The 56,492-nt window shown below is 37.9% G+C and carries 68 protein-coding genes (1 of these 68 only partly in view); 13 read left to right on the top strand and 55 right to left on the bottom strand.

Translation table 11 applies throughout. From position 1 onward, the window contains the following. Window positions 1–40 precede the first annotated feature (40 nt). Window positions 41–679: a response regulator gene (locus LGQ90_RS07855; RefSeq protein WP_229339868.1), complete on the top strand. Its 639-nt coding sequence runs from the start codon at window positions 41–43 to the stop codon at window positions 677–679. On the opposite strand, the gene dnaG is transcribed toward LGQ90_RS07855, so the two are convergent. From dnaG to LGQ90_RS07875, 4 genes are all read right to left on the bottom strand, one after another. Next, window positions 672–2,633 carry a DNA primase gene (gene dnaG, locus LGQ90_RS07860; protein ID WP_229339870.1) on the bottom strand — a complete coding sequence of 654 codons (1,962 nt, stop codon included), beginning with the start codon at window positions 2,631–2,633 and terminating at the stop codon, window positions 672–674. The genes LGQ90_RS07855 and dnaG overlap by 8 nt on opposite strands. Before the next feature lie 100 nt (window positions 2,634–2,733). Next, window positions 2,734–3,762: a PorT family protein gene (locus LGQ90_RS07865; RefSeq protein ID WP_229339872.1), complete on the bottom strand. Its 1,029-nt coding sequence runs from the start codon at window positions 3,760–3,762 to the stop codon at window positions 2,734–2,736. Window positions 3,763–3,816: 54 nt separating this feature from the next. Then, window positions 3,817–4,599 (bottom strand): hypothetical protein, encoded by a 783-nt coding sequence (locus LGQ90_RS07870; RefSeq protein ID WP_229339874.1) that lies wholly within the window; start codon window positions 4,597–4,599, stop codon window positions 3,817–3,819. Next, window positions 4,586–5,149 (bottom strand): RNA polymerase sigma factor, encoded by a 564-nt coding sequence (locus LGQ90_RS07875; RefSeq protein ID WP_229340067.1) that lies wholly within the window; start codon window positions 5,147–5,149, stop codon window positions 4,586–4,588. Before LGQ90_RS07875 ends, LGQ90_RS07870 begins: the two co-directional genes overlap by 14 nt. Before the next feature lie 134 nt (window positions 5,150–5,283). Here LGQ90_RS07875 and rluF point away from each other — a divergent pair, with 134 nt between their 5' ends. From rluF to LGQ90_RS07895, 4 genes are all read left to right on the top strand, one after another. Continuing rightward, entirely contained in the window at window positions 5,284–6,084 is an 801-nt protein-coding gene (rluF, locus tag LGQ90_RS07880; RefSeq protein ID WP_229339876.1) for a 23S rRNA pseudouridine(2604) synthase RluF, read from the top strand. A 114-nt stretch (window positions 6,085–6,198) separates the two neighbouring features. Then, on the top strand, window positions 6,199–6,621 hold the full coding sequence (locus LGQ90_RS07885) for a VOC family protein (protein WP_229339879.1): 423 nt from the start codon (window positions 6,199–6,201) through the stop codon (window positions 6,619–6,621). 27 nt (window positions 6,622–6,648) lie between these two features. Continuing rightward, window positions 6,649–7,668 (top strand): AI-2E family transporter, encoded by a 1,020-nt coding sequence (locus LGQ90_RS07890; protein ID WP_229339881.1) that lies wholly within the window; start codon window positions 6,649–6,651, stop codon window positions 7,666–7,668. An 18-nt stretch (window positions 7,669–7,686) separates the two neighbouring features. Then, window positions 7,687–8,100, top strand: a complete 414-nt coding sequence (locus LGQ90_RS07895; RefSeq protein ID WP_229339883.1) for a YkvA family protein — start codon at window positions 7,687–7,689, stop codon at window positions 8,098–8,100. A 30-nt stretch (window positions 8,101–8,130) separates the two neighbouring features. Here LGQ90_RS07895 and LGQ90_RS07900 read toward each other — a convergent pair whose 3' ends face one another. The 3 genes from LGQ90_RS07900 to argS all read right to left on the bottom strand — a co-directional run bounded on the left by LGQ90_RS07900 (window position 8,131) and on the right by argS (window position 12,461). Further along, the gene (locus LGQ90_RS07900) at window positions 8,131–9,033 is read right to left on the bottom strand and encodes a bifunctional 5,10-methylenetetrahydrofolate dehydrogenase/5,10-methenyltetrahydrofolate cyclohydrolase (protein ID WP_229339885.1); all 903 of its coding nucleotides are present in this window, start codon (window positions 9,031–9,033) and stop codon (window positions 8,131–8,133) included. A gap of 99 nt (window positions 9,034–9,132) precedes the next feature. Beyond that, window positions 9,133–10,461 carry a signal recognition particle protein gene (ffh, locus tag LGQ90_RS07905; RefSeq protein ID WP_229339887.1) on the bottom strand — a complete coding sequence of 443 codons (1,329 nt, stop codon included), beginning with the start codon at window positions 10,459–10,461 and terminating at the stop codon, window positions 9,133–9,135. Between the two features lie 221 nt (window positions 10,462–10,682). Then, complete coding sequence (argS, locus tag LGQ90_RS07910; RefSeq protein WP_229339889.1) at window positions 10,683–12,461, bottom strand: arginine--tRNA ligase; 1,779 nt, start codon at window positions 12,459–12,461, stop codon at window positions 10,683–10,685. Between the two features lie 111 nt (window positions 12,462–12,572). Here argS and LGQ90_RS07915 point away from each other — a divergent pair, with 111 nt between their 5' ends. Both LGQ90_RS07915 and LGQ90_RS07920 read left to right on the top strand, forming a co-directional pair. Next, window positions 12,573–12,998 (top strand): hypothetical protein, encoded by a 426-nt coding sequence (locus tag LGQ90_RS07915; RefSeq protein WP_229340069.1) that lies wholly within the window; start codon window positions 12,573–12,575, stop codon window positions 12,996–12,998. Window positions 12,999–13,107: 109 nt separating this feature from the next. Continuing rightward, complete coding sequence (locus tag LGQ90_RS07920; RefSeq protein ID WP_229339891.1) at window positions 13,108–13,740, top strand: MarC family NAAT transporter; 633 nt, start codon at window positions 13,108–13,110, stop codon at window positions 13,738–13,740. Here the strand turns inward: LGQ90_RS07920 and LGQ90_RS07925 are convergent, their stop codons facing one another. Then, window positions 13,741–13,944 carry a hypothetical protein gene (locus LGQ90_RS07925; protein WP_229339893.1) on the bottom strand — a complete coding sequence of 68 codons (204 nt, stop codon included), beginning with the start codon at window positions 13,942–13,944 and terminating at the stop codon, window positions 13,741–13,743. 70 nt (window positions 13,945–14,014) lie between these two features. On the opposite strand from LGQ90_RS07925, the gene LGQ90_RS07930 reads away from it, so the two are divergent. Beyond that, on the top strand, window positions 14,015–15,451 hold the full coding sequence (locus LGQ90_RS07930) for an SDR family oxidoreductase (protein WP_229339895.1): 1,437 nt from the start codon (window positions 14,015–14,017) through the stop codon (window positions 15,449–15,451). 49 nt (window positions 15,452–15,500) lie between these two features. Next, window positions 15,501–16,979 carry a BCCT family transporter gene (locus LGQ90_RS07935; protein WP_229339897.1) on the top strand — a complete coding sequence of 493 codons (1,479 nt, stop codon included), beginning with the start codon at window positions 15,501–15,503 and terminating at the stop codon, window positions 16,977–16,979. Here the strand turns inward: LGQ90_RS07935 and ctlX are convergent. The 40 genes from ctlX to rpsL form a co-directional block, all read right to left on the bottom strand. Further along, window positions 16,976–17,902 carry a citrulline utilization hydrolase CtlX gene (ctlX, locus tag LGQ90_RS07940; RefSeq protein WP_229339899.1) on the bottom strand — a complete coding sequence of 309 codons (927 nt, stop codon included), beginning with the start codon at window positions 17,900–17,902 and terminating at the stop codon, window positions 16,976–16,978. The genes LGQ90_RS07935 and ctlX overlap by 4 nt on opposite strands. Before the next feature lie 10 nt (window positions 17,903–17,912). After that, window positions 17,913–18,824 carry a dimethylarginine dimethylaminohydrolase family protein gene (locus tag LGQ90_RS07945; protein WP_229339901.1) on the bottom strand — a complete coding sequence of 304 codons (912 nt, stop codon included), beginning with the start codon at window positions 18,822–18,824 and terminating at the stop codon, window positions 17,913–17,915. 81 nt (window positions 18,825–18,905) lie between these two features. Then, window positions 18,906–20,192 (bottom strand): citrate synthase, encoded by a 1,287-nt coding sequence (locus LGQ90_RS07950; protein WP_229339903.1) that lies wholly within the window; start codon window positions 20,190–20,192, stop codon window positions 18,906–18,908. Between the two features lie 264 nt (window positions 20,193–20,456). Next, window positions 20,457–22,004, bottom strand: a complete 1,548-nt coding sequence (locus LGQ90_RS07955; RefSeq protein WP_229339905.1) for a glycogen synthase — start codon at window positions 22,002–22,004, stop codon at window positions 20,457–20,459. A gap of 156 nt (window positions 22,005–22,160) precedes the next feature. Next, a complete protein-coding gene (eno, locus tag LGQ90_RS07960) occupies window positions 22,161–23,450 on the bottom strand; it encodes a phosphopyruvate hydratase (RefSeq protein WP_229339907.1) in 1,290 nt (429 codons plus the stop codon). Window positions 23,451–23,584: 134 nt separating this feature from the next. After that, on the bottom strand, window positions 23,585–24,064 hold the full coding sequence (locus LGQ90_RS07965) for a hypothetical protein (RefSeq protein WP_229339909.1): 480 nt from the start codon (window positions 24,062–24,064) through the stop codon (window positions 23,585–23,587). 170 nt (window positions 24,065–24,234) lie between these two features. Further along, window positions 24,235–24,765 carry a hypothetical protein gene (locus LGQ90_RS07970; protein ID WP_229339911.1) on the bottom strand — a complete coding sequence of 177 codons (531 nt, stop codon included), beginning with the start codon at window positions 24,763–24,765 and terminating at the stop codon, window positions 24,235–24,237. A 130-nt stretch (window positions 24,766–24,895) separates the two neighbouring features. Next, window positions 24,896–26,008, bottom strand: coding sequence for a glutamine-hydrolyzing carbamoyl-phosphate synthase small subunit (gene carA, locus LGQ90_RS07975; RefSeq protein ID WP_229339913.1), 1,113 nt, complete (start codon window positions 26,006–26,008; stop codon window positions 24,896–24,898). A gap of 115 nt (window positions 26,009–26,123) precedes the next feature. After that, window positions 26,124–26,669 carry a 50S ribosomal protein L17 gene (gene rplQ / locus LGQ90_RS07980; RefSeq protein ID WP_229339915.1) on the bottom strand — a complete coding sequence of 182 codons (546 nt, stop codon included), beginning with the start codon at window positions 26,667–26,669 and terminating at the stop codon, window positions 26,124–26,126. 99 nt (window positions 26,670–26,768) lie between these two features. Next, complete coding sequence (locus tag LGQ90_RS07985) at window positions 26,769–27,761, bottom strand: DNA-directed RNA polymerase subunit alpha (RefSeq protein WP_229339917.1); 993 nt, start codon at window positions 27,759–27,761, stop codon at window positions 26,769–26,771. Between the two features lie 22 nt (window positions 27,762–27,783). Next, window positions 27,784–28,389 carry a 30S ribosomal protein S4 gene (rpsD, locus tag LGQ90_RS07990; RefSeq protein ID WP_229339919.1) on the bottom strand — a complete coding sequence of 202 codons (606 nt, stop codon included), beginning with the start codon at window positions 28,387–28,389 and terminating at the stop codon, window positions 27,784–27,786. An 83-nt stretch (window positions 28,390–28,472) separates the two neighbouring features. Next, on the bottom strand, window positions 28,473–28,874 hold the full coding sequence (gene rpsK, locus LGQ90_RS07995) for a 30S ribosomal protein S11 (protein ID WP_089666517.1): 402 nt from the start codon (window positions 28,872–28,874) through the stop codon (window positions 28,473–28,475). 8 nt (window positions 28,875–28,882) lie between these two features. Then, entirely contained in the window at window positions 28,883–29,257 is a 375-nt protein-coding gene (gene rpsM / locus LGQ90_RS08000; protein ID WP_229339921.1) for a 30S ribosomal protein S13, read from the bottom strand. 2 nt (window positions 29,258–29,259) lie between these two features. Then, window positions 29,260–29,376 carry a type B 50S ribosomal protein L36 gene (gene ykgO / locus LGQ90_RS08005; RefSeq protein ID WP_010519235.1) on the bottom strand — a complete coding sequence of 39 codons (117 nt, stop codon included), beginning with the start codon at window positions 29,374–29,376 and terminating at the stop codon, window positions 29,260–29,262. Window positions 29,377–29,492: 116 nt separating this feature from the next. Beyond that, window positions 29,493–29,708, bottom strand: coding sequence for a translation initiation factor IF-1 (gene infA, locus LGQ90_RS08010; protein WP_123216423.1), 216 nt, complete (start codon window positions 29,706–29,708; stop codon window positions 29,493–29,495). Between the two features lie 2 nt (window positions 29,709–29,710). Further along, window positions 29,711–31,048, bottom strand: a complete 1,338-nt coding sequence (gene secY, locus LGQ90_RS08015; RefSeq protein WP_229339923.1) for a preprotein translocase subunit SecY — start codon at window positions 31,046–31,048, stop codon at window positions 29,711–29,713. A gap of 11 nt (window positions 31,049–31,059) precedes the next feature. Beyond that, entirely contained in the window at window positions 31,060–31,512 is a 453-nt protein-coding gene (gene rplO / locus LGQ90_RS08020) for a 50S ribosomal protein L15 (protein WP_011710677.1), read from the bottom strand. A gap of 9 nt (window positions 31,513–31,521) precedes the next feature. Beyond that, complete coding sequence (rpmD, locus tag LGQ90_RS08025; protein ID WP_026933557.1) at window positions 31,522–31,704, bottom strand: 50S ribosomal protein L30; 183 nt, start codon at window positions 31,702–31,704, stop codon at window positions 31,522–31,524. Window positions 31,705–31,717: 13 nt separating this feature from the next. Continuing rightward, on the bottom strand, window positions 31,718–32,242 hold the full coding sequence (rpsE, locus tag LGQ90_RS08030; RefSeq protein ID WP_089666512.1) for a 30S ribosomal protein S5: 525 nt from the start codon (window positions 32,240–32,242) through the stop codon (window positions 31,718–31,720). 5 nt (window positions 32,243–32,247) lie between these two features. Further along, on the bottom strand, window positions 32,248–32,604 hold the full coding sequence (gene rplR / locus LGQ90_RS08035; protein WP_229339925.1) for a 50S ribosomal protein L18: 357 nt from the start codon (window positions 32,602–32,604) through the stop codon (window positions 32,248–32,250). A gap of 12 nt (window positions 32,605–32,616) precedes the next feature. After that, window positions 32,617–33,159, bottom strand: a complete 543-nt coding sequence (gene rplF / locus LGQ90_RS08040) for a 50S ribosomal protein L6 (protein ID WP_229339927.1) — start codon at window positions 33,157–33,159, stop codon at window positions 32,617–32,619. A 19-nt stretch (window positions 33,160–33,178) separates the two neighbouring features. Then, window positions 33,179–33,577: a 30S ribosomal protein S8 gene (gene rpsH / locus LGQ90_RS08045; RefSeq protein ID WP_026933554.1), complete on the bottom strand. Its 399-nt coding sequence runs from the start codon at window positions 33,575–33,577 to the stop codon at window positions 33,179–33,181. A gap of 69 nt (window positions 33,578–33,646) precedes the next feature. After that, window positions 33,647–33,916, bottom strand: coding sequence for a 30S ribosomal protein S14 (gene rpsN, locus LGQ90_RS08050; protein WP_011710683.1), 270 nt, complete (start codon window positions 33,914–33,916; stop codon window positions 33,647–33,649). A 2-nt stretch (window positions 33,917–33,918) separates the two neighbouring features. Next, a complete protein-coding gene (gene rplE, locus LGQ90_RS08055) occupies window positions 33,919–34,470 on the bottom strand; it encodes a 50S ribosomal protein L5 (protein ID WP_229339929.1) in 552 nt (183 codons plus the stop codon). Between the two features lie 2 nt (window positions 34,471–34,472). Next, a complete protein-coding gene (gene rplX, locus LGQ90_RS08060; protein WP_229339931.1) occupies window positions 34,473–34,784 on the bottom strand; it encodes a 50S ribosomal protein L24 in 312 nt (103 codons plus the stop codon). A 12-nt stretch (window positions 34,785–34,796) separates the two neighbouring features. Beyond that, window positions 34,797–35,165 carry a 50S ribosomal protein L14 gene (gene rplN / locus LGQ90_RS08065; protein WP_026933550.1) on the bottom strand — a complete coding sequence of 123 codons (369 nt, stop codon included), beginning with the start codon at window positions 35,163–35,165 and terminating at the stop codon, window positions 34,797–34,799. A gap of 2 nt (window positions 35,166–35,167) precedes the next feature. Further along, entirely contained in the window at window positions 35,168–35,425 is a 258-nt protein-coding gene (gene rpsQ, locus LGQ90_RS08070; RefSeq protein WP_011710687.1) for a 30S ribosomal protein S17, read from the bottom strand. 18 nt (window positions 35,426–35,443) lie between these two features. Continuing rightward, window positions 35,444–35,635 carry a 50S ribosomal protein L29 gene (gene rpmC, locus LGQ90_RS08075; RefSeq protein WP_011710688.1) on the bottom strand — a complete coding sequence of 64 codons (192 nt, stop codon included), beginning with the start codon at window positions 35,633–35,635 and terminating at the stop codon, window positions 35,444–35,446. A gap of 10 nt (window positions 35,636–35,645) precedes the next feature. Beyond that, a complete protein-coding gene (rplP, locus tag LGQ90_RS08080; RefSeq protein WP_108172303.1) occupies window positions 35,646–36,065 on the bottom strand; it encodes a 50S ribosomal protein L16 in 420 nt (139 codons plus the stop codon). 20 nt (window positions 36,066–36,085) lie between these two features. Then, entirely contained in the window at window positions 36,086–36,805 is a 720-nt protein-coding gene (gene rpsC, locus LGQ90_RS08085; RefSeq protein WP_011710690.1) for a 30S ribosomal protein S3, read from the bottom strand. 8 nt (window positions 36,806–36,813) lie between these two features. Further along, window positions 36,814–37,221 carry a 50S ribosomal protein L22 gene (gene rplV, locus LGQ90_RS08090; protein ID WP_229339933.1) on the bottom strand — a complete coding sequence of 136 codons (408 nt, stop codon included), beginning with the start codon at window positions 37,219–37,221 and terminating at the stop codon, window positions 36,814–36,816. Between the two features lie 5 nt (window positions 37,222–37,226). Then, complete coding sequence (rpsS, locus tag LGQ90_RS08095; protein WP_011710692.1) at window positions 37,227–37,505, bottom strand: 30S ribosomal protein S19; 279 nt, start codon at window positions 37,503–37,505, stop codon at window positions 37,227–37,229. Window positions 37,506–37,508: 3 nt separating this feature from the next. Then, on the bottom strand, window positions 37,509–38,345 hold the full coding sequence (gene rplB / locus LGQ90_RS08100) for a 50S ribosomal protein L2 (RefSeq protein WP_229339935.1): 837 nt from the start codon (window positions 38,343–38,345) through the stop codon (window positions 37,509–37,511). A gap of 9 nt (window positions 38,346–38,354) precedes the next feature. Continuing rightward, window positions 38,355–38,645 (bottom strand): 50S ribosomal protein L23, encoded by a 291-nt coding sequence (rplW, locus tag LGQ90_RS08105; protein ID WP_011710694.1) that lies wholly within the window; start codon window positions 38,643–38,645, stop codon window positions 38,355–38,357. A gap of 9 nt (window positions 38,646–38,654) precedes the next feature. Beyond that, complete coding sequence (gene rplD, locus LGQ90_RS08110; protein WP_229339937.1) at window positions 38,655–39,281, bottom strand: 50S ribosomal protein L4; 627 nt, start codon at window positions 39,279–39,281, stop codon at window positions 38,655–38,657. Continuing rightward, window positions 39,281–39,892, bottom strand: coding sequence for a 50S ribosomal protein L3 (gene rplC / locus LGQ90_RS08115; protein ID WP_089666504.1), 612 nt, complete (start codon window positions 39,890–39,892; stop codon window positions 39,281–39,283). Before rplC ends, rplD begins: the two co-directional genes overlap by 1 nt. A 147-nt stretch (window positions 39,893–40,039) precedes the next feature. Beyond that, on the bottom strand, window positions 40,040–40,345 hold the full coding sequence (rpsJ, locus tag LGQ90_RS08120) for a 30S ribosomal protein S10 (protein ID WP_010519396.1): 306 nt from the start codon (window positions 40,343–40,345) through the stop codon (window positions 40,040–40,042). A 10-nt stretch (window positions 40,346–40,355) separates the two neighbouring features. Next, the gene (gene fusA, locus LGQ90_RS08125; RefSeq protein WP_229339939.1) at window positions 40,356–42,467 is read right to left on the bottom strand and encodes an elongation factor G; all 2,112 of its coding nucleotides are present in this window, start codon (window positions 42,465–42,467) and stop codon (window positions 40,356–40,358) included. A gap of 6 nt (window positions 42,468–42,473) precedes the next feature. Then, a complete protein-coding gene (gene rpsG / locus LGQ90_RS08130; protein ID WP_156274161.1) occupies window positions 42,474–42,950 on the bottom strand; it encodes a 30S ribosomal protein S7 in 477 nt (158 codons plus the stop codon). A 23-nt stretch (window positions 42,951–42,973) separates the two neighbouring features. Beyond that, window positions 42,974–43,348 carry a 30S ribosomal protein S12 gene (gene rpsL / locus LGQ90_RS08135; RefSeq protein WP_010230128.1) on the bottom strand — a complete coding sequence of 125 codons (375 nt, stop codon included), beginning with the start codon at window positions 43,346–43,348 and terminating at the stop codon, window positions 42,974–42,976. Between the two features lie 331 nt (window positions 43,349–43,679). Here rpsL and LGQ90_RS08140 point away from each other — a divergent pair, with 331 nt between their 5' ends. The 3 genes from LGQ90_RS08140 (at window position 43,680) to rlmB (ending at window position 49,315) form a co-directional block, all read left to right on the top strand. After that, a complete protein-coding gene (locus LGQ90_RS08140; RefSeq protein WP_229339941.1) occupies window positions 43,680–46,892 on the top strand; it encodes a SusC/RagA family TonB-linked outer membrane protein in 3,213 nt (1,070 codons plus the stop codon). Window positions 46,893–46,896: 4 nt separating this feature from the next. Next, a complete protein-coding gene (locus tag LGQ90_RS08145) occupies window positions 46,897–48,480 on the top strand; it encodes a SusD/RagB family nutrient-binding outer membrane lipoprotein (RefSeq protein ID WP_229339943.1) in 1,584 nt (527 codons plus the stop codon). 100 nt (window positions 48,481–48,580) lie between these two features. Further along, window positions 48,581–49,315, top strand: a complete 735-nt coding sequence (rlmB, locus tag LGQ90_RS08150; RefSeq protein WP_229339945.1) for a 23S rRNA (guanosine(2251)-2'-O)-methyltransferase RlmB — start codon at window positions 48,581–48,583, stop codon at window positions 49,313–49,315. Here rlmB and LGQ90_RS08155 read toward each other — a convergent pair. Beyond that, on the bottom strand, window positions 49,312–50,046 hold the full coding sequence (locus LGQ90_RS08155; protein WP_229339946.1) for a rhomboid family intramembrane serine protease: 735 nt from the start codon (window positions 50,044–50,046) through the stop codon (window positions 49,312–49,314). The two genes, rlmB and LGQ90_RS08155, sit on opposite strands and share 4 nt — an antisense overlap. Before the next feature lie 79 nt (window positions 50,047–50,125). On the opposite strand from LGQ90_RS08155, the gene LGQ90_RS08160 reads away from it, so the two are divergent. Next, window positions 50,126–51,400, top strand: a complete 1,275-nt coding sequence (locus LGQ90_RS08160; RefSeq protein WP_229339949.1) for a replication-associated recombination protein A — start codon at window positions 50,126–50,128, stop codon at window positions 51,398–51,400. Here LGQ90_RS08160 and LGQ90_RS08165 read toward each other — a convergent pair. The 6 genes in view from LGQ90_RS08165 to radC are tightly spaced (at most 22 nt apart) and all read right to left on the bottom strand, a layout consistent with a single transcriptional unit that may run on beyond the window. Then, window positions 51,397–52,239 carry a hypothetical protein gene (locus LGQ90_RS08165; protein ID WP_229339951.1) on the bottom strand — a complete coding sequence of 281 codons (843 nt, stop codon included), beginning with the start codon at window positions 52,237–52,239 and terminating at the stop codon, window positions 51,397–51,399. The genes LGQ90_RS08160 and LGQ90_RS08165 overlap by 4 nt on opposite strands. Continuing rightward, a complete protein-coding gene (locus LGQ90_RS08170) occupies window positions 52,236–53,645 on the bottom strand; it encodes a DUF5723 family protein (RefSeq protein WP_229339953.1) in 1,410 nt (469 codons plus the stop codon). The genes LGQ90_RS08165 and LGQ90_RS08170 overlap by 4 nt, the downstream gene beginning before the upstream one ends. 1 nt (window position 53,646) lies before the next feature. Continuing rightward, window positions 53,647–54,219, bottom strand: a complete 573-nt coding sequence (locus LGQ90_RS08175) for a hypothetical protein (RefSeq protein ID WP_229339955.1) — start codon at window positions 54,217–54,219, stop codon at window positions 53,647–53,649. A 22-nt stretch (window positions 54,220–54,241) separates the two neighbouring features. Next, a complete protein-coding gene (locus tag LGQ90_RS08180) occupies window positions 54,242–54,931 on the bottom strand; it encodes a YjjG family noncanonical pyrimidine nucleotidase (RefSeq protein WP_229339957.1) in 690 nt (229 codons plus the stop codon). After that, window positions 54,918–56,207 carry a polysaccharide deacetylase family protein gene (locus LGQ90_RS08185; RefSeq protein WP_229339959.1) on the bottom strand — a complete coding sequence of 430 codons (1,290 nt, stop codon included), beginning with the start codon at window positions 56,205–56,207 and terminating at the stop codon, window positions 54,918–54,920. The genes LGQ90_RS08180 and LGQ90_RS08185 overlap by 14 nt, the downstream gene beginning before the upstream one ends. 11 nt (window positions 56,208–56,218) lie before the next feature. After that, window positions 56,219–56,492: the 3' portion of a RadC family protein gene (gene radC, locus LGQ90_RS08190; protein ID WP_229339961.1), read on the bottom strand. It continues 425 nt past the right edge of the window; the window shows 274 of its 699 coding nt (coding positions 426–699); its start codon lies off the right edge, out of view; its stop codon occupies window positions 56,219–56,221.

The following is a 56,492-nucleotide window of genomic DNA, read 5'->3' on the forward strand; positions in this document are numbered from 1 at the left end:
CTCAACGAGTTACCCCCGGACTTGTTTTTAACATAAAATCATGTATCGAGTATTAATCGCAGATCACCATCCCATTATTCTGGAAGGTGTAAAATGTGTACTTCAAAACAACCCGGCGCTACAAGTAATAGGTAGAGTAGGAAGCGGCACCCAGCTTTTCAATCAATTGGAAAAGGATGCCCCTGATGTATTGATCGTAGAATTAGATCTTCCTCAAATTAACGGCATCAACGCTATTAGACGTATAAAACAGGAATTTCCCGAGGTAAAAACTTTAATTTTCAGTTCTCATCCGGAAGAGATGTATGCACTGAGCGCTATTAAGGCAGGAGCCGCCGGATATATTTCCAAGCATACAGATAATGAAACTTTGGAAAAGGCGATTTACCAGGTTGCTCGTGGTGGAATTTATCTAAATCGTTCGATTACAGAGAAGTTGAATTCCGGAATCTCCAGAGGTAAGAGTTTGATTACAAAGTTTAAAAAGCTCTCTACCAGAGAAACTGAAGTCTTAAATTTACTTTCTTCAGGCAAGAGAAATAAAGATATCGCAGAAGCTCTCGATATTAATGAGAAAACTGTAAGCACCTATAAGACCAGGTTATTGAAAAAATTAAAGGTAGATAATGTAGCAGATCTTATAACCCAGTCAAGATTACTGCAATTAAATACTACATAACACGTCCCAGCCTGTCAGATAAAATTGTGCTTAAACTGGTGTAACTCATTATTTCCTGAATTTTCTCGGTTCTGTCTGTTTCAGAGTCAGCATCTACATTTTTCATTTCTTCCAATAGCTCATTGATCTTTTCTCCTACTAAATATCTTCTTAAAGATAAGATTGTCTGGGTCACATACTGTGAAACACCCTGATCCTTAGTTTTCACTGGTATGTCATGCCTACCCCAGTCATGAAGTTCATACTGCTCTTCCTCCATTAGTATGTCTGTAAGTTTGATCGCCTGAGATTTTTCAATATCATTGATGATCATCTCTACCCCAAATTCATCTTCACTATTCAGCTTTTCTATAAGAAGCAAAAATAATTTTTTAAAATCTTCATTCGTAAATTCGATCTCATCTTCCTGAAGATCTAAAAATATCTTTTCAAATACTTTGGCTTTCTGAACTTCAGATTCATAGATCATTTCACCCTGTTCATTTTGTTTCAATAAGATATCATGAAACTCTCCTTCTTCTCTACCGTATAAAATTAACAGGCTAATGATCTTTCTTTCGAGTTCATATAAAGGATCTACCTTGCTCTTAGGAGTAGCTTCCTCCTTGACCACTTCCATCTTTTGTTTTTTGGAATGACCAGAAGATTTTGCATCCCTATTTTCAATTTGCGCAAGCGTGGCATACAGGACATCCTCGTTGATATCCATAATGCGTGAACATTCCTGCAAATAAACCTCACGCTGGATGTTATCTGGAATTTTTGCGATACTATTTACCATATCCCGGATAAGTCCAGCTTTTTTTACGGGATCATTTTTAGCTTCATCCATGAGAAGGGAAGCTTTATAGGTAATGAAATCGTAAGAATTCTCCTCAAGAAACTCTCTTAATTCGTCTTCAGAATTTGAGCGCGCAAAACTATCCGGATCTTCTCCTTCTGGAAAAGGGCAAACTTTTACGTTCATGCCTTGCTCCAGAATAAGATCTATTCCTCGCAAAGAAGCCCTGGTTCCAGCTGCATCGCCATCAAAAAGAACAGTTATATTTTTAGTAAGTCGGTTTATAAGTCTTATCTGTTCCGGAGTTAAGGCAGTTCCGGAAGAAGAAACTGTATTTTCAATTCCGTTTTGATGAAATTGAATAACATCGGTATATCCTTCAACCAGATAACAATTATCTTCTTTTGCAATCGCCTGCTTGGCGTAATTAATACCATAAAGCACCTTGCTTTTGTGGTAAATATCACTTTCTGGCGAGTTTAGATATTTTGCAGCTTTCTTATTGTTAGAAAGTATTCTTCCTCCAAATCCCAGAACACGTCCGGACATGGAATGAATAGGAAACATGACCCGACCCTTAAACCGATCGAAAGTCTTTTCATCTTTTACAATGGTAAGCCCGGTCTTTTCAAGGTACTCCAGCTTATAACCATCACCTAAAGCAGTTTTAGTAAAGGCTTCCCATTCATCAGGAGAATAACCCAGATCAAATTTCTTGATAGTTTCAGCAGTAAAGCCCCTCTCTTTGAAATAGCTTAAACCTATTGCCTGACCTTCATCGGTCTTATGCATCTGCTTCTGAAAGTACTTGCTGGCATATTCTGAAACCAGGTACATACTTTCCCGCTCATTAGCCTGCTCCTTTTGCTCATCACTCTGCTCGGTTTCTTCGATTTCAATTCCGTATTTCTTTGCGAGGTATTTGATCGCCTCCGGATAATTAAAATGTTCATGTTCCATTAAAAAAGCAACTACGTTGCCCCCTTTTCCGCTACTGAAATCTTTCCAGATCTGCTTTACCGGAGAAACCATAAAACTTGGTGATCGTTCATCGGTAAAAGGGCTCAAACCCTTCATATTACTTCCCGATCTCTTAAGCTGAACAAAATCACCGATCACCTCCTCTACACGGGCGGTTTCAAATACATTGTCTATGGTGGTTCTAGAGATCAATTAACTAAGAAATATTTAGGTGGAAATTACTAAAAAAGACAGGGCTTTAAAAAAGAAAACTCAAATTTAAAGCCCTGCAAAACTAAACTATATTGGCTAATTAATCAAGATCAAAACGTAGACCTAAAGAAACATTGTGCGATTCAGCATTCGGTTCCTGGAAAATAGGGTTCAGATCATACTTCGCGTAAAGAGATGTATTCCCCCAACCTATATATCCACTTAATCCGTAGATAAAATCATTGGTGTTGTAATCTGACTTCAGTTTCTGTTTTACATTGTCACCATCCTCTTCGAACTTCAGTTTTTGACGTTCACCTAAACTGAAACCTGCATATCCCCCAAGTCCAACTTTAAATTTTTTATAAGTAGAAAATGTAGGGCCGCTTTCATGGTCAATTCTTTTATATGGTCCAAATTCAAAATGAACAGGAATTACGAGATTGTCCATTCTAAACTTTGATTTCTTTAAATCGGTTGGAAACTCTTCCAAAAATGTAAGACCTTCATCTTCTATAAAATACCGGTTGTCTGTTGGTTTCAAACCATTAAACTGAAAAGAAACTCCGTATTTTAATCGTAACCAGTTGGTATCTTCAAAAACCCTGGTATTCCAAACCCAGCCTATCTCAAAGAACCTACTTCCTCCAATTTTAAAATCTGAATCATTTAAGGATTGACCGTCTTTTAAGGCATTATTAAAACCGGCTGCCAGCATAATGGTTGATGTAGTTCTCTCGTCCCTATAATTGCTCCTCTCCTTTTTATCCTTTTCTTCCCACTTGAAAACCACACTTTGACCTTCTTCTACTTTAGCTTCTTCATTTCTTTCAATCAAAGCAATTTTATTATCAATAATAGCTACTCTATTTTCTATGTTTAGAGCGTGTTTTTTCGCTGCTGCCTCTTTTAATTCATTAGCTTCTTCAAGCGTAATTTCGTTTTTATCTAGTTTCTCATTTATTGACTCGACCTCGACTTTCAATTCCTCTTTTTCCTGAACAATAATATTTTTTCTTTGTTTTTTTAAAAGTTCAATGGTGTTTCTATTTGTTATTTCTATAGTCTGGGCCTCGCATAGACCGATGCCTAATATGGAAATTGCGATGTAAAGAATAATTGTTTTCATAATGATGATTGTTTGTTTAATTGATTGATGAATGACCTAATTTATAAGTGATGATTATTGATTTTCCTGTTTATCCAGCTTATTGGAAACTGCAATAGATGCTTTTTGATAACCTGTTTTTACTAATTCAAATACTTTTTCCTTAAAAGATTCGTAAACCTCATCTTCCGCATCAGCTAAAAGAACGCCTGCTTCAATTTCAGGCTGAATATTCCCAGGTTGCTCCCCTATCTGTTTTAATGCTTCTGCCAGAAGTGCCTCTACTTCAGCTTCCGTAACACTGGCAGACCCTTTCTCATTTTCTGATATCATTGCCAGAAGCGCCTGCTTCCTGTCGTTAAATTCAGTACTCAACTTCTGATTTTCAGATGCCGGGGTGATGGAAACAGGTTCTAAAACACTCCTTTCATTTGTAGAATTTGATGCCAGTCTTTCAGCATTATCAGATTTTATTTTTTCTGATACGACAAAAGTAGATTCAGCACTTTTATTCACTGGCTTCTCAGTTTTCGGTTGAACTTCCTTATTTGTTTCTTCTGAAGCTAACTGAGCCGGTTCATCGAATTCGACATTATCTTTATTTTCGATAACCTTATTTTCTACGGGAGTTTCGACCACCGGGTTTGAATTTTGATCCTGCTGATTCAAGAACAACAAGCTGGAAATTAAAAGTACCACTACAGCAGCTACAGCTGAAATCCACCACTTTTTACTCTCTGACTTAGTTTCCGAAGAATCCAGCCTGGCATTTAATTTACCCCAGCTTCCTGCTGAAGGCTGAATTTCTCTTTCATCCAGCTTTTCCTTGATATGCTCTTCAAATTTAATTGGCGCCATAACTTGATGAATTATTGATTTTTAATTTTTCCTGAAGCATTTTTCGTGCTTTAAACAATTGGGATTTTGAAGTCCCTTCTGTTATATCAAGCATTTTTGCTATTTCAGCATGCTTGTAACCTTCAACCGCATACATCACAAACACCATTCTATAACCCTCTGGTAAAGCGTCTATTAAGCGTTGTATATCAGAAACATCCATTTCAGAATTTATATTATTAAAAACCTCATTAGTTTCGTAATTCAAGTCCTCTTGAAATTCAAGTTCTTTATGTTGTCTTAGAAATGAAATAGATTCTCTAACCATGATCTTTCTAATCCAACCTTCAAAACTTCCCTCATCTTTAAAATCTTTTAAATGTGTAAACACCTTAAGGAAGCCTTTTAACATGGTGTCCTCAGCATGATGTATGTCTTTAATATACTGCCTGCAAACACTGAGCATCTTTGGTGAATGCAATTCATACAATCTCTGCTGAGCATCGCGATCACCCACAGAGGCTCTTTTTATTAAAGAGGATTCATTTTTAAAAAGCTGTATAACTTTCACCATTTTCACAAGGCCTTCTATTTATATAGACGTGTGAAAGTTACAAAAGGTTGCCTGAGGTTTTAAAAATTTTATTTTTTTTGAATTTCGGCTCTAACATTCTTATCCCTTATCTTTGCGGCAGAATAGATTTTATGGCAGAGGAAGTTCGAATTAACAAATATTTGAGTCAGTTAGGGTATTGCTCCAGGAGAGCAGCGGATAAACTTATTGACCAGGGGAGAATTACCATCAACGATAAAGTGCCGGAAATGGGAACTAAAGTAACCCCCGGGGATATTGTAAAAGTTGACGGCAAACCTGTTTCAAAAGAAGAGCTAAAAGAACCCAATGTTTATATCGCTTTTAATAAACCGGTCGGGATCGTTTGTACTACAGACACCAGAGTGGAAAAAGATAATATTATCGACTACATTAATTACCCAAAAAGGATCTTTCCCATTGGGCGATTAGACAAACCTAGTGAAGGGCTCATTTTCCTCACTAACGATGGTGATATTGTAAATAAAATACTTCGGGCTAGAAATAACCACGAAAAAGAATATGTGGTCTCTGTCAATAAACCGGTCACTCCAGATTTTATAAAAAAGATGGGTTCAGGAGTTCCAATTTTAGATACTGTGACCCGGGAATGTGAAGTAGAGAAACTAGGACATCATACCTTCAGGATTGTTTTAACCCAGGGTTTGAACAGGCAAATTCGTAGAATGTGTGAATTTTTAGACTATGAGGTTACTTCACTAAAGAGGATAAGGATCATGAATGTTTCTCTTGATATCCCGGTTGGAGAATGGCGGGATCTTACTTCAGAAGAATTAAACACCATCAATAGTTTAACCGGTGAATCTACCAAAACTGAAGAAGGCTCCCTGATCGTATCTGTGAAGACAGAAAATCCTCGCAGAGGAAAAAGACCTAGAAAACCCAAATCTTAACAGAGAATTAGCTCGCTTACATAGCTCATTGTACATAGTTCTTGTTAATTTTAGATTCTTGAGAATAAGAGCAAATATCTTATATTTAGTAGAATCAGAATTAAAATATAGAGAATGAAAGTACAACCATTTCACCTTGCTATTCCTGTTTCCGATCTTCAAAAATGTAGAAAATTCTATAAAGAAACCCTTGGCTGCGGGGAAGGTCGAAGCAGTGACCATTGGGTTGATTTCAACTTTTTTGGCCATCAGCTGGTAATCCACTATCAGGATCCACAGGAAACTAAAGCTTCAACATCTAATCCTGTGGACGGGAAAGATGTTCCTGTTCCTCATTTTGGAGTCGTACTTCAATGGGATGTTTTTCATGAATTTGCTAAATTGCTAAAAAGCAAGAATATAGATTTCGTAATTGAGCCTTATATAAGGTTTGAAGGGAAACCGGGAGAGCAGGCAACCATGTTCTTCAAAGATCCTTGTGGAAATGCCCTGGAATTCAAGGCATTCAAAAATATAGATCAGCTTTTTGCCACATAATGGCCTAAACCAGTAATCAACCAGAATATGGATAGACTTAAGCCGTCTTTAGTGAGACAGATATTTGTTCTGCTGCTAATTATTTTTTTAACGGTTTTAATTTTTAGAGAAGTACTGCCATATCTTTCAGGAGTATTAGGTGCAGTGACACTGTATGTTATCCTTAAAGGCTGGATGAAAAAATTACTGAACAGGGGCTGGAAACCTCCCCTGGCAGCTTCATTATTAATGGCAGGTTCTTTTGTAGGAATTCTTATTCCGGTTAGTTTGATCGCCATAATGCTTACCTCTAAAATAGGAAAAGCTGTAGCTAATTCTGAAAGAGTACTTAAAGCGGTAAAGGATCAGCTTAATCATATTGAAGAAGAAATTGGTTTCAGCATTAGTTCAAGCATAGATACTTCTTCTATTACAAATTGGGTTTCTTCAAATCTTCAAAACTTAGCAGGCGGCACCTTTAATGCATTTATAGCCATTGGGATCATGTATTTCATGCTTTATTATATGCTTACCAATCGTGCATCTTTAAGAGATTCTCTGATCACTTATATACCCCTGGGAAAAGATAATCTTAGAATAATAGGAGAAGAAAGTAATCAATTGGTAAAATCCAATGCCCTGGGGATTCCCCTGGTAGCTTTTGTTCAGGGAATTATCGCCCTGATAGGCTTCCTGATATTTGGCGTCCCAGATCCATTTTTCTGGTTTGTGATTACAGCTATAGGTTCTATGATTCCTTTTATAGGAACGGCCATTGGGATACTGCCAGCCACCATCCTACTTTTAGCTCAGGGAAACGATTTCCAGGCCATAGCACTGCTTATTTACGGTTTTGTAGTAGTAGGTTCTACAGATAACATTATTCGTTTATATGTTCTTGAAAGACTGGCCAGCGTTCATCCGCTCATAACCCTTTTTGGGGTGATAGTAGGAGTTCAATTATTTGGATTTATTGGATTAATATTCGGACCATTATTAATTTCTTTATTTCTTCTAATTTTGAAAATATACAAGAAGGAGTACGGAAATTCACACCATAGATTATAAAATTAAATTAATTGAAACATGTTCGGAAAAAAGAAAAAAGAAATAGATGAGGATTTCGTAAAAACCGAAGTCGCAAAGATTGATAACGATGATGTGACAATCGCCATGAATAGCAAGGAAGAAGTTGATGATAAGATCAATAATTCCGGCTTACTTCAAAAGTATAGCGAACTGGCTAAAATAATGTACGGTATGCTTAAAGATTATAGAAAAGGTGTATACACCCAGGTTCCCTGGTTTACTATAGCAACCATTGCATTTTCTTTTCTGTATATCCTGAATCCTCTGGACATTATGCCAGATTTTATTCCGGGATTGGGCTATATTGATGATATGGCCATTATCACTTTCGGCCTAAGATTTATCCAATCTGATATTCATAATTACCTGGATTGGAAATTAGACCATGGAGATACCACGGAAGTATTTTAAAAAAGGAGGGAGAATTAATCCCTCCTTTTTCTATCTTTTTTGAGCATCCAAACTCCTCTTGTTATGCCTTTCCCGGGCAAGGAGTGTATTCTTTAATAACATAGAAACCGTCATGGGCCCAACACCACCCGGAACCGGAGTAATATAAGAAGCGCGCTTGCTTACATTTTCAAAATCTACATCACCCTTAATAACATAGCCTTTTTCGGTATTATCATCAGGAACTCTGGTAATTCCTACATCAATGATCACAGCATCATCTTTGATCATTTCTCCTTTTAGAAAATCTGGGATACCCACGGCAATAATTATAATATCTGCCTGTGAAGTCACCTGAGTGATATTTTTGGTAAATTCATGAGTTAAAGTAACCGTTGAGTTCCCAGGAAATCCACTTCTTCCCATTAGTATACTCATGGGTCTACCCACGATATAACTTCTGCCAATCACCACGGTATGCTTCCCTTTGGTGGGAATATCATAACGCTCTAAAAGTTCCAGGATTCCGAAAGGTGTGGCGGGAATAAAACTGGTCATATCCAGAGCCATTTTTCCAAAATTCGTAGGATGGAAACCATCCACATCCTTATCTGGATCTACCGCGTTCAATACTTTTTGAGTATCGATTTGCGGAGGCAAAGGCAATTGAACAATGAATCCGTCAATATCATCATTCTGATTCAGCTCTTCGATCTTATCCAGAAGCTCTAGTTCGCTAACGGTGTTTGGAAGTCTGTACAGTGAAGATTCAAAACCAACCCTTTCGCAGGCTTTAACTTTAGAGTTCACGTAGGTCATACTCGCTCCGTCCTTACCTACAATAATTGCAGCAAGATGAGGAACTTTTTCTCCACGTTTCTTGATTTTGGTAACCTCAGCAGCAATTTCATCCTTGATGTCATTACTGATCTTTTTACCGTCGAGAATTGTCATATTAAGTATTCAGTTGAGCCCCTCCCTACCTCCCCTATGGGGAGGAGTTAAAAACTATGTTTAAAATTATTCAAATCCCCCCTTTGGGGGAAAGGGGGCTTATTGCATCCCCTTCATCATTTGCATCATTTTTCGGCCACCGCCACCTTGCATCATCTTCATCATTTTACCCATCTGGTTGAATTGCTTCAACAGCTGATTCACTTCCTGTACCGTAGTTCCGGAACCTTTGGCGATTCTTTTCTTTCTGCTGGCATTAATTACTTTGGGCTCGCTTCTTTCTTCAGGAGTCATAGAATGAATGATCGCTTCTATTCCTTTAAAAGCGTCATCATCTATATCCACATCTTTAAGCATTTTACCTGCTCCCGGGATCATTCCCATAAGATCTTTCATAGATCCCATTTTCTTGATCTGCTGAAGCTGATTCAAAAAGTCATCAAAACCGAAAGCATTTTTCGCAATCTTCTTCTGAAGTTTTCTCGCTTCCTCTTCATCATACTGCTCCTGGGCTCTTTCAACAAGGGAAACAACATCTCCCATACCAAGGATCCTGTCGGCCATACGGGAAGGATAGAAGATATCGATGGCATCCATCTTTTCACCGGTACCGATGAATTTGATAGGTTTATTTACTACAGATTTAATAGAGATCGCGGCACCACCACGAGTATCACCATCTAACTTGGTAAGAATAACGCCATCGAAATTCAATCTTTCGTTGAAGGTTTTGGCTGTATTCACCGCATCCTGACCCGTCATGGAATCTACTACGAAAAGTGTTTCCTGTGGCTGGATCGCCTGGTGAATATTTGAAATTTCGGTCATCATCGCTTCATCTACCGCAAGTCGACCAGCGGTATCAATGATCACCACATTGTGACCGTTCTCTTTTGCATAAGCGATGGCATCTTTAGAGATCGCGACCGGATCCTGATTACCTTCATCTGAATAAACCTCAACACCAACCTGCTCTCCAACTACGTGAAGCTGGTTGATCGCTGCCGGACGATAGACATCACAGGCAACCAAAAGAGGTTTCTTGGTTTTCTTATTTTTTAGAAAATTCGCCAGTTTACCAGAAAAAGTGGTTTTACCACTACCCTGCAAACCTGACATTAAGATCACAGAAGGATCTCCGGAAAGATTAATCCCCTCAGCTTCTCCACCCATCAATTCAGTAAGCTCATCCTTGACAAGTTTTACCATTAATTGTCCAGGCTTCAAAGTGGTTAATACGTCCTGTCCAAGAGCTCTTTCTTTTACCGTATTGGTAAATTCCTTAGCAATTTTATAGTTTACATCGGCATCTACTAAGGCTCGTCTAACCTCTTTAAGACTTTCCGCAACATTTATCTCCGTGATTTGCCCATGTCCTTTCAGGACGTGAAAGGCACTATCTAACTTATCGCTTAAATTATCAAACATAATTTTTCCTGTGATTTTATTCTAGTGCTGCTTAGCAGCGAATTGCAAATTTAATGATTTGAAGCTGAAGTATAAAGTTCATCTTCTAAAATTCATCCTTCGACTTCGCTCAGGACGACAATCATATTTTTTAACGCCTGAAAACGCTTTTCAATTTAGATGCTGAAACAAGTTCAGCTGGACGAAATTCGTACTTCGTCATTCCAAATTCGTATTTCCTCTTACATTCTTTCCGGAACTTCAATTCCCAGTAGTTTAAATGCCGACTTTATCACATTCGCCACAAATCCTGATAATTGAACTCTGAATACCTTTTCAGCTTCATCTTCAATCCCCAGGATCTGTACATTCTGATAAAATGAATTGAATGATTTCACCAGTTCGTAGGTATAGTTCGCGATCAATGCCGGAGAATGATTTTCTGCTGCCAGGGCAATAGTCTCAGGGAATAACTGAACCAGTTTGATCAATTCCTTCTCTTTGTCATGGAAGCTGAAATTCTTCGAAAGATCTGCGGAAGTATCAAAATCAGCCTTTCTTAAGATCGATTGAATCCTGGCATAGGTATACTGAATAAATGGCCCCGTATTTCCCTGGAAATCTACTGATTCTTCAGGATTGAAGAGAATTCTCTTTTTAGGATCCACTTTTAAAATATAATATTTCAATGCTCCCAAACCGATTATTCTATAAAGTTCTTTCTTTTCGGCATCTGTGTAACCATCAAGTTTACCCAGTTCTTCAGAGATATTTTTAGCAGTTTCTGCCATCTCTTTAATAAGATCATCGGCATCCACTACAGTGCCTTCACGAGATTTCATCTTTCCTGATGGAAGGTCAACCATTCCATAGCTCAGGTGATAAAGCGACTCTGCCCAATCGTATCCAAGTTTTTTCAGAATAAGGAAAAGCACTTTAAAATGATATTCCTGTTCATTCCCCACGGTATAAACCATCTGGTTGATATCAAAATCGGCAAATCTCTGAATGGCCGTTCCAATATCCTGGGTCATATAAACGGCGGTTCCGTCACTTCTTAGAACGATCTTTTCATCGAGGCCTTCATCACTAAGATCTATCCAAACGCTGCCGTCCTCTTTTTTATAGAAAACTCCGTCCTCCAGGCCTTTCTGAATATTATCCTTTCCTAAAATATAGGTTTCGCTTTCGTAATAATTCTTATCGAAGTTTACTCCAAGAGCATCGTAAGTTTTTTCAAAACCATCATAAACCCATTGGTTCATGGTAGACCATAACTTTACAACTTCGGGATCGTTTGCCTCCCATTGTCTCAGCATCTCCTGTGCCTCAACAAAAATTGGTGACTGGGCCTTGGCTTCATCTTCGCTCTTCCCTTCTTCCTGAAGCTGGGCGATCTCCTTTTTATATTCCTGGTCGAATTTCACGTAGTAATTCCCAACCAGTTTATCTCCTTTTAATCCGGTAGATTCAGGCGTTTCTCCATTCCCGAATTTTTGCCAGGCTACCATGGATTTACAGATATGAATCCCACGATCATTGATCACCTGAACTTTATAGACCTGGTTTCCGGCAGCTTTTAAAATTTCAGAAACTGAATATCCCAGGAGATTGTTTCTAATATGCCCCAGGTGTAAAGGTTTGTTAGTATTTGGTGAAGAGTACTCAACCATGATTCCGCTGGCATCGCTTTGCGGCAACAGAATTCCGAAGTCCTCTCTATCCTTTACATCATTAAAAAAATTGATATAATATTGATCGCTGATGACGATATTGAGGAAGCCCTGAATAACATTATACGAAGCAACTTCTTCTACTTCAGCTTCAAGATATTTACCAATAGTTTCGGCTAACTGCGCCGGATTCGTTTTGATCTGCTTGAGCATTGGAAAAACCACCAAAGTGATATCACCTTCAAAATCCTTACGAGTAGGCTGAAATTCAATATTTTCAGGCGTTACTTCATAATGTTTCTGGACAGCTTCGTTAACTTTTGATGCAAGAATTTGTTCAATATTCATTTTCCTATGCTTTTTAGCGTATTTCCACTTATTAAGTGCGCAAAGATAAAAAGAATTGAAGTTACAGACCTTAGGCTTTGTGCTCAAATCCTTATATTTAGGAAAAAAGAAATGCTGGTAAATATTTCCTATAATCGTCCCGCTATATCAGACAAAATCAATCGGGAAGTTGGCAAACCCTTTACGCTGATGGAAAGGGTAAAATTAAAGGGATCTGGATCACCAAAATTGCAGATCACCTCAACAAGCATAGATATTCACAACCTTTTAATTCTGGACAATAATGCAAATATCTGCAATGTTGAAATGAGAGGGAATGGTATTATTGTAATGTTCCGCTCTTTACTGGAAACCTACGCTCTTATTATTCCTTATTATAAACTGAATCTTTATAAAGGAAAAGCTGAAGAATACAGCATCTACAAAGACCATCATTTTATCAAGGTATTGGCTAATAAGCCTGGAATCCATAAATTCTTTAAAAAGATCATAGATTACAAGAATGATAATGCCCCGACACAAATTGAAGATCTTTAGATATATTGCGTTCACAATCCGTGAATTCTGATAGGCTTTGTTTAACCTAAAATTGATCTCATTTTAATTTTTCAGAAGAAAAGCTGACGCAATTTTGCTGAAAAAATTAATGGAATTATTCATTTATGTTTTTGCAGCACTTTTCTCGGTTATCAATCCGCTGGGAACGGTCCCGATCTTTGTAGGTCTCACCAAAGAAGATTCAAAAAAAGAAAGATCAAAAACTTCAATTTTAACAGCGGTCAATATTTTCGTTATTCTTTTGATCAGCTTTTTTACCGGAAGATTTATTTTAAATTTCTTTGGAATAAGCCTTGACTCGTTGCGTATTGCCGGGGGATTAATTATTACCACTTCAGGATTTGCATTGCTTACGGGATCTTTTTCAAAACATAAAGGAATGGACAAACCCAAGGTGCAGGAAGACGCATTTCAAAGAGACGGAGTTTCCCTTACTCCATTAGCGATCCCAATGCTGGCAGGACCTGGTTCAATTTCCTTTCTTATTGGACTTTACCAGGAATATGAATTATGGCAGGATAAACTCATTGCAGTAACTGCTATTTTAAGCGTTTGTATTGCTACTTTTTTAGTATTGAGAAGCTCGCATTATATTGTAAATATCCTGGGAGCTTCAGGCATCAATGCAATTTCCAGGATCATAGGATTTATCGTAATTGCAATTGGAGTAGAATACATTAGCTCATCGGTGATGAACCTTCTGAAAAACCTGTTTAACTAACTATCTTTTTCTAAAGGCCAATCCGCCTACTAAAGACAGAATTCCGAAAGCGATCATCGCGTAAGACTGGGTATTATCGCCATGTGCTTCAACCTGTAGTGGTCCTGCATCTATAGCAAATTCAGGCGTAATAAGGTCATAAACCCCATATCCAATAAGTCCTATCCCAATTATTAACAGGACGAATTTCAACACGTTATTCATTTAATAAAGTTTTATTAATCTGAGGTGAAAGTAAGAATTAAATCTCTAATTTGATATTCAAAATCTTCGAATGCGCATATTACTTACGGGTGCCAATGGTTATATAGGAATGAGGCTTCTGCCTCAGTTACTTGAACAGGGACATGAAGTAATCTGTGCCGTTCGAAATAAGAATAGATTTACTTCTAATAAAGAGCTTAAGGAGAAAGTTGAGGTTGTAGAACTGGATTTCCTTGAAGATGATACTGCCCCGGAGAAAATAAAAAATATCGACGTCGCTTATTATCTCATACATTCCATGACCGCATCTACGAAAGACTTTGATAAGCAGGAAGCCCAGGCTGCGGAGAATTTCAAGAAGATGATGTCTGAAACCACCGTAAATCAGGTGATTTATCTTAGCGGGATCATTAACGAAGAAAAACTTTCCAAACATTTAGAATCCAGGAAAGCCGTTGAAGAAATCCTGTATAAGGGGGATTTTAATTTAACAGTCTTGCGGGCTGCGATTATTGTTGGCTCGGGTAGTTCTTCTTTTGAAATTATTCGTGATCTCTGCGAGAAATTGCCGGTAATGGTGACTCCAAAATGGGTGAAAACAAAATCTCAACCAATTGCCATAAGAAATATCATTCAATATCTCACCGGCGTTATTGGTCGTGAAGAATGTTATAATGAATCTTTTGATGTTGGCGGACCTGATGTCCTCACCTACCAGGATATGATGGAGCAATATGCTGAAATCAGGGGATTAAAGCTATGGATCGTGGGTGTTCCTTTTATGTCTCCAAAATTGAGTTCCTACTGGCTCTATTTTGTAACCTCAACTTCTTACAGATTAGCCCAAAATCTTGTCGACAGCATGTCAGTGGAAGTGATTACGCGTGATACCCGGCTAAAAGAAATATTGAATATCGAGCTTATCCCATATAAAGAAGCGATTGAACTGGCTTTTTATAAAATTGAACAAAACGAGGTCATCTCAAGCTGGAAAGATTCATTAAGTAGCGGAAGGTTTAGAAAAGAACTGAACAAATATATCCAGATCCCGAAATATGGTTGCCTTCTGGATGAAAAATCTGTAAAAGTAAATGATCCTGAAGCAGCCCTGGAAAGAATCTGGGCAATTGGCGGGTTGAATGGCTGGTATTATGGAAACTGGCTTTGGAAAGTAAGAGGATATCTTGATAAACTTGCCGGTGGAGTTGGTCTTAGAAGAGGCCGAACCCACCCGACGAAAATCAATGCGGGGGATTCTTTAGATTTCTGGCGGGTTTTACTGGCGGATAAAGAGGAAAAAAGATTACTCTTATTTGCTGAAATGAAGGTTCCCGGGGAAGCCTGGCTGGAATTCAAGATAGATGAAAATAATGTGTTACACCAGACTGCCACCTTCAGGCCTAAAGGTTTAGTTGGGCGGGCTTACTGGTATTCTATGTATCCGTTTCATTATTTCATATTTGAGGGTATGATCAACAAAATTGCGAAGGGCATTAAAAAAGATTAGTTTTATTGCATATGCACTACTCAACTTGAAGCCAGATTTCAACAATTTATTGAAGAATAAGGAATTTTCGATATCTGCGAGCATCCTTATTCTAAGCTCTGTTCTAATTTTCGCATTTACAGATCAGTTCTATAACAGTATTGAAGAAATATCACTGTGGGTCAGGGAATATTTCGGAACATTTTATCTCTGGCTGGGATTAGGCTGTGTAGTTTTTCTTTTAATGACCGCTTTTTCAAAATTTGGCAGGATCAGGCTGGGAAATTCACCACCGGAATTTGACAGATTATCCTGGATTGCCATGCTTTATTCCGCCGGAATGGGAGCAGGTATATTATTACGAGCCGTGCAGGAACCGGTTTTTATGCTGAAGAACCCTCCCATCCAGACCGGGCTAACCTCTGAAATTATTTCCCTGGAATACACCTTTTATCAATGGGGTTTTACCGCCTGGGCTTTTTATGGCCTTTTTGCACTGGTAATTGGTTACTCGATATTTGTTGAAAAAGCTAATGTTCGTTTAAGTTCCGCCTTTAAAGAGTTTAAGAAATTGCGTTTTTTACCTTCTTCCATAGACATTCTCACTATTCTTACTACAGTAATTGGCCTTGTCGCCGCAATTGGCCTAGGAACCACGCAAATTGAGGGTGGACTTAGCCATCTTGAATCCCGCGAACCGGGATCATTATTATTAAATATGGGCCTGGTATTGCTAATTTGTGTATTGGCATTCACATCTGCATGGGCCGGAGTAAATAAAGGAATAAAAAGGATCTCCAACTGGAATATCTATGTGGCGATTCTGCTTATGCTCTTTGTTTTCCTAACTGGAAATATGTCTGAAATTCTCCTGAATTTCATAACCTCCTTCTATCATTATATCATTGATTTTATTCCTTTAAGCCTGGCCATTGGAGATTATGATCCCGGAGTTAAATTTCTTACTGATTGGACTTATTATTACTGGGCATTCTGGCTGGCCTGGGCGCCATTTACTGGAATATTTATCGCGCGAATCTCTCAAGGCAGAAGCATCAGAGAGATGATATTGGGTGTTCTACTCATACCTTCCATAGGAAGCTTTTTCTGGTTTAGCGTGTTTGGAACCTCAGCATTTGAATTGATTGAAAGCTGGAATACTTACAATAATGAATTCGGAAATGTTTTCACCTCCATGTTCGTGTTTTTTGAAGCTTATCCCCTCCCGGTGATTACCAGCATTACCGTAATAATCTTACTTATTAGTTTTCTGGTTACCTCGGTGGATTCAGCAATTTTCGTATTAAGTATGTTTACCGATAATGGCAATCCTGAACCGAAAAAAAAATACCGCCTGGCCTGGGCGGTATTGATCTTTATTTTTTGTGAGGCGATTATTGTTCTTGGTCAGGTTAAACCCAACTCTGATGTATTAACTGCCATGCAGAAATTTTTAATAATCAGTTCTCTGCCTTTTGCTTTTTTAAGCGTACTGATCATTCTTCTTTTCAGCATAAAATTATTCCGAAGAAGATCGGAGAAATTCTAGACTTTTGGCAGGAATACTTCAGCCATCATACATCTGGCGCTTCCCCCACCACAGGTTTCTATCGTCTGGATTTCTGAACTAAGAATCTCACAATGCTTTTCAATTCTGGAGACCTGGTCTTTGGTTAAACTTCGGTGTGCCCTGGCGCTCATCACCAGATATTTTTTCCCTTCAGCTCCTTGTACCTGCAACATATTTCCGGCGAATTCGTGCATTTGCTCTTCGCTGATGGAGATGATCTCTTTTTCATCCATCTTTAAATGCTTGACCACATTTTTTCGTTCCTTTTTATCGTCTATCGTATCCAGACAGATCACCGCAAACTCTTCAGCAATGCACATCATCACATTCGTATGATATATAGGAAGTCTTTTATCCTCCACACTTTGATAAGCATTAAATATAACCGGGGTAAATTCAAAATCCTCACAAAACTCGATCAAAAGATCTTCATCTGCACGGGGAGAAATAGCACAATAAGCTTTTTGGTGTACCCTGTCCAGGATAAGACTTCCGGTTCCTTCCAGAAATACATCATCTTCTTCTGCTACCGTATAATCTACTATTTCTGTAATTTTAAATCCTGCATCTTCCAGTTGAGCAAAATAATTAAGTCTTCGCTCTTTTCTTCTGTTTTCAGCAAACATGGGATAAAGAGCAATTTGCCCATCTTCATGGAAAGAAACCCAGTTATTTGGGAAGATGGAATCTGGCGTATCGTCTGCCGGGATATCATCTACCACCACAACATTTACACCTACCGCTCTTAGCTTCTCCACAAAAATGTCAAACTCCTGTGTGGCAAATTCATTAACATCATCTCCTTCCATTTTGGTCTGGAAATAATTATTTACCGCGGTTTGTTCATTCATTCTGAATCCCACCGGTCTAACCATTAATATCGTATCTGTAATCTGCTTCATCTTAAAATTTTTAGTCCCTAATTAAAGGTAGGGTTGAACAGCGCAACAAGCCTTCTTGCTTAGAAATTTCAGCATAAGGCACTTCTTCAACAGTGATTCCCTGTTCTCTCAGCCAGGTATTCAATCTTGTAAATCCTTTTTCTGAAATCACCACATCTTCAGAGATCGAAAAAATATTTGAATTCATGTGATACATTTCATCCTGAGTGATCTCATAAATATTCTCTTTTCCGAAGAAATTCACCAACCACTTATATTCTTCTTCAATAAGAAATCCTTCTTTGTAAATAATTGCTTTGTTTTTACCTACCGGCTGAAAACAACAATCTAAATGCAAGGCGTTGTCTCTTGCGATCGTATTAGACTTTTTCAGGCTAAAAGAAATCACCTTCTTATCTGGAAACTCCTTTTCCAGGGCTTCCACAGCTTTCAGGTTAGTTCGTGCCGTAATAAAATCCTTATAATCCTTGCCCTTATAGGTTCCAACAAAAATATAATCGCCCATAGGCATCACATCACCACCTTCAATATGAGCATCTTCCGGAAGTGTAATGATCTTAGACGGGGCTATTTGCTCAACCACATGCTCTATGGCATCAATCTCCTGATCGCGATCTGGTAAAATATTAGATTTGATAAATTTATCATCTATCACAAAGGCGATATCGCGGGTAAATATCTGGTTATAATCTTCAATTATTTTAGGGCGATAAACCTCAACATCATATTTTTTAAGAACAGCGGCCACAGATTCAATTTCTTTAACCATTTCCTCTTCTATAGGATAAGTTCCCGCCTTAATATGCTCCTGTGACTTTGGGTCGTAAGCCTCCTCTAAGGTAGGAATAGGTCCGTTACTTTTAGCAGTTCCAAGGACCACTGCCCTGAGTCTTGAAGTTTCGTTTTTTATATGCAATTTCATTGCTGATATTTTGACAAATATAAAAAAGCTCCATCCGATGATGAAGCTTTTTTAATTAATTCACAACAGATAAATAATAGATTATTTTCTGCTCCCAAGTGGTTTAAAATCTCTGTGATTCTCACCGATATAAATCTGACGTGGACGACCAATTGGTTCTTTCTTCAATCTCATTTCTCTCCATTGAGCGATCCAACCAGGAAGTCTACCAAGAGCAAACATCACGGTGAACATATCAACAGGAATTCCAAGCGCACGATAAATAATTCCTGAATAAAAATCTACGTTTGGATATAATTTTCTTTTTACGAAATAATCGTCTTCTAGAGCTTCTTTCTCAAGGCCTTTAGCAATATCCAACACCGGATCTTCAACTCCTAATTGTGCTAGCACTTCATCAGCAGATTTTTTAATGATCTTAGCTCTTGGATCAAAGTTCTTATAGACACGGTGTCCAAAGCCCATTAGACGGAATGGATCATCTTTATCTTTTGCTTTCTGCATGAATTTATGGGTATCTCCCCCATCTTCTTTGATCTTTTCAAGCATTTCAATTACCGCCTGATTGGCACCACCGTGAAGTGGACCCCAAAGAGCAGAAATACCTGCGGAAAGTGAAGCGAATAATCCGGCATGAGACGAACCAACCATTCTTACGGTAGAAGTAGAACAGTTTTGCTCATGATCTGCGTGCAAAATTAATAGTTTGTCTAAAGCATCAATAACCGCTTTATCTACACTATAGGTCTTATTAGGCTTTTCGAACATCATTTTATGCAGATTCTCTACATAACCCAGATCTTCGTCACCATAGTTAAGCGGAAGACTATTCTTTTTTCTTAACGTCCAGGCAGCAAGTACCGGAAATTTACCAAGGATCTTCACGATCGCTTTATACATATCATCTTCTGAAGAAACATCTACAGACGAAGGATTAAATGCGATCAAAGCACTGGTTAATGAGGAAAGAACTCCCATTGGATGGGCCGATTTTGGAAATCCGTCAAGGATTTTCTTCATCTCCTCATCTACATGAGATTGCTCTTTAATATCCTTATTGAACTTATCTAGTTGTTCTTTATTTGGTAATTCTCCAAAGATGAGCAGGTATACAACCTCAAGAAAATCTGCTTTTTCAGCTAGATCTTCAATAGCATAACCACGATATCTAAGGATACCCTTTTCCCCGTCCAAAAATGTGATAGCACTCTCGCAGCTTCCAGTATTCTTAAATCCAGGATCTAAAGTGATAATTCCGGCTTCTCCACGAAGCTTTTTAATATCTACCCCTATTTCATCTTCGGTTCCCACGGTAACGGGAAACTCATATTTCTTTCCGTCAAATTCGAGTGTCGCTGTTTTAGACATATTATATATTGTTCTTTTAGATTAATTTTTAAGGATTGCTAAATTACGAAATTTAGTGTTAAAATTATTTTAAGCAGAGTATCGAAATTTCATAAATACCCTGATTTTATTCAGTTTTCGTGAATTTTAACTTTAGGTAACCAAAAACTTAGGCTTGTTTTAATAAGAATGGCCTGAATATGGAAAAAATCAAGCTTTCTATATATAGTATCTATCCACAAATAAACAATGTCATTACATATTGAAAACTATATCATATCCATTTTATTTATTGATATTATATAGATCTTTGTAATATTCATTCACAGATTTTTCCCAGGTGAATCGCTTCTTTTTGGCATTCATACATATTTTTTTCCATCCTTTTTTATCATTAAAAAACAGATCAACTGCTTCAGAAAATACTTTTACGAAATTTTTGGTCTTTTCTGTGGTCGTTTTTCCGTCGAAACTAAATCCTGTCTTACCATGAATTACGGTATCTTTTAAGCCACCCGTGTGATGCACCAAACATGGCTGTCCTTTTCTCATAGCCAACATCTGGCTAATTCCACAAGGTTCAAACTGACTCGGCATCAAGTAGAGGTTTGATTCCTGATACAACATATCAATGATACTATCTGACTGGGCATTTATGAAAATGAAATTCTTATGTTTATAACTGGCATCCCTGAAAATTGTCTCATATTCGGGGGCGCCTGTTCCTAAGAGAATATAAACCCCATTTACTTCAGCAAGCTTTTTCATTAAGCCACCTAGGACTTCCGGATTTTCTTTGAAGAAGAAAAATTTTTGTTCCGTTAACCTGGCAACACTGGAGCAAATAAAGTCAGGTTTCTTTTCCTGCCACCTGGTGATCTTTTCGCCTGTATGAGCGAGATAATGTGCTTTATAATCTTTCTTTTCTTCCTGAAGCCATCTAAACAATCTTCGAATACATTGCCTTAAAAGTATTCCTTTTTCAACCTCCTCTATATTTGAATAATTTGCCCCGTTTAGAATACCAAAATGGCGTTTCTCCTTTTCTGCTTTTTTAAGGTCTTCTTCCAAACCTTCTCCACCAATAAAATGAGGGGGATCACTTGGCTTCTGAATATCCTCTTTATAGGATGGAGAAACGGTATGCACTGCATCTGATAGTCTTATTCCTACCGCCATTAGATTTATACAATCCGGATACCTGCGATCGTAAAGTAATTCACGGTCGTATTCCACATCTGGGAAGAAAGCATCCACCGAAGAGAAATTATTGCTAAAAGGCCGTATTCCCTGGATAGCCAGATTATGTATAGAATACACAAATCTTATATCTTTCAAAATTTTAAATCTGGGATGGAATTCCCGAAGAAATAAAAGCATGCTCGTATGCCAGTCGTGCAGGTGTATGATATCAATCTTTCCAAATACATTCTCACGGATTGCTGCTGCCACGCCTGTGCAAAAAAGTGAAAATACATTCGCGTCTGTAAAAAACGGCTGATCGGGATCATTGAAGTAAATATGTGCAATATCCCCGGCCTTAATATCGGGATGATGAAGAACGTAATGTTTCACTCCTGAAATATCCTTTTTCCCCGGTACTTCATAGATCTCAGCATTGTGAGGAACACCGCGAAAAACAAAATTTACATCAGTAATTTTATTCGCTTCAGCAATATGTAATCTGGAATAAGAAGGAGTGATCACATGTGCCTGATCTCCTCTTGCAGCTATCTGTCTGGGTACATCCCGAACTACGTCGCCCATCCCCCCCGCTTTACAGCGTGGGATTCCGTCATTTTCCGCAGCAACAAATAAAAAATTGGTCTTCAAAAGTAGTAGTTGGTTATTTATCTGAATTTAGTAATTAAGAGGCAGCTCTCACAGTTTTATTAATTAAATGATTGTTAATATAACATATTGAAAAATATGTATTAATTAAAAAAGCCCCTTCTTTCGAAGAGGCTTCATAAAATATATACTTAAAAATTACTTTATTTTGAAAGCTTTATCCTGAGGATAATAAGCTATGTGACCAAGTTCTTCTTCAATTCTTAGCAATTGGTTGTATTTAGCCATACGATCACTACGTGAAGCTGAACCAGTCTTAATCTGTCCTGTATTCAAAGCAACTGCAAGATCTGCAATGGTATTATCTTCCGTCTCTCCGGAACGGTGAGACATTACCGAGGTATAACCTGCATTATGTGCCATATTCACCGCCGCAATCGTCTCAGTTAGCGTACCAATCTGATTTACTTTAATCAATATAGAGTTTGCAATATTTTCTTTAATTCCTCTACCAAGTCTTTCCACATTAGTTACAAAAAGATCATCTCCAACTAACTGAACTTTATCTCCAATTTTATCGGTAACAGCTTTCCAACCTTCCCAGTCATTTTCATCCATTCCATCCTCGATAGAGATGATTGGATATTTTGAAGAAAGTTCGGCAAGGTATTCCGCCTGCTCTTCGCTGTTTCTTACTTTTCCTTTATCACCTTCAAACTTAGTGTAATCGTATTTTCCATCTACGAAAAATTCGGCTGCAGCACAATCCAGTGCGATCATTACATCTTTTCCTGGCTTGTACCCGGCTTTTTCAATCGCTTTCAGAATTGTATCCAAAGCATCTTCGGTTCCGTCAAGAGTTGGCGCAAAACCACCTTCGTCTCCCACAGCGGTACTTAGACCACGATCGTGAAGAACTTTCTTTAGATTATGGAAAATTTCTGTTCCCATTTTTAAGGCATGTGAAAAACTCTCTGCCATTACAGGCATGATCATGAATTCCTGAAATGCAATAGGAGCGTCACTGTGAGAACCTCCGTTGATAATATTCATCATTGGTACCGGAAGAGTATTTGCACTTACTCCACCAACGTATCTATAAAGAGGCATATTCAATTCATTAGCAGCTGCCTTGGCAACAGCAAGAGAAACACCCAATATGGCATTAGCTCCCAATTTTGATTTATTTGGAGTGCCATCAAGATCTATCATCGTTTGATCTATCAGGTTCTGTTCAAAAACTGAATAACCTAAAAGTTTCTCTGCGATCTCTCCGTTTACATTTTCAACTGCCTTCTTCACTCCCTTTCCCATGAAATCTTCTCCTCCATCACGAAGCTCAACGGCTTCATGCTCTCCTGTGGAAGCTCCGGAAGGAACCGCGGCACGGCCCATAATTCCATTTTCAGTATAAACATCTACTTCAACAGTAGGATTTCCTCTTGAGTCAAAAATCTGGCGTGCGTGAATATCTAAAATAGCGCTCATTTTCTTTTTATATTAATTAGTTGATCAATGTGCAAGATACAAAGAGAAGTATAAAAAAGCGACTGAGATCATTAGTTTTAAAGCATTTATAACATTAAAACGCACTAAAACGTTTTCGGTTTAGCAAGTTTTTATCATAATGCTGAAAAGAGATCATAATACACACGTATTCCTAAACCAATTCTGTCCTTACTACCGCCGTTGGGTTGAAAATCATAGTCTGAAAAGTCTAAAGATTGAATAACTTCCTTGGAATCTAGCCGGGTATATTTTAGATAAAAAGAAAACCAAAGATGATCCAGGCCAAGTAGATTAGCTTCAATTCCTGCGGCAAATGACCAGTAATTCTGAGATTCAGAATAGGTTTCTTTTTGTTCCAGATCATATCGTTCATTCCCGTTATAAAACAGGTAACGCCCATTTGCATATCGTTTACCAATATTATACTGGGGAATAAGGATCAATGCCGCTTCCTCATTTCCGAATTTTAATTTTGGCGCTAAGCTGAAAGAAAACGAGGTGAAATTTGCTTTATAAAGAGCGACCGGAATCGCGTTTGGGTCGGGACCTTCATCAAACTCACGTTCGGGCAGAACACCCGCATGAAAATTCACTCCTATTTCCGGAGCAAAAAATTTCCATTGATAAAGCTGACTTCCAAAGTTTAGATTTTAAAAAGCATTATTATCAAAACCGGTATGGCGAAAATATTCAAAACCTCCATACAGCACCGGATGTGTTTGGGATACTGACGTAAAAAAACTAAAGAATAAAAAGATAAATATTACTGCGCGACCAACCATCCTAACTGAAGCCCGAACAAGGGAGTTAAATAAGTATCGCCGGCATCATTGAATCCCATCCCTATTCCAAGATTTAGATTCAATTTAAATCCGCTATTATATACTCTTTGTAATCCCCAGGCTGGACCAACAAAACCTCCATAGTCATTAGCATATTCAAGATCACCGATAATTGGTTTCCCTCCAGTTAGGGAGGCAACGCCAGCGATATAGTTTCCGCTATTTTCAGAAGTCTTTTTTCCTTTATCTGCTCTTTTTTCAAAATTATAATAATAGCGATACTGAGCCTCAAAACCAGGGTAGATACCAAAAGCCTCTCCGCTATATGAAGATTTGTGGTATGCAAAACCAACTCCCAGATTCATATCTACCGTTGAATTATCTGATACTGCCAGTTCATATTCTGCGGAAGGAGCAAGAAGATTTAATGAAAATTGACTATTTGTGGTAGTTTCCTGAGAAAATGAGGTAAGAGTGGTAAAAAATAAAATGCAAAATAATAATTTTTTCATTGGGGGCTTTTTAAATGGATTTCAAAGCTAGCCGAATATTACAAAAAATCAAATTTAATTTTACACCCAAGCGTAATAAAAAAAGCCGGAACTAAAATTCCGGCTTTTTTTTATTCTTCTATTATTAGAATTAAGCTTTTATTGACTTAATTCTATCTATGAATTCATCAAACAAGTAGCTGGCATCATGTGGTCCCGGGCTGGCTTCCGGATGATATTGTACTGAAAATGTATTCTTATTTTTCATGGCCAGGCCTCCAACGGTTCCATCATTCAGACAAATATGAGTTACTTCTACATCAGGATGAGCCTCTGTCTGTTCCTTATCCACCGAAAATCCATGATTCTGGGAAGTAATTTCTCCTTTACCTGTCACCATATTTTTTACCGGGTGATTAATTCCCCTGTGACCGTGGTGCATTTTATAGGTTTTGATACCATTTGCGATAGCAATGATCTGATGCCCTAAACATATTCCGAATAAAGGATGATCTTTCTCAATGATAGTTTTGGTAACATTAATCGCACTTTCAAGGGGTTGGGGATCTCCTGGACCATTTGAAAGGAAATAACCATCTGGATTCCATTCTTTCATTTCCTCGTAAGTGGCGTTGTAAGGAAATACTTTTATGTAGGCATCCCTTTCAGAAAGGTTCCTTAGAATATTGGTTTTTATACCCACATCCAATGCTGCGATCTTATAGGTCGCATTTTCATTTCCAAAGTAATATGGTTCTTTTGTAGAAACCTTTGAAGCAAGTTCCAATCCATTCATATCTGGAACTTCAGCCAACTGTTTTTTCAAGTTCTCAATATTTGCTACATCTGTAGAGATAATAGCATTCATTGCTCCATTCTCTCTAATATAAGTAACCAGTGCTCGTGTATCTACATCTGAGATAGCAAAAATATCGCTATCATTAAGGAATTCCTCAAGAGTCTTATCTGCAGCCGGTCTTGATTCTGTATAACTAAAGTTCTTACAGATCAATCCCGCAATTTTAGCTTTATCAGATTCATTTTCATTTTTATTGGTCCCGTAATTACCAATATGTGCGTTGGTAGTAACCATTAACTGACCGTAGTAGGAAGGATCTGTAAAGATCTCCTGATAACCAGTCATTCCGGTATTAAAACAAACCTCTCCAACGGCACTTCCTTCTTTATTTCCTACAGATTTTCCGTAAAAAATAGTACCGTCTTCAAGTAAAATGATCGCCTTTCGTTTAGCCTGATATTTCATAGTTGTGTTATAGTTGCTGTTGCGTCAAATTTAAACAATTATCTATTGGGTATAAAAAAAGGATAAACTATTAAAGCTTATCCTTTTAAAATTTAGGTGGTAAAAAGAATCATTTCTATTCCTCTTTTTTATCGTCCTTTTTTTCATCAGCCTTTGGCTTTTCAGCTTTTGGCTCTTCTTTTTTAGTTTCTTTTGCAGAAGCTTCTTTTGGCTGAGCAGAAGAAGCTGTATCTTCAGCTTTCTTTTTACCAGCACGACGCGTAGATTTTTTCTTCTTAGGCTTCTCTCCTACGTTGTAGGTTTCATTGAAGTCTACTAATTCTATAAGCGCCATTTCTGCAGCATCTCCAAGACGGCTACCAAGTTTGATAACTCTGGTATATCCTCCAGGACGATCTCCTACTTTAGGAGCTACTTCACGAAACAATTCACTCACTGCTTCTTTGCTACGAAGTCTACTAAATACAATTCTTCTATTGTGAGTAGTGTCTTCTTTACATTTTGTAACTAACGGCTCTACAAATACTTTAAGAGCTTTCGCTTTAGCAACAGTGGTATTGATACGTTTATGTTCAATTAGGGAACATGCCATATTCGCAAGCATTGCCTTACGATGTGCAGTTTGTCTACCTAAATGATTTCCTTTTTTTCCGTGTCTCATGACATTTTTTGTTTCGTCATCTTGCTGCGACTCACTTTGAGGAGCAAATTATGACGGTTATTGTATTATTAATTTAGACAGTAACGTTAATGAACGTGACTAGTCTTTATCTAGTTTATATTTTGAAAGGTCCATTCCAAAGTTCAAACCTTTGTTGTTTACAAGCTCTTCAAGTTCAGTAAGTGATTTTTTACCGAAGTTTCTAAACTTCATCAAGTCATTCTTATTGTAAGAAACAAGGTCTCCTAAAGTATCAACTTCAGCTGCCTTAAGACAGTTTAGAGCTCTTACTGAAAGATCTAGATCTACCAACTTCGTTTTAAGAAGTTGTCTCATGTGAAGGGATTCTTCATCATAAGTTTCAGTTTGAGCGATCTCATCAGCTTCAAGAGTGATTCTCTCATCAGAGAATAGCATGAAGTGGTGGATAAGCGTCTTTGCTGCTTCAGTTAAAGCATCCTTAGGATGAATAGAACCGTCACTGATAATTTCAAATACCAGTTTTTCATAGTCAGTCTTCTGCTCTACACGAAAGTTTTCGATACTGTATTTTACATTCTTTATAGGAGTGTAAATAGAATCAACGAAAATTGTGCCCAGAGGAGCATTGGCTTTCTTGTTTTCTTCGGCCGGAACGTAACCTCTACCTTTCTCGATAGTAATTTCCATGTTCAGACTAACTTTCTTATCCATATGACAGATTACCTGATCTGGATTAAGAATTTGGAATCCTGAAATGAATTTCTGGAAGTGACCGGCAGTTAACTGATCTTCCCCGGAAACTGAAATAGTAACCGATTCGTTATCGATCTCATCGATTTGCCTTTTAAACCTTACCTGTTTCAGGTTAAGGATTATTTCGGTTACATCTTCCACTACTCCTGCGATGGTAGAGAATTCGTGATCTACACCTTCAATTCTTACTGAAGTGATCGCGAAACCTTCCAAAGAAGATAAAAGCACTCGTCTTAAAGCGTTACCAACGGTTAATCCATAACCAGGTTCCAAAGGGCGAAATTCAAATTTCCCTTCGAAATCGGTTGAATCAATCATTATAACTTTATCGGGCTTCTGAAAATTTAGTATTGCCATATTTCGACTTCTGTGTGAATTATTATTTCGAATATAATTCGACTATAAATTGCTCGTTAATGTTTTCAGGAATCTGAACTCTTCCAGGTACAGATACCAAAGTTCCTTCTTTCTTTTCTGAATTCCATGAAATCCATTCGTAAACACTGCTGTTATTTGATAATGATTCCTGAACCACAGCAAGTGATTTAGATTTTTCTCTAACTCCAACAACATCACCTGGCTTAATGTGGTAAGAAGGGATGTTTACTAATTCTCCGTTTACAGTGATATGACGGTGTCCAACTAACTGACGGGCAGCTCTTCTTGAAGGCGCTACACCCATACGGTACACTACGTTATCTAAACGAGATTCGCAAAGTTGAAGAAGCACCTCACCGGTAATTCCCTGTGCACGGGTTGCTTTTTCAAACATGTTGCGGAATTGACGCTCAAGAACACCATAAGTGTACTTGGCTTTTTGCTTTTCCATTAACTGGATAGCATATTCTGATTTTTTTCCACGACGACGGTTGTTACCGTGCTGCCCTGGAGGATAATTTCTTTTTTCGAAAGATTTGTCTTCACCAAAAATAGCTTCACCGAATTTACGGGCTATCTTAGTTTTTGGACCAGTATATCTTGCCATTATTATTGTTGTTTTAGAAAGGGATTATGAATTAAGGCATTAGTCCTTCGATAATCTAAATCCTCTCCTATTAATAAAATTTATTAAACTCTACGTCTCTTAGGTGGACGACAACCATTGTGTGGAAGTGGAGTAATATCGATGATTTCAGTAACCTCAATACCACTATTGTGAACTGCTCTAATCGCAGATTCCCTACCATTTCCAGGACCTTTTACATACACCTTTACTTTACGCATACCAGCTTCATGTGCTACTTTCGAAGCATCTTCAGCGGCTAATTGCGCAGCGTAAGGAGTGTTTTTCTTAGATCCTCTAAAGCCCATCTTACCTGCAGACGACCATGCTACAACATCTCCCTTTTTGTTGGTAAGAGAAATAATGATGTTGTTGAAAGAAGCAGTTACGTGTGCTTCACCGTTGGATTCAACGATTACTTTACGTTTTTTCTGAGTTTTAGCTTTTGGATTCGCTTTCTTTGCCATACTACTTACTATTTAGTTGCTTTTTTCTTGTTCGCAACTGTTTTTCTTCTTCCTTTTCTCGTTCTCGAGTTGTTCTTAGTTCTTTGGCCTCTTAAAGGAAGTCCCGCTCTATGGCGAATTCCTCTATAACAACCAATGTCCATAAGACGCTTGATACTCATTTGAACTTCAGTACGTAATTCTCCTTCGATAGTAAACTGACCAACAGCTTCACGGATTTTACCAATCTCGTCATCGTCCCAATCTGAGACTTTCTTGCTCTCGTCTACTTTAGCCTCTGCAAGTATCTCCTGAGCCCTGCTTCTGCCAATTCCGAAGATATAGGTCAATGCTATAACCCCTCGTTTTTGTTTAGGTATATCTACCCCTGCAATTCTTGCCATAATTAGCCTTGTCTTTGTTTAAATCTAGGATTCTTTTTGTTAATTACGTAAAGGCGCCCTTTTCTGCGTACAATCTTGCAGTCGGCACTTCTCTTTTTTATTGATGCTCTAACTTTCATCTTATCTCTTTTTTATTCGCTGGCAGAGTATTAACTCTTTCAGAGAAATTTTAGCTATCATAAATTTTTCAGAGTGCAAAAGTATAAAAAATTTATAAAAGGCTGAAAATTACTTTTTAGTATCTGTAAGTTATTCGAGCCTTACTTAAATCGTAAGGACTCATTTCCAGTTTCACTTTATCTCCAGGAAGTAATTTAATATAATGCATACGCATCTTTCCAGAGATATGTGCAGTCACTACGTGACCATTTTCTAACTCTACACGAAACATTGCATTAGACAATGCTTCAATGATCGTTCCGTCTTGTTCTATCGCTGCTTGCTTTGCCATAATTAAGCTACTGCTTTTCTGTTTTTACCTGTTTTCATTAATCCGTCATAGTGTCTATTCAGCAAATATGAATTTACCTGCTGCATAGTATCTATTGCAACTCCAACCATAATTAACAGCGAGGTACCTCCGAAGAATAACGCCCAGTTCTGTTGTACACCCAACAGTTGAACAACTATCGCAGGGAACACTGCAATAAGCGCCAGGAATATAGATCCTGGAAGGGTTATCTGAGACATAATGCGATCTAGATATTCAGAGGTTTCACTTCCCGGACGAATACCAGGAATAAATCCACCACTTCTCTTAAGATCATCAGCCATTTTATTTGTTGGAACTGTGATTGCAGTATAGAAATATGTAAATACAATAATTAATAATGCAAACACGAGATTATACCAAAATCCGAAAATATTCTGAAATGCTGCAGTTACCCCCTGTGCAGTGTCTGAGTCTGAAAGACCAGCAACAGCTACAGGAATGAACATAATTGCCTGGGCAAAGATGATCGGCATAACTCCTGATGCATTCAGTTTTAACGGAATATATTGTCTTGATCCGAAAACATTTTTTTCATATCCACCTGAAGCAGATCTTCTGGCATACTGAACCGGGATCTGACGTACCGCCATCACCAGCATAACCGATGCCATAATAATGGCAAACCAGATAACTAATTCTATCAGTATCATTACCAGACCACCATTCGATTCAAATACTCTTGAAGCGAATTCCTGTATAAAGGCTTGCGGCAGGGTGGCAATAATACCAACCATAATCAATAATGAAATACCGTTACCAATACCTTTATCTGTGATCTTCTCACCCAGCCACATCGCGAAGATAGTACCCGTGGTAAGTATGATTACCGAAGAAACAACAAATGTTAAGTTGTCTCCAAGCAAAAATGCCTCTCCCGGTAAGGTTGCAAACAGGTTATAAATATAACCTGGCCCCTGAACCAGAGTGATGGCAATTGTTAACCATCTAGTGATCTGATTAATTTTCTTACGCCCGCTTTCTCCTTCTTTCTGAAGTTTCTGAAGATAAGGAATTGCAATTCCCATCAACTGAACCACAATCGAAGCAGAGATATAAGGCATAATTCCCAATGCAAAAACAGAAGCGTTCGAAAACGCACCTCCAGTAAATGCATTAAGCAATCCTAATAAACCACTATCAGTTTGGTTTGCTAAATTTGAAAGCTGAGCGGCATCAATCCCGGGAAGCACTACCTGTGCACCGAAACGATAAACCAAAAGCAAACCGAGGGTAACTAAAATTCTATTTTTTAGCTCCTCGATTTTCCAAATATTTTTAATCGTATTGATGAATTTCATTTGATTATCTATTATAAAGTAACAACTTCACCTCCGGCAGCTTCAATAGCTTCTTTCGCTGAGGCCGTAAATTTATGAACAGATATTTTCAACTTAGCCTTTAATTCACCTCTACCTAATATCTTAACAAGCTCGTTTCTTCCGGCAAGACCGTTTTCAACTAGCACATCCATATCAACTGTATCCTTAATTCTTCCTTCGTCCACCAGATTCTGAAGCGTATCAAGGTTGATACCTTGATATACTTTACGGTTTCTGTTAGTGAATCCAAATTTTGGAACACGTCTTTGAAGTGGCATCTGCCCACCTTCAAAACCAATCTTTTTAGAATAACCAGAACGTGACTTGGCACCTTTGTGACCTCTGGTAGCGGTTCCACCTTTACCAGATCCTTCACCACGACCAATACGCTTGCTATTTTTTCTAACTGAACCTTCTGCAGGTTTTAAGTTACTTAAATCCATGAGAGATTATTATTTTGTTTCTTCTACAGAAACTAAGTGTTTAACTTTATTTACCATACCAAGGATGTTTGGCGTATCGTCATGCTCAACCGTTTGACCAATTTTCTTCAATCCTAAAGATTCAAGAACTAATTTTTGGTTCTTCGTGCGGTTGATTGCACTTTTTACTTTTGTGACTTTTATCTTTCCCATCTTATTCCTTGATTTATCCTTTAAAAACCTTTTCCAATGAAACACCTCTCTGTTTTGCAACAGTATCAGCACTTCTTAATTGTAATAAGGCATCAAAAGTAGCTTTTACAACGTTATGCGGGTTTGACGATCCCTGGTTCTTAGAAAGTACATCATGTACTCCTACAGATTCCAATACCGCACGAATCGCACCACCAGCAATAATACCGGTACCAGCAGCAGCAGGAAGAAGCATTACTCTTGCTCCACCATACTTACCTTTTTGTTCGTGAGGTAAAGTTCCTTTATGTAAAGGAATGCGTACCAGATTTTTCTTAGCGTCTTCTACCGCTTTGGAGATAGCGTCTGCCACTTCCTTGGATTTACCAAGTCCCTGACCTACAACACCATTCTCATCACCTACTACAACAATAGCAGAGAATCCAAATGCTCTACCACCTTTAGTAACCTTAGTAACACGTTGTACTCCAACCAAACGATCTTTTAATTCAAGACCTCCTGGTTTTACATGTTCTACGTTTTTATAATCTTGATACATATTTTCTAGAATTTTAGTCCGCCTTCGCGAGCACCTTCTGCTAATGATTTAACTCTACCGTGATATAAATATCCACCTCTATCAAAAGAGATTGTATCTATTCCGGCTTTCTTCGCTTTCTCTGCAATGGCTTTTCCTACCATTTGAGCCTGCTCTTTTCTATCTGCAGAAGCAGAAGCGATCTCTTTATCTCTTGAAGAAGCTGATGCTAAAGTCTTACCTTCTACATCATCTATAATCTGAGCATAAATTTCTTTATTGCTTCTAAAAACAGATAATCTTGGACGGCTTTCAGTACCAACGATATCCCTACGGATACGTTTTCTGATTTTATTTCTTCTATCTAATTTTGATAATGCCATAACTAAACTTTATTAAGCTGATTTACCTGCTTTTCTTCTCAATTGCTCTCCTACAAACTTGATACCTTTTCCTTTGTATGGTTCAGGTGCTCTGAATGAACGGATCTTCGCTGCAACCTGTCCTACAAGTTGTTTATCATGAGAAGTTACCTTTACGATAGGGTTCTTACCTTTTTCTGAGATTGTCTCCACCTTAACTTCGGGAGCCAAATCTAGTACAATATTGTGGGAATAACCAACAGCAAGATCTAACTTGTTGCCCTGGTTGCTAGCACGGTAACCTACACCCACTAATTCTAGTGACTTAGTATAACCGTTTGTAACCCCTTCAATCATATTGTTAACCAAGGCACGATATAAACCATGCTTTGCTTTCTGATCACTTTTTTCTGAAGAGCGCTCAAAAGAAATTACGTTATCTTCGATCTTAACGTCGATATCCTTAACTTCCTGCTTAAGCTCTCCCAATTTTCCTTTTACCGTTACAACACCATCTTTGAGATCTACTGTCACTCCTTCTGGAATTGTAATTGGGTTTTTACCTATTCTTGACATTTCTTTAGTCTTTTAAGTATTAGTAAACGTAGCACAATACCTCACCACCAACTTTATCAGCTTTCGCTTGCTTACCAGTCATCACTCCATGAGAAGTAGATACGATGGCAATTCCAAGACCATTAAGGATTCTTGGGATCTCAGTTGATCCGGCATATTTACGTAAACCAGGTTTACTTATTCTTTGAATTTTCTTAATTACCGGCTCTTTAGTTAATTTATCATACTTAAGAGCGATCTTGATAGTTCCCTGAGCGGTAGTATCTTCGAATTTGTAACTAAGAATATATCCTTGATCGAATAATATCTTAGTGATCTCTTTTTTAACATTAGAAGCAGGAATTTCCACTACTCTGTGGTTTGCAGCATTTGCATTCCTGATTCTTGTTAAGTAATCTGCAATAGGATCTGTATTCATTTATTTTTATTTGCGAATGTGGTTTTCATCCCGATAACTACCTGGAGAACCTTCATTCAATTTATAATTTTACCAGCTTGCTTTCTTTACTCCTGGGATAAGACCCTGATTAGCCATTTCTCTGAACATTACACGAGAAAGACCAAATTGTCTCATATACCCTTTAGGTCTACCAGTTAATTTACATCTGTTATGTAAACGAACCGGAGAAGAGTTCTTTGGCAATTTCTGTAGGCCTTCATAATCACCAGCTTCTTTAAGAGCGGCTCTTTTTTCAGCGTACTTCTTTACCAATTTCTGTCTTTTTACCTCACGGGCTTTCATTGATTCTTTAGCCATAATTAGTTCTTTTTAAAAGGTAATCCTAGTTCGGTTAACAATGCTTTTGCTTCCTTATCGGTTTCAGCAGTTGTAACAAATGTGATATCCATTCCAGCAATTCTATTTACTGCATCAATATCGATCTCTGGGAAAATGATCTGCTCAGTGATCCCTAAGTTATAATTACCTCTACCATCAAATCCATTAGATTTTATACCGTTGAAATCACGTACACGTGGTAACGCACTAGTGATTAATCTGTCTAAGAATTCATACATTCTATATCCACGTAAAGTAACTTTAGCACCAATTGGCATTCCTTTACGAAGTTTAAACGATGCAACATCCTTCTTCGAAATAGTAGAAACGGCCTTTTGACCACTAATAGCAGTAAGTTCGTCTAAAGCATGATCGATAAGTTTTTTATCGGCTACTGCTCCACCAACTCCACGGCTAATTACTATTTTCGTAAGTTTTGGCACCTCCATTACATTGGAGTAGCTGAATTCTTCCTTAAGAGTACTTTTTACTCTCTCGTTATATTCCTGTCTAAGTCTTGGTACGTATGCCATAACTATATTACTTCATTAGATTTTTTAGAAAATCTCACTTTCTTTCCATCTTCTTCTCTGTAACCAACTCTTGTGGTCTCACCGTTCTTATCGATTAGTGAAAGATTAGAAATATGGATAGGAGCTTCTTTCTCCTTAATTCCACCTTGTGGATTAGAAGCACTTGGCTTCTCATGTTTAGAGATCATATTAACCCCTTCCACAATGGCTTTATTCTTTTCTATAAGTACCTTCTGCACTTTACCTTCCTGACCTTTATGGTCTCCAGCAATCACACGTACGGTATCTCCTGTTTTTATCTTAAGCTTTGTCATTTTCTTAATGTATTAAAGCACTTCTGGTGCCAATGATACAATTTTCATGAATTGCTTATCACGAAGCTCACGAGCTACAGGACCAAATACACGGGTTCCGCGCATTTCTCCCTGAGGACCTAACAATACACATGCGTTATCATCAAAACGGATATAAGATCCGTCTGGTCTGCGAACTTCTTTCCTGGTACGAACAACAACTGCTGTTGAAACTGCACCCTTCTTGATATTTCCGTTAGGGGTAGCTTCTTTTACACTGACAACGATCTTGTCTCCAACAGATGCGTATCTTTTCTTTGTACCTCCTAATACACGGATAGCTAAAACTTCTTTAGCTCCGGTATTATCTGCTACTTTTAGTCTGGACTCTTGTTGTACCATGGTTATTTAGCTCTTTCAATTATTTCTACTAGTCTCCAAGTCTTGGATTTACTTAAAGGTCGTGTTTCCATGATCTTTACAGTATCACCTTCGTTGCAGTCGTTATTTTCGTCGTGTGCTACGTATTTTTTCGTTTTTAAAACGAATTTTCCATACATAGGATGTTTTACTTTTTTCACTTCAGAAACCACAATGGATTTCTGCATTTTGTTACTTGTAACTACTCCTACACGCTCTTTTCTTAAGTTTCTTTTTTCCATCTTTCAGCAGAATAACAATTATTGTTGTTCTCTTTTAGTTAACTCTGTAGCTAATCTCGCCACGTCTCTTCTTACAGTTCTCAACTGTATCGGATTTTCCAACGGCGAAACAGCGTGAGCCATTTTTAAATCTGAATAAGCTTTTCTAGATTTCCCAAGCTCTTCTTGCAATTCTGCAACAGACAATTCTTTTACTTCTGATTGTTTCATAATTCCAATATTATTCTTGATAATCTCTAGCTACAACAAATTTAGTTCTCACAGGAAGCTTTTGTGCCGCAAGACGTAAAGCCTCTTTAGCAGTTGCCATTGGTACACCACCAATTTCAAACATTATTCTTCCTGGTTTTACTACAGCTGCCCAATATTCTACAGCACCTTTACCTTTACCCATACGTACTTCAAGAGGTTTCTTTGTAATAGGCTTATCCGGGAAAATTTTGATCCAGATAGATCCTTCTCTTTTCATATAACGGGTAGCGGCGATACGCGCTGCTTCTATTTGACGTGCAGTAACAAAACTAGAATCCATTGATTTGATTCCAAAGGTACCGTTGGAAAGTCTATGTCCTCTTTGAGACAAGCCCTTCATTCGGCCTTTTTGTTGCTTACGGTATTTCGTTCTTTTAGGTTGTAACATTTTTTCTTTCCTTTAAAAAATTACTTTCTACGACGTGATTTGTTTCCACCTCGTCCGGCACCGGATTTCTTACCTTGGTTTTTCGCAAGGCCAACAAGAGGCGAAAGCTCTCTTTTTCCGTATACCTCACCTTTCATGATCCATACTTTAACACCCAATCTACCATAAGTAGTGTGTGCTTCAACTAAAGCATAGTCAATATCAGCCCTAAAAGTTGACAAAGGTATTCTCCCATCTTTGTATGATTCTGAACGTGCCATTTCAGCACCATTTAGACGTCCAGAGATCTCTATTTTGATTCCTTCCGCGTTCATTCTCATTGCAGCCGCGATAGCCATTTTAATTGCTCGACGGTAAGAGATACGATTCTCAATTTGTCTGGCAACACTTGCTCCCACTAGGTGAGCATCAAGTTCTGGCCTCTTAATCTCAAAGATGTTGATTTGAACTTCCTTGTCGGTAATCTTTTTTAGCTCTTCCTTAAGCTTGTCTACTTCCTGACCACCTTTCCCAATAATGATACCAGGTCTAGCAGTAGTAATAGTAACGGTTACAAGCTTAAGCGTGCGCTCGATGATTACACGCGATACACTCGCTTTAGAAAGACGAGCATGGATATACTTTCTAATCTTATCGTCTTCGGCTAACTTATCACCGTAGTCATTACCTCCGTACCAGTTGGACTCCCAACCTCTAATGATACCAAGGCGATTCCCGATTGGATTTGTTTTTTGTCCCATACTATCTCTTAGCTTTGTGTATTATTGTTTTCTCCAAGCACTAATGTAACGTGGTTGGATCTCTTTCTAATTCGGTGTGCACGACCCTGTGGAGCTGGACGAAGTCTTTTCAACATACTTCCTCCGTCTACACGAATCTCTTTCACAAATAATTCAGCTTCTTCAAGATTTGCATCTTCGTTCTTTGCTTGCCAGTTGGCTATTGCGGAAACTAAAAGTTTCTCTAAACGATTTGATGCTTCTTTCTTGCTAAATTTTAGAATATGAAGCGCTTTTTCTACTTTTTCACCTCTTACTAGATCCGCCATAAGACGCATTTTTCTAGGTGAAGTAGGGCAGTTATTTAACTTTGCAAAAGCTACCTGTTTTTTGGCTTCTTTTATTTGCTCTGCTCTTTCTCTTTTACGAACTCCCATAGCTTCTATTTTCTACCTTTATTTTTTGCACCTGCATGCCCTCTAAAAGAACGTGTTGGTGAAAATTCTCCTAATTTATGACCTACCATGTTTTCAGTTACATAAACAGGAACAAATTGTTTCCCGTTGTGTACTGCTATAGTTTGCCCTACAAAATCTGGAGTTATCATAGAAGCTCTAGACCAGGTTTTGATCACGGCTTTCTTTCCTGACTCAACATTCTGAGCCACTTTTTGTTCCAGTTTGTAATGAACGAAAGGTCCTTTTTTTAATGAACGTGCCATATCTTATTTCTTTCTAGTCTTTCTACGTTCTACAATATATTTATTACTCGATTTTGTCTTAGAACGAGTCTTGAATCCTTTAGCAGGAAGACCTTTTCTAGAACGTGGGTGACCACCTGAAGCTCTACCTTCACCACCACCCATTGGGTGATCTACAGGGTTCATCGCTACTGGTCTTGTTCTTGGTCTGATACCCAACCAACGACTTCTACCGGCTTTACCACCGATCATTAGCTGATGGTCACTGTTAGAAACAGCTCCTATAGTTGCCATACATAAAGACAAGACTCTACGAATCTCACCTGAAGGCAATTTAATAGTAGCATACTTTCCTTCTCTTGCCAATAACTGAGCAAATGCACCAGCACTACGCGCCATTACAGCACCTTGTCCAGGTCTAAGCTCTATACAAGAAATAACAGTACCAAGAGGAATATTTGCCAATGGCATTGCATTCCCGATTTCAGGAGATGTAGCTTCATTAGCTGAAACTAAATTTTGACCTACCTGAAGCCCGTTTTGAGCAATAATGTACCTTTTCTCACCATCCTGATAATTCAGTAATGCGATAAAGGCTGTTCTGTTTGGATCGTATTCTATACTAGCAACAGTAGCAGGAATACCCTGCTTGTCACGTTTAAAATCGATAACTCGGTAACGTTTTTTGTGACCTCCACCTTTATAGCGAATGGTCATCTTACCTTGACTGTTTCTACCACCTGATTTTTTTATCGGCGCCAATAGGCTTTTCTCCGGCTTATCAGTAGTAATGGCGTCATACCCATTTACTACTCTAAAACGCTGACCAGGTGTAATTGGTTTTAATTTTCTAACTGACATTCTTTAATCTTAAAGATTACTATATAAATCAATAGTTTCACCTTCCGCCACCTGTACTACTGCTTTTTTATAAGCCTTAGTTTTACCAGTGATCATACCAGATTTTGTGAATTTGGTATTACGATCCGGGCGGACATTCATAGTTCGAACTTTAGTAACAGACACGCCATAAGCAGATTCGATCGAATCTTTGATCTGAATCTTATTTGCCTTGTTACTTACCACAAAAGTGAAGCGATTATTCATCTCACTATCTGCGGTAGCTTTTTCTGTAATAACAGGTTTAATCAAGATACTCATAACGGTTTATTAACTTAATTTCGACTCAATTCCTTCTAAAGATCCTTCTAAAAAGACAATGCTCTTCGCATTAAGTATTTTGTAAGTACTTAATTCTGAGCTACTTATCACTTCAGAGGTCTTTAAATTGCGCGACGACAAATATACATTTTTATTTGAGTCACCCAACACTATTAGCGATTTTTTACTTTCAATTCCCAGAGCCTTAAGAACTTCCATGAAGTTTTTAGTCTTTGGGGTATCAAATGAAAAATCTTCAATTACCATAATTGCCTTATCATTTGCTTTGATAGAAAGCGCAGATTTTCTTGCAAGACGCTTAAGGTTTTTATTTAATTTAAAACCGTAATTTCTTGGTCTTGGTCCAAAAACACGTCCACCACCTTTAAAGATAGGAGACTTGATACTACCTGCTCTTGCAGTACCAGTACCTTTTTGTTTTTTGATCTTACGAGTAGAACCCGCTATCTCTGCTCTTTCTTTAGCTTTATGAGTTCCCTGACGCTGGTTAGCCAGATATTGTTTAACATCAAGATAAACAGCGTGGTCATTAGGCTCTATAGCGAAAACAGAATCAGAAAGCTTTGCTTTTCTGCCTGTTTCTTTTCCTTTTATATCTAAAACTGCTATTTCCATTACTTACTAATGATTACGTATGAGTTCTTAGATCCAGGCACACATCCTTTTACTACTAAAAGATTCTTGTCTGCAACAACCTTTAAAACTCTCAGGTTTTCAATTTTAACTCTTTCACCACCCATTCTACCGGCCATCTTCATTCCTTTGAAAACTCTCGCAGGATAAGACGCTGCTCCAATAGAACCTGGTGCTCTTAATCTGTTGTGCTGACCGTGCGTGGCCTGCCCAACTCCTCCAAATCCGTGTCTCTTAACAACACCCTGGAAACCTTTACCTTTAGATGTACCTGCGATATCCACAAATTCACCCTCTTTGAAATGTTCCACGGTAACAGAGTCACCTAATTTGTAATCTTCATTATAACCCTGGAATTCAACGACTTTACGTTTTGCAACGGTTCCTGCTTTTTTAGCGTGCCCTTCAGCAGCTTTACCAACAGTCTTTTTGTCATCGAAACCAAGTTGAAGTGCTTCATACCCGTCAACCTCTTTGGTTCTGACTTGGGTAACCACGCATGGTCCAGCTTGTATCACGGTACATGGGATGTTTTTCCCATTCTCGTCGAAGATGCTGGTCATGCCGATCTTTTTTCCTATTAACCCAGACATATTTAATTAATTATTAATTGTTTACTTATTTAAAAAACTAAGGGCTGAAAAACACATTTCAGCCCTGAATTGTATCTTTCACCGTTTTTCCCTCGCGAAACGCTTAGGACATGTTAACCGCGCACCGTAGCGCGCGGAACTGTTTTATCACACTTTAATCTCTACTTCTACCCCACTTGGTAATTCAAGCTTCATCAACGCATCAATCGTTTTTGAAGAAGAGCTATAGATATCAAGCAATCTCTTGTAAGAGCTTAACTCGAACTGCTCTCTGGATTTCTTGTTCACGTGAGGTGAACGAAGAACAGTAAAGATTTTTTTATTTGTTGGTAACGGAATTGGTCCGGTAACAACAGCTCCCGTAGTCTTTACGGTTTTTACGATTTTCTCAGCAGACTTGTCTACCAGGTTATGATCGTAAGATTTTAGTTTTATTCTGATTTTTTGACTCATTTCCTTAAGATTATTCGTTTGCTGCTCCTCTTGCTGCTTTAATTACTTCTTCAGAAATATTTGAAGGAGTCTCAGCATAGTGAGAGAATTCCATAGTTGAAGTTGCTCTACCAGATGAAAGTGTTCTTAATGTTGTTACATAACCGAACATTTCAGAAAGTGGCACTTCAGCTTTGATTACTTTCGCTCCAGATCTGTCTGACATGTTGTTTACCTGACCTCTTCTTCTGTTAAGGTCACCAACGATATCACCCATATTCTCTTCTGGAGTAACAACTTCTACTTTCATAATTGGCTCAAGAATAACCGCTCCTGCAGATTTTGCAGCAGACTTATAACCCATTTTAGCCGCCAATTCGAAAGAAAGTTGATCTGAATCTACAGGGTGGAAAGATCCATCCTTAAGTTCAACCTTTAAAGTATCCATTGTAAATCCAGCCAAAGGACCATTTTTCATGGCTTCTTTGAAACCTTTCTCTACAGAAGGAACAAATTCTTTAGGAATACGTCCACCTTTAATAGAGTCAACAAATTGAAGTCCATCGCCTTCAAAGTCCTCATCTACAGGACCCATTGTAAACACAATATCAGCGAACTTACCACGACCACCAGATTGTTTTTTGTACACTTCTCTCTGTTCTGCTTCTCTGCGAACAGCTTCTTTGTACTCAACCTGAGGCTCTCCAACGTTAACTTCTACTTTAAACTCACGCTTCATACGGTCGATAATGATCTCCAGGTGAAGCTCACCCATACCAGAGATAATAGTTTGACCAGAATTTTCGTCAGTCTTAACAGTAAATGTTGGATCTTCTTCAGCTAATTTACCTAAAGCCATTCCCATCTTCTCAACATCTGCCTTAGTCTTAGGCTCAACAGCAATACCAATTACCGGCGCCGGGAAAGACATAGATTCAAGAACAATAGGGTGGTTTAAATCTGTAAGAGTATCACCTGTCTTAATATCTTTAAATCCAACAGCCGCTCCAATATCTCCAGCCTCGATACTATCTATAGGCTCTTGTTTATTAGAGTGCATTTGATAAATTCTTGAAATACGCTCTTTCTTACCTGAACGTACGTTCAATACGTAAGACCCTGCATCCAAAGTACCTGAATATGCACGGAAGAATGCCAAACGACCTACGAAAGGATCTGTAGCAATCTTAAATGCAAGTGCAGAGAACGGAGAATCTACATTTGGCTTACGACTTTCTTCTTTACCTGTGTCAGGATTTGTACCTTCAATAGCTTCAACGTCTACCGGTGAAGGAAGGTAACGCATTACTGCGTCAAGCATCGCCTGAACACCTTTATTTTTAAAGGCAGAACCACACATCATTGGAATGATACTCATATCTATAGTTGCAGCTCTTAATGCAGCAATGATCTCATCTTCAGTAATAGAACTTTCGTCCTCGAAGAATTTCTCCATCAATGCTTCATCATATTCAGCAACCGCTTCTACTAATTCTGCACGGTATTTATTTACATCAGCTTCTAATTCAGCAGGAATATCGATAGTATCATAAGTCATCCCATGATCCTCGTCATTCCAGATAATCGCTTTCTTAGAAATTAGATCCACAACTCCTTTAAAGTCAACTTCATCACCGATTGGAACCTGAAGAGGCACCGGGTTACCACCAAGCATTTCTCTTACCTGACGACATACGTTGAAGAAATCAGCTCCCTGGCGGTCCATTTTATTAACGAAACCTAAACGTGGAACTCTATATTTATCTGCCTGTCTCCATACAGTTTCAGACTGAGGCTCTACCCCGTCTACTGCAGAAAACAATGCAACAACACCATCAAGTACACGTAATGAACGCTCTACCTCTACGGTAAAGTCAACGTGACCTGGAGTATCAATAATATTAACTGTAAATTCTTGATCACGGTACATCCACTTACAGTGTGTAGCCGCAGAAGTAATGGTAATACCACGCTCCTGCTCCTGCTCCATCCAGTCCATAGTGGCAGCACCATCATGAACCTCACCTATTTTGTGACTTATACCTGTATAATAAAGGATACGCTCTGTTGTAGTGGTTTTACCCGCATCAATATGAGCCGCAATTCCGATATTTCTAGTAAATTTTAAATCTCTTTGTGCCATGTTGTTTTAGAATCTAAAGTGAGAGAATGCTTTGTTAGCTTCAGCCATCTTATGAGTGTCTACTCTTTTCTTAACAGCAGCTCCTTCTTCTTTCGCAGCAGCAAGAACTTCAGCAGCTAATTTAGCAGCCATAGATTTCTCATTTCGCTTACGAGAGAAGCTGATTAACCACTTCATAGCGGTAGACACCTTACGGTCTGGTCTTATCTGCATTGGAATTTGAAAAGTCGCACCACCAACACGTCTACTTCTCACTTCAACATGAGGCATAACGTTAGATAGAGCATCTTTCCAGATTTCTAATCCAGATTTCTCTTCGTCTTGTTTCTTTTCTTCTACGATCGCAATAGCGTCATAGAAAATTTTAAAGGCAACCGATTTCTTACCATCCCACATCATCATGTTCACAAAACGTGTTACAAGCTGATCATTAAATTTTGGATCTGGTAAAAGAGGTCGTTTTTTCGCCTGTCTTTTTCTCATTTCTTTACATTAAAAGTTTTTAATTACTTCTTTGGGCGTTTTGCTCCGTATTTAGATCTACGCTGAGTTCTACCTTCAACACCGGCAGTATCTAGCGCACCACGAACAATGTGATATCTAACACCAGGCAAATCTTTTACCCTTCCACCTCTAACCAATACTATCGAGTGCTCTTGTAGATTGTGTCCTTCTCCCGGAATGTAGGCATTCACCTCTTTTCCGTTAGTTAACCTTACCCTGGCTACTTTTCTCATAGCCGAGTTTGGTTTCTTAGGAGTTGTTGTGTACACACGTGTACAAACACCTCTCCTTTGAGGGCACGAATCTAAAGCAGCCGATTTACTCTTCTTGGTTATTTTGGCTCTTCCTTTTCGTACTAATTGTGAAATTGTTGGCATAATTTCCTATACACTAATTATTAATAAAATTTACTCCCCTGTTTTTTAGGGTCTGCAAAGGTAGAAATAAAAAAATATAATTCAAATATTATCTTATTTATTTAATTTAGAATTCTTTAAATATTACAAATAATGTTCATTTATCATTTAACATTAGATACACAGCCTTTAAAAGCACCCGTATAATCTCATACACATACAGATAGAGTGTAATTAATAAATAAGACAACTACTCAAACATTAATTTTTTGAAAGATTTTAAAAATAAAAGCTTGTTTAATTAACCATTTATTAGCACATTTGGCACTGGCTAATTCAAACAAATTTAAAAATGAAAGCAAAATTTAGTAGTATTTTAACGCTATTACTGGCGTTTGTTGTGCAAATAACCTTTGCGCAGGAACAAACGGTGTCCGGTACGGTGACAGACCAAGATGGTCTACCGCTACCTGGAGTTACCGTTATTATTAAAGGAACATCCACTGGTGTACAAACAGATTTTGATGGTAACTATAACATTGAAGCTACCCAATCTGACGTTCTAGTATTCTCTTTTGTAGGGATGAAAACAGCGGAATATCCAGTTGGAAGCACAAACATTGTAGATGTAGTGCTGGAAACGGATACCGCTCAACTTGACGAGGTAGTAGTTACCGCCTTAGGTATTACGAGAGAGAAAAAATCTCTTGGTTATGCTTCCCAACAACTTGATGGTGAAGAAATAACAAGATCTCGTAATTCTAATGCACTTAACTCTCTTAGCGGACAGGTTGCCGGTGTACAAATCACAAACAACAGTGGTCAACTTGGAGGTTCCACTAGAATTGTACTTAGGGGTGTAGGTTCTGTAACCCAGGGAAATAAGCCACTTATTGTAGTGGACGGAATTCCATTGGACAACTCGAACTACAACACTGAATCTGCTCAAGATGGTGGTGGTGGATATGACTTTGGTGATACCGGTTTTGATATCAACCCAGATGACATTGCGAGTATGAACGTACTAAAAGGTGGTGCAGCAGCAGCACTATATGGTAACCGTGCAAACAACGGGGCAATTATCATAACTACCAAGTCTGGTAAAAAAGGTAAAGCAGAAGTAACAATTAATTCAGGTGTTAGTTTTGAAAGCATCAACATTATACCACAAGTACAGAAATTGTACGGTGGTGGTGGCGGAAACGCACTTACAATCGAGCAGTCTGGTTTTGAAGAGGCAACTATCGATGGTACTACATACAATATTGTTGATTATGGTACTGATGAGTCTTGGGGACCTAGATATGATGCAAACACTGAAGTTCTTCATTGGGATGCATTTGATCCTGAATTTCCAAACCAGTACTTAAATCCAAGACCTTGGGTTTATCCTGAAAATGACAAAGAAGATTTCTTTGACACTGGTGTTAGCATCAACAATGGGGTTGCTTTTTCATTAGGATCAGAAAAGTCTACAATGAGACTATCTTTAAACAATACTCAGTCTAAAGGTATTGTTCCTCAGAGTGAACTTGACAAAACAAGTTTAAACTTCAACGGAACTTCTCAGCTTAGCGACAAGTTAAAAATTGATGCAGGGATTAACCTTACAGTTACTGATGGTTATAACCGTCCTGCTTTTGGATATAGTGGGAATAGTGTAATTCTTCAATTCTTCCAATTCGGTCAGACTCAATTGGATTATGAAAGATTAAAAGACTATGTACTTCCTAACGGAACTCAGAGAACATGGAATAGAATTGCATTTGACAATCCTAACCCAAGATATACAGACAACCCATACTGGATTATCAATAAAAATTATTCAGAAGATAAACGTACAAGATGGTTTGGTAACGTAGGCGGACAGTATAACTTTACTGATGGTCTTTATGTTACTGCAAAAATGTACATGGATAATTATGATTTTAAGACAGGTACAAGAATCGCAGAAGGATCTCAGGCTCAGTCTAATTATGTAGAAAACCAAAGAGATTTTACAGAGATCAACTATGAAGCAATCCTTCATTATGATACTGACTTATTTGACGATCTTTTAAATGTGAACACCTTTGTAGGAGCTAACAAGAGAGATACTAAATTTAGCCGTTTAGCAGGAAATACCCGTGGTGGTCTTGCAGTACCAGAAATTTACAACCTAGGTAACTCAGTAGACGATCCGGCGCTTCTTGATTATAACGAAAATAAACAAATTGAGTCTGTTTTTGGGTCGGCTTCATTCGGATATGATGACATGTTATATCTTACCGTAACAGGTAGAAATGACTGGTCTTCTACACTTCCAGAAGAAAACAATTCTTTCTTCTACCCGTCTATTAATGGTAGTTTTGTGTTCTCTCAAGTATTAGAGGCAGATTGGCTATCATTTGGTAAACTTCGTGGTGGTTATGCAGAAGTAGGATCGGATACAGACCCTTACCAATTAAGAAACACTTTTGATAACAGAAGTGCATTTTTTGGAAACATTCGTTACACTCAGCCTACTGCAAATAGAAATCCTAACCTAAAGCCAGAGAGAAAAACTACCTGGGAAGTAGGTTTAGAAATGGGATTCTTGGATAACAGAGTTAATTTTGACGTAACTTACTATAACGAAGAAACTGATGATCTAATTACACCGGTACAGGTTGATCCTAGTACAGGTTATGGAAGTACTTTTGCTAACGCAGGAAAACTTGCTAACAAAGGTATTGAAGCATTAGTTAACATTACTCCGGTAAAAACTGAAGATTTTGACTGGAATGTAACCTGGAACTTTGCTAAAAACGAGAATGAATTATTGGAATTACTTCCAGGTGTTAATTCATTAGAGATTGCAAGCTTCCCATTTAAAGGAGTTACTTTAAATGCGATTGTTGGTGAACGTTACGGTATCATTAGAGGTACAGATTTCGTTTATGATGATGCAGGAAACAAAGTGGTTAGTGCAGGTGGTAGGTATTTATCTACTTCAACTGTTCGAAACCTTGGTTCTGTTCTTCCAGATTACAACATGGGTATCAGAAACTCTTTCAGATATAAGAATTTTGATTTTGGATTCCTTATCGATATGCAAAAAGGTGGTGTTTACCGTTCATTAACGAACATTTGGGGTAACTACTCTGGTATCTTAGAAGGTACTGCTGCTAATAACATCCGTGAGGAAGGTATCGTGATAGATGGAGTTACAGGTGATGTAACATTCAACAACGATGGTTCTTACACTGTAACTAATACTGCTGAGAATACTACAGTTATTCCTGCTCAACTTTGGGGTGTAGACCATTATTTTGGTCCTGATGCTCAAAACGTATTTGATGCAGATTACTGGAAACTTCGTGAAGTAAGTCTTGGGTATACTCTTCCTAAGAATTGGATGGGTGAAACTGGAATTGAATCTGTAAGATTTAGTGCTTTCGGAAGAAACCTTTTAGTATGGGGATTAGATAACGAAAACTTTGATCCTGAAGTCGCTACCGGTGGTAGTGGTAACATTCAAGGTTCTGAAGGTGGATCTTTACCTTCTACAAGAACATATGGTCTTAACGTAGAAATCAAATTATAAGAAAATGAAAAAGATTAATAATACAATATGGATGTTATTCCTGGGATTGATTCTCACATCATGTGGAGAGGATATTGCAGACGTTAACAAAAATCCAAATAGTCCGGAAGTGGTCCCGACTAACACAATTTTTAACAGTGCCACTAAAGAATTTACCGATTTTTCAAGAAGTTCTTTTAACAACGGTAGATTAGTTCTTAACTGGATGGAGTATTGGGGACAAAACTCATATGCTGATGAGGATCGTTACCTATACAGAGAAGCCAGTGCAGAAGGTCTTTACACAAACACTTATTTAGTAGCAACTGACCTTAAGCAGATCATTGATATAAACACAGATCCTGAAACAGCAGGTAGTGCTTCAGCAGTTGGAGCTAATGAGAACCAGATCGCAGCTTCTCGTATCATGTTGGCTTATATGTTTCACCAATTGACTAATACATTTGGTGATGTACCTTACTATTCTTATGGTACTGAAGATCCAGATTTCCAGGCTCTACAGGTTGATGAGTTTTTATCTCCTGTTTTTGCACCTCAGGAAAAGATCTATGCAGACCTACTTAAGGAATTACGTGAATCTGCTGACATGATCAATACTTCAGAGCCTGTTTTCACTTCTGGTGATAACATTTTTAACGGAGATCCAGTAAAATGGAAGAAATTCGCTAACTCTTTAATTCTTAGAATTGCGACAAATCTTTCAGAGGTTGATCAGTCAACTTATGAGTCTGCTGCTTCAGCTGCTATTGCTGATGGTGTTATGACTTCTAACGCTGACAACGCTGTTCAGTCTTACGAAACATCTGATGCAACTGCATCACCATGGTGGTCAGCATTCATTGGTAGAACAGACTTTGCAGTAGCTGCTCCGTTCGTAAACCTTCTTAAAGGTGATACTGGTAATTATGGTCCAGATCCAAGACTTTTTGAAATGGCTGCTCCTATTTCTGTAGACATTGAAGATATCAAGGATAATTCTTACGAAAGAAGCGAAGATTATAGTGATTACGAAGGTGTTCCTTATGCATTCCAGAATGCTAATGATCTTCCTTTTACTGTATATAGTTTCCCAAGTAGTAAAATTCTTTCTCCTGACTACGGTGAGGTATTGATGGAATATGCTGAAGTAGAATTTCTTCTTTCAGAATATAATGACTGGAGCCAGGACAACTATGAGAATGGTGTAAGAGCTTCTATGGAAAAATGGGGAGTAGACGCTGCTGATATTGATGCTTTTGTTGCCTCTCTTCCAGCTGCTACTGAAGAAACTGTTTTAACACAGAAGTATGTTGCTTTATACATGCAAGCTCACCAATCTTATGCTGAGTATAGAAGAACTGGATACCCAGATACTTCTATCTTATTCTTACCAGGAGAATCCTATACACTTCCTGCCGTTCAGGCAGCTGAAACAGATGACGATACATACGTATTTGAAGCTGGTGTAGAAGGAGCTACAGATCTTCCTGCAAGACTTAGATATCCAGTTATTCTTCAAACATTAAATGGAGATAACAGAGCTAATGCAGTATCTGAATTAGACAACGGTGATACAATCTTCAGTACTTTATTCTGGGATGTAAACTAATTAGTCACTTCATATTCTATTTAAACCACCCTTTTTGAGGGTGGTTTTTTTATTATATAAATTTAAACCCAGAAAATATTTTAAATATTAACTTTGCAACATGGAAGAAACTACGAGGATTTTTGGAATAAGAACGGTCATTGAAGCTATTGAAAGCAACAAGGATATAGAAAAGGTATTTATACAAAAAGGACTTTCCGGACCTCTATTTCAGGAATTGAACCGGCATCTAAAAGATGGTAATTATAATATTTCGTATGTTCCTGTTGAAAAGCTCAATAAACTAAGTAAGGGTAATCACCAAGGAGTCGTTGCCAATATATCCCCCATTAGCTTTGTAAGTCTTGAAAAGCTGGTAGAAGATTCCCAAAATTCTTCTACTACGCCCCTATTTATTTTGCTGGATGGTCTTACCGATGTACGGAATTTTGGAGCTATTATAAGAACTGCAGAATGTTGTGGGGTTACCGGAATTATCATTCAGGAAAAAGGCTCTGCTCCTATTAATGCCGACACCGTAAAGACTTCCGCAGGAGCCGTATTTAATGTCCCCATTTGTAAAGTCAATCACATTAAAGATGCAGTTTTTCATCTTCAGACCTATGATATAAAAATGATCGCTGCTACCGAGAAAACAGATGATCTCGTTTATGACATCGATCTAAAGCAAGCTATTGCAATCATAATGGGTGACGAAGCGAAAGGAGTATCCAACTCAATTTTGAAAGCCGCAAATTATCGTGCAAAACTACCAATGCTAGGAAACATTGCTTCACTAAATGTTTCTGTTGCCTGCGGAGCATTCCTTTATGAAGCGGTAAGACAGCGTATTTAATCCTTTTTGGGATTTTCCTTATAGATATAATTGAATTCATTTTCTTCCGGATCATCCTCCTCTATTGGTAAATTTTCAATGAAATTTCCATCTTTATCAAAGTGTCTCATAAAAAGATCATCTTCTTCTGAATAATCAGGCTTTTGCCAGGAATATTTTGGCGGTTCAGGGATGTTTTTTCTGAATATCAATGACAGACCAAATCCACTCAAGAGTCCAGAAAGATGCCCTTCCCATGAAATTGAAGGATCTATTGGCGTGACATACCATACCAGGCCTCCATAAACAAATACAACGATAAGAGACAAGGCTACCAGGCGATAATGCTTTGAAAAAACACCTTTAAAGAACAAAAAAGATGCGAGTAAATAGATAATTCCACTGGCCCCAATATGATTTGCAGATCTTCCAATTAACCATGTAAGTAATCCCGTTGAAACGAGACCGATGAGAAGTACTTTCCAGCTTATAGGTCTGTAGAAATAGAAAAGCGCAAGGGATAATATAAATAAGGGTATGGTATTATTGAAAAGATGCTTTATATCTGAATGAATAAATGGCGAGAATATGATTCCCCGTAAACCAATAATTTCACCCGGTCTCACTCCAAACGAATTGAATTTTATCCCAAACCGCACTTCGATCCAGAAAACGATCCAGATCAAAAGCACAAATAAAAGTGGAAAACCAATAGTTCCACTCGTAAAAACAAAAGGTGAGGATGTTTTCAAATTTTCTTGAATTTTAATTAATATTACAAAAAACCATCCAAACTAGATTGGATGTAATCCTGTCAGATTTAATATTGCTATGAATCAACCACTGGCCGAAAGACTACGCCCAAAAACTCTCGAAGACTATTTAAGTCAGCAACATCTTATTGGGAAAGATGGGGCACTTAAGCAACAGATCAAACAGGGAATAATTCCATCCATGATCTTTTGGGGTCCACCCGGCGTGGGAAAAACAACGCTTGCTAATATTATTGCAACAGAATCTGGAAGACCATTCTTTACCCTAAGCGCCATTAGCAGCGGTGTTAAAGATGTACGTGAAGTCATTGAAAAGGCAAAAAAGAGCGAAGGATTATTTACGACAAAAAGTCCTATACTATTTATTGATGAAATTCACCGCTTTAGCAAATCACAACAGGATTCACTATTAGGAGCAGTGGAAAAAGGCTGGGTTACCTTAATCGGAGCCACTACTGAAAATCCCAGTTTTGAAGTAATTTCAGCCCTGTTATCGAGATGTCAGGTTTACATTTTAAAACCATTTTCAAAAGATGACCTTGTAGCACTGCTTAAAAGAGCAATGAAGGAAGATAAGATCATCGCTGCAAAAGATGTGAAATTAAAAGAATCGGAAGCCCTGTTAAGACTTAGTGGTGGGGATGCCAGAAAACTACTGAATATCTTCGAACTTTTAGTGACCTCTGCAGAAAAGAATGTCGAGATCACGAATGAACTTGTTTTATCTAAGGTTCAGCAGAATACTGTTCTATATGACAAAACAGGAGAACAGCATTATGATATTATTTCAGCATTTATAAAGTCTATAAGAGGAAGTGACCCCAACGCAGCAGTTTATTGGCTGGCCAGAATGATTGAGGGTGGTGAAGATGTAAAATTCATTGCCCGTAGATTATTGATCCTTGCAAGCGAAGATATTGGAAATGCCAATCCTACCGCCTTGGTGATCGCCAATAATTCTTTTCAGGCTGTAAATACCATTGGTTATCCTGAAGCGAGGATCATTTTGAGTCAATGTGTGACTTATCTGGCTACTTCCCCTAAAAGCAATGCCGCCTACATGGCTATCAACGAAGCCCAGAGCCTTGTTAAGAAAACGGGCAACCTATCTGTACCTCTAGCCATAAGGAATGCCCCTACTAAGCTTATGAAAGATATTGGCTACGGGAAAGAATATAAATATGCCCATAATCACGAAGGAAATTTTGTGGCAGCAGAATTTATGCCTGAAGAAATAAGCAATACTACCCTTTATAAACCCGGAAACAACCAACGTGAAAATGCCCAACGTGAGTTTCTAAAAAAAAGATGGCAAAAGAAATACGGATATTAATCCCTTAATTTATAGATTAAAGTTAACTTCTTACTATCCTGTTTATTGAGGTATTCCACGATGAGATCTCCTTTTTCATTAAAATAGGCAACACCCTGGTTGGTTAGAGAATTATAAATATAACTCTCCCCCTTATTCGTTTCTATCAAGATAGCTATTGGATCTGAAGAATTTTCCTGAAATAATCCCAGTCCCTGAGTAGTTTCTTTAAGATTATAATTTTTGCCTGAATACTGATACTGTTTATCAAATTTATTTAATTCTTCAACCTCTATTCCCTCTTCCCTCCCCTTTTCTTCGTTTAAGTCTTCATAAATTTCAGGTTCTTCAACAATTTCAGACTCCTCGATTTCTTCAGCTACTGGTGGAGCATCTGTCTTTGTTTCTGCAGCTTTTTTTGGCAAATCAGCCTCCACATAGGCATAATCTATTTCTTCGATTGAAGTAAATGCATCTCGTAAGGCTTCCTGGTAAGCCACCTGGTAATCTTTCTCCCGGCTTCTACCCTCTTTCGTTTCAAAAACCACCTGATCATTGCAGTCTACAAGTTTCAGTATAAGTTTAGTTACAAAAAGCCCGGAATTATCTTCAAGCTTTGTTTGCAAACCCAAACACCCTTGCTGTTGTAAGTCGTTTGGTTTGTTTTCAGTCTTTATTAACGTGTTAAATCCATTTTGCTCGAATAGAAACTTGGTCAAGGAATTCAGTCTGTATTCATCTACTTCTCCGGTAAATTCAAAAGTTTCTGGAATAATTACATATTTATAATCATTAATCTCCTGTGCCGAGGCAACAAATACAAATCCAAAGATGAATAGGTACGATAGTAATTTTTTCATAAATCCTTAAATATAAATTGTAAACCCAGTTGCAAAGATGCACTGTTGGCTTTAGCTAAGTTAGTATAACCAATAATATCATTTGCGGCAAGATAGATATTAAAATTCTCAAAACGTGAAGAAACCATAGCTCCCAGTTTAGTAATCGTATACTCATCTACGCCATAAGCCAGCCGAAATCTTAAATTGTCATTTACTTTTCTATCCCAATAAGCAGTCACTCCGTAAGTGGGCCCTTTTGGTCTATTTACTCCCGAGATCAACATCCCAAAAAGATTCATAAACCTGGGTCTTTTGCTGATAAGATAATCACAGGGCAGGATTGATTTGCCTGTTCCAAACTCAAAAGATGCATTAAATTTTAAGGGACGCCAGGTATTATAGGCATTGGTCGTCGTTTCTTCATTAAGGTTTCGATCAAGTCGTTCTTCAAAAACATCCCAATAAGGGATAGCAGCTTCATTTTCATCCAGCTCTGGAAATAAGGGCTCCAGTCCATTGGTTTGAAAAGACCCGAAATAAGTATAATTCTCAATATCCTTCTGATGGAACATTAAACCAAGATCCTGTATAGACGCATTAATCGAAAACTGATCTGTCACCCGGTAATTAAATCCCAGATCTACCCCCAGTCCAACATTTTGCCCAAAAAAAGACCTACTTAAAAGTTCTGCAACCGCTTCATCTACGGTCATACCTTCCTCATTTTTCAAAGAAGCATATCCAGAAGTATTGACGGTGACATCTAAACCTAAAACTTCATGACGATAAAAATTAGGTCCTCCTGGCGTCTCGAGAGTTCTAAAAACCCCTTTATTATTGGTGCTTTCAGCGTTAAAGATCCCCGAATATAATTTAAACCTACCTCCAACGGTTAGCTTTCTATCTACTTTATAATTAAAACCTGCATGGTAAACGGTTAGAATTTCTCCTGTGAAACTTACATCTGAAAACTTAAAGTCCTGGTTAATATTATCCGCATTTCCCTCGAAAGCGAGTAATGCCGGGTCTTTAGGGAAATATGCAAAAATATCCATCTCCTGATAGATTCCTGTTGAAAAATAGCCTCTGTTACCCATCTTCCATCCCAGGGATAAAATTTCTATTTGTTCATTAACAGAAAAAAAATCCCCGGCAGTAATACTATTCATTACATTACGAACTCGTTGGTTAACATTAGAATCTTCATTAGAAAAGATGTCATACGCAGTAACTCCGGTAGAACCCGCTGAAAGATGTATCTGAGAAAAAAACGGAATCCCAATGTGTCGGGTAAAATCTATCCTGGCACCCGGATTTTGAAGCAAGGATTGCGGTAAGTCATCCACGTTATAAAGCAAAGGTCTATTTTGACCAAAACTGAATACTGAAATTGACAGGAATATGATAAAGGCAAGCTTCCGCATATTAAAATTCAAACTTAAAAAGCCCTTTTGAAGAAAAATCTAACTCCCCTTCCATGTCTTTTCCGTCGCCAATTATTTCTAACTCCACGAGCATTTTTAAAGATCTCCTAACTTTTCCAATATCGCCACGCTCAACAACATATGTAGTATCTACTACCGAAGGCGAATCTATAGACCCGGGTGGAATATCGTAATTTACAGCGAATTGATTTCTATCGTTCTCAGATAAAAACCGAATACTGCTTTTAATTAAATAAGGGAATTTATTTTCGTGTTTGAACCTAAACTCAGCAAACATAAGTCCGTCCTGGATGTAATCGTCATCCAGAAATTCCAATCTAACGGTATCGCGAATTACAGAGGTAAAAGCGTTGGTTTCAGAATCCAGAAAGTCTGTATTGTCAATTTTATAATACAGGAGATCTACTTCAAGATCTGGAGTTAGCTGGATATCCTGCGCCTGTTCAAAGTCCACATCTTTGAAACAGGAGGTCGTTAAAAAGCTTAATAAGACCAGTAAAAGCGGTATTTTAAAGAGACTATTGCGAAACACGAATAAGGCTTTCTTTGCCAACGAAAATACCTATTCTTTATTATTATAAATAATTTAGAAGTTCATTTAACTTTTGGATTTGGGGATGTTGATTTTGAACACCTTGCCCTTCAGAATTCAGATAAATAACCTGTAAGCCAAAATCATAAGCCCCAAAAATATCAGCTTCAAGATTATCTCCGATCATGACCGATTTTGATTTATCTGCCCCACTTTTTTTAAGCGCTTTTTCAAAAATAAGCGGATGTGGTTTTTTTACACCGGCATCTTCTGAAGTTGTAATAGTATCAAAATACTCCAGAATAGCTGAATTACGCATTTTCTTGTATTGGACTTCTTCAAAACCATTGGTAATAATATGCAGTTTATATTCGCTTTTTAAGTGCTCCAGAATTTCTATACTCCCTTCCAGCAAATGATTATTATTAGGAAGATATTCTATATAATTTTCTGCAATTAAATTGATCGTGGAATCCTGGGCCTCGAACATCAACCTATCAAAACTATCTTTTAGTCTACCATATCTCAGGGCTTCTTTACTAACTGAATTATTTCTATACAATTCCCAGTATCTGAAGTTTATAGGCATGTATACCTGCAAAAACTCCTCTATATTTAATTCGATTTTCTGCTTTTCAAAAACCTCTTTAAAAGCTAAAGCTGAATTACGGTCAAAATCCCAAAGTGTATGATCCAGATCAAAAAAGATGTGTTCTATATTAGTCAATTTCATGGATTTGTTTTAAAAGAGAATAATATAATTTATTATCGGCATAATCTGAAAAATCATGATTACTGAAAACTGCCCTGAACATTCCCCGTACTTCTTTCACTTCCAGTAACATTCTGGAAATATCTTCTCTTAGTTTCGTTTTAGTCATTTTATCAACAACTTTGGAATGAAAAGCATAAGGGTGAACACGCAAAGGCGTGGTTACTTCCATATTGATATCATAAAACAAATATGGTGAACAGGTCCCAGCCCTAAATCCCGGATTATCTGGATAACCCATAGAATGATCATTATGGATCTCCAATTCAGTAAGATTATTATATTGATCTGGCAATCTTAAATTATACTGGGAATTCATTGCATGTTCCACGGGACTATGAATAATTTCCTCCAATCTTAATTTTTCCTTTCGAAGGCTTTTTACTTCATCCATAGCATAATAACCCATTAGCAATCCTACTTTAGCATAATCTGCCACAGATTTAATGACGGCCCTGTGTGGAATTCTATTATGACTAATATTGCGATCGTGTATAGAAAAATCACTTAGCTGAAACATAAAGAGCATAAAGATCTTATGTTCCTTGATCAAATTAATTAGATCTTCAAAGATATCATGAGGATCTTTTTTTAATCTTACCCATACCTGAAGTCGATCTACAACTTTTCCCAGGTTCAGCTTAAAAAGATCGAACCAAAGACCAATAAAACTTCTTAGGAAACCTTTATTTTTAAAAATGAACGTATGGTTGGATTCTACGATCGTACCTACTCTATATTTCCTATCTGAAAATTTAAGATTGGGAAACCGGTCTAAAAAGATATCTCTGAACTTGAATGCCCAGATATCCACCACGGGTTTATGCAAAAAACTTTCCTGATATGCCAGACTTTCGGCCGCAGGAAATCTTCCATCTTCATCTTTTACATGCGGCAAATATTCCTCATAGCGGCTTAAGAGATAAAAAGAGGCTGCAAAAATATCAAAAGGCAGATCACTGGCTTCGGGTAAAGGGAAAAAACACACCGTATCATCCCAGGGCTGAACCTTTATTTCCAGCTCTGAAAACCCCTGTTCCATCAATAGATCCACTTTCTGAATAAAAAATTCATTCCCCAGAGCCTGACGCCCATAAGATAATTTGGCTCCATCATGGGCAATAAATTCTTCAATTTTAGAAGTAAACTTAATTGGAATTCCCAGGATATGCGTACAAAGGTGTTTAAACACATATATTATCCTTGGAGTGACTTTCTGGGTGTAGATCAATAACATTCAAAGCTGTCTTAGAGCATACCTTCATCGGCAAAGCTAAGGTATGATTTTTCAGTTACAATAATGTGATCAAGCACTTTGATATCCAGAGACTCCGCTGCTGTTTTCAATTTTTTGGTAAGTTGTTTATCTGCTTCACTGGCTTTGAGGTTTCCAGATGGATGATTATGCACCAATATAATTGAAACCGCTCCCACCTCAAGTGCCTTCTTCAGAGTTATACGCACATCTACCAGAGTACCCGTGATCCCTCCTTTACTAATCTGAAATTGCTCAATGACTTTA

The organism is Christiangramia sediminis (assembly GCF_020552705.1).
GTDB lineage: Bacteria > Bacteroidota > Bacteroidia > Flavobacteriales > Flavobacteriaceae > Christiangramia > Christiangramia sediminis.

Bases quoted from the DNA above. Each gene is read 5' to 3' on its own strand.
- LGQ90_RS07855 (WP_229339868.1), top strand. From the start codon at position 41: ATGTATCGAGTATTAATCGCAGATCACCATCCCATTATTCTGGAAGGT.
- LGQ90_RS07865 (WP_229339872.1), bottom strand. From the start codon at position 3,762: ATGAAAACAATTATTCTTTACATCGCAATTTCCATATTAGGCATCGGT.
- LGQ90_RS07870 (WP_229339874.1), bottom strand. From the start codon at position 4,599: ATGGCGCCAATTAAATTTGAAGAGCATATCAAGGAAAAGCTGGATGAA.
- rluF (WP_229339876.1), top strand. From the start codon at position 5,284: ATGGCAGAGGAAGTTCGAATTAACAAATATTTGAGTCAGTTAGGGTAT.
- LGQ90_RS07885 (WP_229339879.1), top strand. From the start codon at position 6,199: ATGAAAGTACAACCATTTCACCTTGCTATTCCTGTTTCCGATCTTCAA.
- LGQ90_RS07890 (WP_229339881.1), top strand. From the start codon at position 6,649: ATGGATAGACTTAAGCCGTCTTTAGTGAGACAGATATTTGTTCTGCTG.
- LGQ90_RS07895 (WP_229339883.1), top strand. From the start codon at position 7,687: ATGTTCGGAAAAAAGAAAAAAGAAATAGATGAGGATTTCGTAAAAACC.
- LGQ90_RS07900 (WP_229339885.1), bottom strand. From the start codon at position 9,033: ATGACAATTCTCGACGGTAAAAAGATCAGTAATGACATCAAGGATGAA.
- ffh (WP_229339887.1), bottom strand. From the start codon at position 10,461: ATGTTTGATAATTTAAGCGATAAGTTAGATAGTGCCTTTCACGTCCTG.
- argS (WP_229339889.1), bottom strand. From the start codon at position 12,461: ATGAATATTGAACAAATTCTTGCATCAAAAGTTAACGAAGCTGTCCAG.
- LGQ90_RS07915 (WP_229340069.1), top strand. From the start codon at position 12,573: ATGCTGGTAAATATTTCCTATAATCGTCCCGCTATATCAGACAAAATC.
- LGQ90_RS07920 (WP_229339891.1), top strand. From the start codon at position 13,108: ATGGAATTATTCATTTATGTTTTTGCAGCACTTTTCTCGGTTATCAAT.
- LGQ90_RS07925 (WP_229339893.1), bottom strand. From the start codon at position 13,944: ATGAATAACGTGTTGAAATTCGTCCTGTTAATAATTGGGATAGGACTT.
- LGQ90_RS07930 (WP_229339895.1), top strand. From the start codon at position 14,015: ATGCGCATATTACTTACGGGTGCCAATGGTTATATAGGAATGAGGCTT.
- ctlX (WP_229339899.1), bottom strand. From the start codon at position 17,902: ATGAAGCAGATTACAGATACGATATTAATGGTTAGACCGGTGGGATTC.
- LGQ90_RS07945 (WP_229339901.1), bottom strand. From the start codon at position 18,824: ATGAAATTGCATATAAAAAACGAAACTTCAAGACTCAGGGCAGTGGTC.
- LGQ90_RS07950 (WP_229339903.1), bottom strand. From the start codon at position 20,192: ATGTCTAAAACAGCGACACTCGAATTTGACGGAAAGAAATATGAGTTT.
- eno (WP_229339907.1), bottom strand. From the start codon at position 23,450: ATGAGCGCTATTTTAGATATTCACGCACGCCAGATTTTTGACTCAAGA.
- LGQ90_RS07970 (WP_229339911.1), bottom strand. From the start codon at position 24,765: ATGAAAAAATTATTATTTTGCATTTTATTTTTTACCACTCTTACCTCA.
- carA (WP_229339913.1), bottom strand. From the start codon at position 26,008: ATGAAATATCAGGCTAAACGAAAGGCGATCATTTTACTTGAAGACGGT.
- rplQ (WP_229339915.1), bottom strand. From the start codon at position 26,669: ATGAGACACGGAAAAAAAGGAAATCATTTAGGTAGACAAACTGCACAT.
- LGQ90_RS07985 (WP_229339917.1), bottom strand. From the start codon at position 27,761: ATGGCAATACTAAATTTTCAGAAGCCCGATAAAGTTATAATGATTGAT.
- rpsD (WP_229339919.1), bottom strand. From the start codon at position 28,389: ATGGCAAGATATACTGGTCCAAAAACTAAGATAGCCCGTAAATTCGGT.
- rpsK (WP_089666517.1), bottom strand. From the start codon at position 28,874: ATGGCAAAGAAAGCGAATCCAAAAGCTAAAACTCAGAAAAAACGTAAA.
- rpsM (WP_229339921.1), bottom strand. From the start codon at position 29,257: ATGGCAAGAATTGCAGGGGTAGATATACCTAAACAAAAACGAGGGGTT.
- ykgO (WP_010519235.1), bottom strand. From the start codon at position 29,376: ATGAAAGTTAGAGCATCAATAAAAAAGAGAAGTGCCGACTGCAAGATT.
- infA (WP_123216423.1), bottom strand. From the start codon at position 29,708: ATGGCAAAGCAAGCAGCGATAGAACAAGACGGAACGATCATTGAAGCA.
- secY (WP_229339923.1), bottom strand. From the start codon at position 31,048: ATGAAATTCATCAATACGATTAAAAATATTTGGAAAATCGAGGAGCTA.
- rplO (WP_011710677.1), bottom strand. From the start codon at position 31,512: ATGGATTTAAGTAACTTAAAACCTGCAGAAGGTTCAGTTAGAAAAAAT.
- rpmD (WP_026933557.1), bottom strand. From the start codon at position 31,704: ATGGGAAAGATAAAAGTCACAAAAGTAAAAAGTGCAATCAACCGCACG.
- rpsE (WP_089666512.1), bottom strand. From the start codon at position 32,242: ATGTATCAAGATTATAAAAACGTAGAACATGTAAAACCAGGAGGTCTT.
- rplR (WP_229339925.1), bottom strand. From the start codon at position 32,604: ATGGCATTATCAAAATTAGATAGAAGAAATAAAATCAGAAAACGTATC.
- rplF (WP_229339927.1), bottom strand. From the start codon at position 33,159: ATGTCAAGAATAGGTAAAAACCCAATTACAATTCCAGAAGGAGTGACA.
- rpsH (WP_026933554.1), bottom strand. From the start codon at position 33,577: ATGAATACAGATCCTATTGCAGATTACTTAACAAGAATCAGGAATGCA.
- rpsN (WP_011710683.1), bottom strand. From the start codon at position 33,916: ATGGCTAAAGAATCAATGAAAGCCCGTGAGGTAAAAAGACAGAAATTG.
- rplE (WP_229339929.1), bottom strand. From the start codon at position 34,470: ATGGCATACGTACCAAGACTTAGACAGGAATATAACGAGAGAGTAAAA.
- rplX (WP_229339931.1), bottom strand. From the start codon at position 34,784: ATGACAAAGCTTAAGATAAAAACAGGAGATACCGTACGTGTGATTGCT.
- rplN (WP_026933550.1), bottom strand. From the start codon at position 35,165: ATGGTACAACAAGAGTCCAGACTAAAAGTAGCAGATAATACCGGAGCT.
- rpsQ (WP_011710687.1), bottom strand. From the start codon at position 35,425: ATGGAAAAAAGAAACTTAAGAAAAGAGCGTGTAGGAGTAGTTACAAGT.
- rpmC (WP_011710688.1), bottom strand. From the start codon at position 35,635: ATGAAACAATCAGAAGTAAAAGAATTGTCTGTTGCAGAATTGCAAGAA.
- rplP (WP_108172303.1), bottom strand. From the start codon at position 36,065: ATGTTACAACCTAAAAGAACGAAATACCGTAAGCAACAAAAAGGCCGA.
- rpsC (WP_011710690.1), bottom strand. From the start codon at position 36,805: ATGGGACAAAAAACAAATCCAATCGGGAATCGCCTTGGTATCATTAGA.
- rplV (WP_229339933.1), bottom strand. From the start codon at position 37,221: ATGGGAGTTCGTAAAAGAGAAAGAGCAGAGCAAATAAAAGAAGCCAAA.
- rpsS (WP_011710692.1), bottom strand. From the start codon at position 37,505: ATGGCACGTTCATTAAAAAAAGGACCTTTCGTTCATTACAAACTGGAA.
- rplB (WP_229339935.1), bottom strand. From the start codon at position 38,345: ATGTCAGTTAGAAAATTAAAACCAATTACACCTGGTCAGCGTTTTAGA.
- rplW (WP_011710694.1), bottom strand. From the start codon at position 38,645: ATGAGTATCTTGATTAAACCTGTTATTACAGAAAAAGCTACCGCAGAT.
- rplD (WP_229339937.1), bottom strand. From the start codon at position 39,281: ATGGAAATAGCAGTTTTAGATATAAAAGGAAAAGAAACAGGCAGAAAA.
- rplC (WP_089666504.1), bottom strand. From the start codon at position 39,892: ATGTCTGGGTTAATAGGAAAAAAGATCGGCATGACCAGCATCTTCGAC.
- rpsJ (WP_010519396.1), bottom strand. From the start codon at position 40,345: ATGAGTCAAAAAATCAGAATAAAACTAAAATCTTACGATCATAACCTG.
- fusA (WP_229339939.1), bottom strand. From the start codon at position 42,467: ATGGCACAAAGAGATTTAAAATTTACTAGAAATATCGGAATTGCGGCT.
- rpsG (WP_156274161.1), bottom strand. From the start codon at position 42,950: ATGAGAAAAAGACAGGCGAAAAAACGACCTCTTTTACCAGATCCAAAA.
- rpsL (WP_010230128.1), bottom strand. From the start codon at position 43,348: ATGCCAACAATTTCACAATTAGTACGAAAAGGAAGAGCCAAAATAACC.
- LGQ90_RS08140 (WP_229339941.1), top strand. From the start codon at position 43,680: ATGAAAGCAAAATTTAGTAGTATTTTAACGCTATTACTGGCGTTTGTT.
- LGQ90_RS08145 (WP_229339943.1), top strand. From the start codon at position 46,897: ATGAAAAAGATTAATAATACAATATGGATGTTATTCCTGGGATTGATT.
- rlmB (WP_229339945.1), top strand. From the start codon at position 48,581: ATGGAAGAAACTACGAGGATTTTTGGAATAAGAACGGTCATTGAAGCT.
- LGQ90_RS08160 (WP_229339949.1), top strand. From the start codon at position 50,126: ATGAATCAACCACTGGCCGAAAGACTACGCCCAAAAACTCTCGAAGAC.
- LGQ90_RS08165 (WP_229339951.1), bottom strand. From the start codon at position 52,239: ATGAAAAAATTACTATCGTACCTATTCATCTTTGGATTTGTATTTGTT.
- LGQ90_RS08170 (WP_229339953.1), bottom strand. From the start codon at position 53,645: ATGCGGAAGCTTGCCTTTATCATATTCCTGTCAATTTCAGTATTCAGT.
- LGQ90_RS08180 (WP_229339957.1), bottom strand. From the start codon at position 54,931: ATGAAATTGACTAATATAGAACACATCTTTTTTGATCTGGATCATACA.
- LGQ90_RS08185 (WP_229339959.1), bottom strand. From the start codon at position 56,207: ATGTTATTGATCTACACCCAGAAAGTCACTCCAAGGATAATATATGTG.